The sequence below is a fragment of the Kitasatospora sp. NPDC001119 genome, assembly GCF_053598475.1.
This window is the reverse complement of the sequence record NZ_JBSFKI010000019.1, coordinates 1-57240: the sequence shown is the minus strand read 5'-3', so window position 1 is coordinate 57240 and position 57240 is coordinate 1. Positions and strand designations below refer to the sequence as shown.

At 72.1% G+C, this 57240-nt stretch carries 49 protein-coding genes, 1 pseudogene and 1 riboswitch (1 of these 51 only partly in view); of the genes and pseudogenes, 30 read left to right on the top strand and 20 right to left on the bottom strand.

Annotated features, from left to right (window positions below; genetic code table 11):
- Nucleotides 1–795: the 5' portion of a C40 family peptidase gene (locus ACWDD9_RS23630; RefSeq protein ID WP_074001432.1), read on the bottom strand. Its footprint begins 747 nt before the window's first position; 795 of the gene's 1542 nt are visible here — the first part of the coding sequence; it begins with the start codon at nucleotides 793–795; the stop codon falls past the left edge of the window.
- A gap of 336 nt (nucleotides 796–1131) precedes the next feature.
- Between ACWDD9_RS23630 and ACWDD9_RS23625 the strand changes: the two genes are divergently transcribed.
- Nucleotides 1132–2310, top strand: a complete 1179-nt coding sequence (locus tag ACWDD9_RS23625; RefSeq protein ID WP_049658086.1) for an inorganic phosphate transporter — start codon at nucleotides 1132–1134, stop codon at nucleotides 2308–2310.
- A gap of 26 nt (nucleotides 2311–2336) precedes the next feature.
- Nucleotides 2337–2591, top strand: a complete 255-nt coding sequence (locus tag ACWDD9_RS23620) for a hypothetical protein (RefSeq protein ID WP_049658085.1) — start codon at nucleotides 2337–2339, stop codon at nucleotides 2589–2591.
- Nucleotides 2592–2690: 99 nt separating this feature from the next.
- On the opposite strand, the gene ACWDD9_RS23615 is transcribed toward ACWDD9_RS23620, so the two are convergent.
- On the bottom strand, nucleotides 2691–4244 hold the full coding sequence (locus tag ACWDD9_RS23615; protein WP_074001431.1) for an MDR family MFS transporter: 1554 nt from the start codon (nucleotides 4242–4244) through the stop codon (nucleotides 2691–2693).
- A 153-nt stretch (nucleotides 4245–4397) separates the two neighbouring features.
- On the bottom strand, nucleotides 4398–4847 hold the full coding sequence (locus ACWDD9_RS23610; protein ID WP_234348623.1) for a MarR family winged helix-turn-helix transcriptional regulator: 450 nt from the start codon (nucleotides 4845–4847) through the stop codon (nucleotides 4398–4400).
- Nucleotides 4848–4973: 126 nt separating this feature from the next.
- Here ACWDD9_RS23610 and ACWDD9_RS23605 point away from each other — a divergent pair, with 126 nt between their 5' ends.
- Nucleotides 4974–6014, top strand: a complete 1041-nt coding sequence (locus tag ACWDD9_RS23605) for an ABC transporter permease (RefSeq protein ID WP_053112383.1) — start codon at nucleotides 4974–4976, stop codon at nucleotides 6012–6014.
- An 81-nt stretch (nucleotides 6015–6095) separates the two neighbouring features.
- Here the strand turns inward: ACWDD9_RS23605 and ACWDD9_RS23600 are convergent, their stop codons facing one another.
- The 4 genes from ACWDD9_RS23600 to ACWDD9_RS23585 all read right to left on the bottom strand — a co-directional run bounded on the left by ACWDD9_RS23600 (nucleotide 6096) and on the right by ACWDD9_RS23585 (nucleotide 11379).
- On the bottom strand, nucleotides 6096–7256 hold the full coding sequence (locus tag ACWDD9_RS23600; protein ID WP_449812623.1) for an ROK family transcriptional regulator: 1161 nt from the start codon (nucleotides 7254–7256) through the stop codon (nucleotides 6096–6098).
- Between the two features lie 75 nt (nucleotides 7257–7331).
- Nucleotides 7332–7907: a GtrA family protein gene (locus ACWDD9_RS23595; RefSeq protein WP_074001429.1), complete on the bottom strand. Its 576-nt coding sequence runs from the start codon at nucleotides 7905–7907 to the stop codon at nucleotides 7332–7334.
- Nucleotides 7908–8040: 133 nt separating this feature from the next.
- Nucleotides 8041–10440: an endopeptidase La gene (gene lon, locus ACWDD9_RS23590; RefSeq protein WP_074001428.1), complete on the bottom strand. Its 2400-nt coding sequence runs from the start codon at nucleotides 10438–10440 to the stop codon at nucleotides 8041–8043.
- Nucleotides 10441–10668: 228 nt separating this feature from the next.
- Nucleotides 10669–11379 (bottom strand): rhomboid-like protein, encoded by a 711-nt coding sequence (locus tag ACWDD9_RS23585; protein WP_074001427.1) that lies wholly within the window; start codon nucleotides 11377–11379, stop codon nucleotides 10669–10671.
- A 618-nt stretch (nucleotides 11380–11997) separates the two neighbouring features.
- Here ACWDD9_RS23585 and ACWDD9_RS23580 point away from each other — a divergent pair.
- The 6 genes from ACWDD9_RS23580 (at nucleotide 11998) to ACWDD9_RS23555 (ending at nucleotide 20563) form a co-directional block, all read left to right on the top strand.
- The gene (locus tag ACWDD9_RS23580) at nucleotides 11998–12735 is read left to right on the top strand and encodes a response regulator transcription factor (protein WP_181970677.1); all 738 of its coding nucleotides are present in this window, start codon (nucleotides 11998–12000) and stop codon (nucleotides 12733–12735) included.
- A gap of 93 nt (nucleotides 12736–12828) precedes the next feature.
- Entirely contained in the window at nucleotides 12829–14016 is a 1188-nt protein-coding gene (locus ACWDD9_RS23575; protein ID WP_082346227.1) for a sensor histidine kinase, read from the top strand.
- Between the two features lie 233 nt (nucleotides 14017–14249).
- Nucleotides 14250–18023, top strand: a complete 3774-nt coding sequence (locus ACWDD9_RS23570) for a multifunctional oxoglutarate decarboxylase/oxoglutarate dehydrogenase thiamine pyrophosphate-binding subunit/dihydrolipoyllysine-residue succinyltransferase subunit (RefSeq protein WP_074001426.1) — start codon at nucleotides 14250–14252, stop codon at nucleotides 18021–18023.
- Nucleotides 18024–18175: 152 nt separating this feature from the next.
- Nucleotides 18176–18355, top strand: a complete 180-nt coding sequence (locus ACWDD9_RS23565) for a DUF6104 family protein (RefSeq protein ID WP_049649445.1) — start codon at nucleotides 18176–18178, stop codon at nucleotides 18353–18355.
- A gap of 263 nt (nucleotides 18356–18618) precedes the next feature.
- Nucleotides 18619–19527 (top strand): DUF4097 family beta strand repeat-containing protein, encoded by a 909-nt coding sequence (locus ACWDD9_RS23560; protein ID WP_049649444.1) that lies wholly within the window; start codon nucleotides 18619–18621, stop codon nucleotides 19525–19527.
- A gap of 1 nt (nucleotide 19528) precedes the next feature.
- Complete coding sequence (locus tag ACWDD9_RS23555; RefSeq protein WP_049649443.1) at nucleotides 19529–20563, top strand: PadR family transcriptional regulator; 1035 nt, start codon at nucleotides 19529–19531, stop codon at nucleotides 20561–20563.
- A gap of 109 nt (nucleotides 20564–20672) precedes the next feature.
- Here the strand turns inward: ACWDD9_RS23555 and ACWDD9_RS23550 are convergent, their stop codons facing one another.
- Entirely contained in the window at nucleotides 20673–21635 is a 963-nt protein-coding gene (locus ACWDD9_RS23550; RefSeq protein ID WP_449812596.1) for a zinc-binding dehydrogenase, read from the bottom strand.
- A 149-nt stretch (nucleotides 21636–21784) separates the two neighbouring features.
- Nucleotides 21785–22981, bottom strand: coding sequence for an NAD(P)-dependent malic enzyme (locus ACWDD9_RS23545; RefSeq protein WP_049649441.1), 1197 nt, complete (start codon nucleotides 22979–22981; stop codon nucleotides 21785–21787).
- A gap of 583 nt (nucleotides 22982–23564) precedes the next feature.
- Between ACWDD9_RS23545 and ACWDD9_RS23540 the strand changes: the two genes are divergently transcribed.
- The 5 genes from ACWDD9_RS23540 (at nucleotide 23565) to ACWDD9_RS23520 (ending at nucleotide 28338) form a co-directional block, all read left to right on the top strand.
- On the top strand, nucleotides 23565–24488 hold the full coding sequence (locus ACWDD9_RS23540; RefSeq protein WP_449812595.1) for an ABC transporter substrate-binding protein: 924 nt from the start codon (nucleotides 23565–23567) through the stop codon (nucleotides 24486–24488).
- 419 nt (nucleotides 24489–24907) lie between these two features.
- Entirely contained in the window at nucleotides 24908–25834 is a 927-nt protein-coding gene (locus ACWDD9_RS23535; protein ID WP_063780035.1) for an ABC transporter substrate-binding protein, read from the top strand.
- A gap of 37 nt (nucleotides 25835–25871) precedes the next feature.
- Nucleotides 25872–26846, top strand: coding sequence for an amino acid ABC transporter permease (locus ACWDD9_RS23530; protein WP_049649438.1), 975 nt, complete (start codon nucleotides 25872–25874; stop codon nucleotides 26844–26846).
- The gene (locus ACWDD9_RS23525; RefSeq protein ID WP_388044579.1) at nucleotides 26843–27643 is read left to right on the top strand and encodes an amino acid ABC transporter ATP-binding protein; all 801 of its coding nucleotides are present in this window, start codon (nucleotides 26843–26845) and stop codon (nucleotides 27641–27643) included. The genes ACWDD9_RS23530 and ACWDD9_RS23525 overlap by 4 nt, the downstream gene beginning before the upstream one ends.
- A gap of 113 nt (nucleotides 27644–27756) precedes the next feature.
- Nucleotides 27757–28338, top strand: a complete 582-nt coding sequence (locus ACWDD9_RS23520) for a CGNR zinc finger domain-containing protein (RefSeq protein WP_049649436.1) — start codon at nucleotides 27757–27759, stop codon at nucleotides 28336–28338.
- Nucleotides 28339–28345: 7 nt separating this feature from the next.
- Here ACWDD9_RS23520 and sodX read toward each other — a convergent pair whose 3' ends face one another.
- Complete coding sequence (sodX, locus tag ACWDD9_RS23515; RefSeq protein WP_082345175.1) at nucleotides 28346–28708, bottom strand: nickel-type superoxide dismutase maturation protease; 363 nt, start codon at nucleotides 28706–28708, stop codon at nucleotides 28346–28348.
- Nucleotides 28709–28984: 276 nt separating this feature from the next.
- Here sodX and sodN point away from each other — a divergent pair, with 276 nt between their 5' ends.
- The 9 genes and pseudogenes from sodN to ACWDD9_RS23470 all read left to right on the top strand — a co-directional run bounded on the left by sodN (nucleotide 28985) and on the right by ACWDD9_RS23470 (nucleotide 36558).
- On the top strand, nucleotides 28985–29380 hold the full coding sequence (gene sodN / locus ACWDD9_RS23510) for a superoxide dismutase, Ni (protein ID WP_049649434.1): 396 nt from the start codon (nucleotides 28985–28987) through the stop codon (nucleotides 29378–29380).
- A 67-nt stretch (nucleotides 29381–29447) separates the two neighbouring features.
- Nucleotides 29448–29586: riboswitch (cobalamin riboswitch) on the top strand.
- 123 nt (nucleotides 29587–29709) lie between these two features.
- On the top strand, nucleotides 29710–30789 hold the full coding sequence (locus ACWDD9_RS23505; RefSeq protein WP_449812594.1) for a FecCD family ABC transporter permease: 1080 nt from the start codon (nucleotides 29710–29712) through the stop codon (nucleotides 30787–30789).
- Complete coding sequence (locus ACWDD9_RS23500) at nucleotides 30786–31589, top strand: ABC transporter ATP-binding protein (RefSeq protein ID WP_234348192.1); 804 nt, start codon at nucleotides 30786–30788, stop codon at nucleotides 31587–31589. Before ACWDD9_RS23505 ends, ACWDD9_RS23500 begins: the two co-directional genes overlap by 4 nt.
- Nucleotides 31590–31605: 16 nt before the next feature.
- Nucleotides 31606–32598, top strand: coding sequence for an ABC transporter substrate-binding protein (locus tag ACWDD9_RS23495; RefSeq protein WP_449812593.1), 993 nt, complete (start codon nucleotides 31606–31608; stop codon nucleotides 32596–32598).
- 90 nt (nucleotides 32599–32688) lie between these two features.
- Nucleotides 32689–33072 carry a nuclear transport factor 2 family protein gene (locus ACWDD9_RS23490; protein WP_049649431.1) on the top strand — a complete coding sequence of 128 codons (384 nt, stop codon included), beginning with the start codon at nucleotides 32689–32691 and terminating at the stop codon, nucleotides 33070–33072.
- 10 nt (nucleotides 33073–33082) lie between these two features.
- Nucleotides 33083–33559: a GNAT family N-acetyltransferase gene (locus tag ACWDD9_RS23485; protein WP_049649430.1), complete on the top strand. Its 477-nt coding sequence runs from the start codon at nucleotides 33083–33085 to the stop codon at nucleotides 33557–33559.
- A gap of 188 nt (nucleotides 33560–33747) precedes the next feature.
- Complete coding sequence (locus tag ACWDD9_RS23480) at nucleotides 33748–34158, top strand: ATP-binding protein (RefSeq protein WP_049649429.1); 411 nt, start codon at nucleotides 33748–33750, stop codon at nucleotides 34156–34158.
- A gap of 180 nt (nucleotides 34159–34338) precedes the next feature.
- Entirely contained in the window at nucleotides 34339–35406 is a 1068-nt protein-coding gene (locus ACWDD9_RS23475) for an RNA polymerase sigma factor SigF (protein ID WP_117489497.1), read from the top strand.
- 172 nt (nucleotides 35407–35578) lie between these two features.
- Nucleotides 35579–36558 (top strand): annotated as a pseudogene (locus ACWDD9_RS23470) (IS5 family transposase).
- Nucleotides 36559–36577: 19 nt separating this feature from the next.
- On the opposite strand, the gene ACWDD9_RS23465 reads toward ACWDD9_RS23470, so the two are convergent.
- The gene (locus tag ACWDD9_RS23465) at nucleotides 36578–37006 is read right to left on the bottom strand and encodes a hypothetical protein (protein ID WP_049649428.1); all 429 of its coding nucleotides are present in this window, start codon (nucleotides 37004–37006) and stop codon (nucleotides 36578–36580) included.
- Nucleotides 37007–37056: 50 nt separating this feature from the next.
- On the opposite strand from ACWDD9_RS23465, the gene ACWDD9_RS23460 reads away from it, so the two are divergent.
- Both ACWDD9_RS23460 and ACWDD9_RS23455 read left to right on the top strand, forming a co-directional pair.
- Complete coding sequence (locus ACWDD9_RS23460; protein WP_074001417.1) at nucleotides 37057–38028, top strand: diacylglycerol/lipid kinase family protein; 972 nt, start codon at nucleotides 37057–37059, stop codon at nucleotides 38026–38028.
- A 369-nt stretch (nucleotides 38029–38397) separates the two neighbouring features.
- Nucleotides 38398–38649, top strand: coding sequence for a WhiB family transcriptional regulator (locus ACWDD9_RS23455; RefSeq protein WP_014138019.1), 252 nt, complete (start codon nucleotides 38398–38400; stop codon nucleotides 38647–38649).
- Nucleotides 38650–39116: 467 nt separating this feature from the next.
- Here ACWDD9_RS23455 and ACWDD9_RS23450 read toward each other — a convergent pair whose 3' ends face one another.
- From ACWDD9_RS23450 to ACWDD9_RS23420, 7 genes are all read right to left on the bottom strand, one after another.
- On the bottom strand, nucleotides 39117–40637 hold the full coding sequence (locus ACWDD9_RS23450; RefSeq protein ID WP_181970676.1) for a sensor histidine kinase: 1521 nt from the start codon (nucleotides 40635–40637) through the stop codon (nucleotides 39117–39119).
- Between the two features lie 400 nt (nucleotides 40638–41037).
- Nucleotides 41038–42096 (bottom strand): SIS domain-containing protein, encoded by a 1059-nt coding sequence (locus tag ACWDD9_RS23445; protein WP_449812592.1) that lies wholly within the window; start codon nucleotides 42094–42096, stop codon nucleotides 41038–41040.
- A gap of 250 nt (nucleotides 42097–42346) precedes the next feature.
- Nucleotides 42347–43645 carry an extracellular solute-binding protein gene (locus ACWDD9_RS23440; protein ID WP_449812622.1) on the bottom strand — a complete coding sequence of 433 codons (1299 nt, stop codon included), beginning with the start codon at nucleotides 43643–43645 and terminating at the stop codon, nucleotides 42347–42349.
- A gap of 437 nt (nucleotides 43646–44082) precedes the next feature.
- Nucleotides 44083–45636, bottom strand: coding sequence for a glycoside hydrolase family 3 protein (locus ACWDD9_RS23435; RefSeq protein ID WP_049649424.1), 1554 nt, complete (start codon nucleotides 45634–45636; stop codon nucleotides 44083–44085).
- A 6-nt stretch (nucleotides 45637–45642) separates the two neighbouring features.
- Entirely contained in the window at nucleotides 45643–46470 is an 828-nt protein-coding gene (locus ACWDD9_RS23430) for a carbohydrate ABC transporter permease (protein ID WP_049649423.1), read from the bottom strand.
- Nucleotides 46467–47495: a carbohydrate ABC transporter permease gene (locus tag ACWDD9_RS23425; RefSeq protein WP_049649422.1), complete on the bottom strand. Its 1029-nt coding sequence runs from the start codon at nucleotides 47493–47495 to the stop codon at nucleotides 46467–46469. The genes ACWDD9_RS23430 and ACWDD9_RS23425 overlap by 4 nt, the downstream gene beginning before the upstream one ends.
- A gap of 138 nt (nucleotides 47496–47633) precedes the next feature.
- A complete protein-coding gene (locus ACWDD9_RS23420; protein ID WP_074001414.1) occupies nucleotides 47634–48923 on the bottom strand; it encodes an extracellular solute-binding protein in 1290 nt (429 codons plus the stop codon).
- Between the two features lie 340 nt (nucleotides 48924–49263).
- Between ACWDD9_RS23420 and ACWDD9_RS23415 the strand changes: the two genes are divergently transcribed.
- From ACWDD9_RS23415 to ACWDD9_RS23400, 4 genes are all read left to right on the top strand, one after another.
- Complete coding sequence (locus ACWDD9_RS23415; RefSeq protein WP_049649420.1) at nucleotides 49264–50055, top strand: GntR family transcriptional regulator; 792 nt, start codon at nucleotides 49264–49266, stop codon at nucleotides 50053–50055.
- A 350-nt stretch (nucleotides 50056–50405) separates the two neighbouring features.
- Nucleotides 50406–50669 (top strand): DUF3311 domain-containing protein, encoded by a 264-nt coding sequence (locus tag ACWDD9_RS23410; protein ID WP_049649419.1) that lies wholly within the window; start codon nucleotides 50406–50408, stop codon nucleotides 50667–50669.
- Nucleotides 50666–52276, top strand: coding sequence for a monocarboxylate uptake permease MctP (gene mctP / locus ACWDD9_RS23405; RefSeq protein ID WP_049649418.1), 1611 nt, complete (start codon nucleotides 50666–50668; stop codon nucleotides 52274–52276). Before ACWDD9_RS23410 ends, mctP begins: the two co-directional genes overlap by 4 nt.
- Nucleotides 52277–52430: 154 nt before the next feature.
- The gene (locus tag ACWDD9_RS23400) at nucleotides 52431–53309 is read left to right on the top strand and encodes a histidine phosphatase family protein (protein ID WP_107418693.1); all 879 of its coding nucleotides are present in this window, start codon (nucleotides 52431–52433) and stop codon (nucleotides 53307–53309) included.
- Nucleotides 53310–53346: 37 nt separating this feature from the next.
- Here ACWDD9_RS23400 and ACWDD9_RS23395 read toward each other — a convergent pair whose 3' ends face one another.
- A complete protein-coding gene (locus ACWDD9_RS23395; protein WP_449812591.1) occupies nucleotides 53347–54327 on the bottom strand; it encodes a helix-turn-helix domain-containing protein in 981 nt (326 codons plus the stop codon).
- 410 nt (nucleotides 54328–54737) lie between these two features.
- On the opposite strand from ACWDD9_RS23395, the gene ACWDD9_RS23390 reads away from it, so the two are divergent.
- Nucleotides 54738–55232: a GNAT family N-acetyltransferase gene (locus ACWDD9_RS23390; RefSeq protein WP_074001412.1), complete on the top strand. Its 495-nt coding sequence runs from the start codon at nucleotides 54738–54740 to the stop codon at nucleotides 55230–55232.
- Nucleotides 55233–55251: 19 nt separating this feature from the next.
- Here ACWDD9_RS23390 and ACWDD9_RS23385 read toward each other — a convergent pair whose 3' ends face one another.
- Nucleotides 55252–56937 carry an ArnT family glycosyltransferase gene (locus ACWDD9_RS23385; protein WP_380745538.1) on the bottom strand — a complete coding sequence of 562 codons (1686 nt, stop codon included), beginning with the start codon at nucleotides 56935–56937 and terminating at the stop codon, nucleotides 55252–55254.
- Between the last annotated feature and the right edge of the window lie 303 nt (nucleotides 56938–57240).

Here is a 57240-nt window from a genome sequence, read left to right as displayed (position 1 = left end):
GGCGATCGCCCCGCGACCCTGCTGGGAGGGCGTGCGCTCGCCCTTGCCGAGCGCCCCGGAGGCGAGGAACGCGAGCTGCGCCTCGTCCGCCTTGGCCTTCTCCAGCTGCTCCAGCTCGGCCCGCTGGGCGCCGGTCAGGGTGGCGACCGTCTGCTCGACGGCGGCCAGGTCGGAGGCGGCCTTGGCCTTGGCCGCGTCCTGCTGGGCGACCAGCGCCTGGGAGGTCTTCAGCGCCTCCTCGGTCTGCTTCTTCAGCCCGTCCAGCGCGTCCCGGTCGCTCTTCAGCTTGTCCAGGAACTCCGACTGCGAGCGGCTGGCCGAGGCGAGCAGCTCGGCGATGACGACCGCCTCGTACGGGTCCTTGGAGAGCAGCAGCTCGGCGTAGGCCGAGGCGGACCCGTTGCGGTACTGCGCGGCGGCGAGCTGGGAGGCGATGTCGGTGCCGGCGTCGACCTGCTTCTGCTGGCGGTCCTGCCGGCCCTGGAGGTCGGTGAGCGAGGTCTGCTGCTCCGCCGCCTTGGCGACGGCGCCGTTGTACTGCTCGGTGGCGGCCTCGGCGCTCTGGTACAGCGCGTGCAGCCGGTCGAGCAGCGGGCCGAGGGTGGCCTTGGCGTCGGCGAGCGGGTCCGCGCCGGCGACGACCTGCCCGGCCCCCGGGTCGGGTGCGGCCCAGGCGGCCGCCGCGCCGACCGGCAGCGCGAGCGCCGCGGCCGCGAGGACGGCTCCGCAGCGCAGTGCCGCCCGTACCCAGGGCCGTACGCGTGCCGTCTCCGCTCTCTGTCCCGCCCCGCCCATGGCTGGTCCTCCCCGCCGCGCACTGCCCCTGTCCCGGCTTCCCGGATCCCGCAGATCCTCCCACGGGTTACTCACCGGAAACAGGGCGCATGCGGACTGGGAGGTTAATTCTCGATTGACCTGTGAGACAGCTCTCAGCAAACCGGGTCGAACCGGCGCGTTCTTCGCTAATGTCCAGTTCAGCGCGCCGTATGTCACCCCGACGAAACCCAGTGGTCACTGCGAGTCAACCATTGGAACCACGATTCCCGACCCAGTTCACCTTCCGTTTACCAAGCAGACCTACGGTCGCGACGTCACCAACGTCCGTGCGACAACTACGACGATTGTTTGGGTATGGAACACATCTCGTTCCTGGTAGCCGTTGTGATCATCACGGCGCTCGCCTTCGACTTCACCAACGGGTTCCACGACACCGCCAACGCGGCCGCCACCGCGATCGCGACCGGGGCCCTTCGTCCGAAGGTCGCGGTCACCATCGCGGCCCTGCTCAACTTCGCGGGCGCGTTCCTGTCCGTGAAGGTCGCCACCACCATCTCCGGCGGCATCGTCAACGAGAAGGCCGGCGTCCATCCCGAGATCATCTTCGCCGCACTGGCCGGCGCGATCCTCTGGAACCTGCTGACCTGGCTGCGCGGCCTGCCGTCCAGCTCCTCGCACGCCCTGTACGGCGGCCTGATCGGCGCCACGATCGTCGGCGTCGGCACGAGCGGCGTCAACTTCGACACCGTGGTCACCAAGATCCTCATCCCGGCCGTCGCGTCCCCCTTCGTCGCCGGACTGGCCTCCTGGGGCGCCACCAAGCTGGCCTACGCGATCACCCGCAAGGGCAACACCGCGACCACCGAGAAGGGCTTCAAGACCGGCCAGGTCTTCTCCTCCTCGCTGATCTCGCTCGCGCACGGCACCAACGACGCCCAGAAGACGATGGGCATCATCACCCTGACCCTGGTCTCGGTCGGCGCCCTGCCGCACGGCGCGCTGCCCCCCACCTGGGTGATCGTCTCCGCCGGCGCGGCGATCGCGCTCGGCACCTACATGGGCGGCTGGCGGATCATCCGCTCGATGGGCAAGGGCCTGGCGGACATCCGCCCGCCGCAGGGCTTCGCCTCCGAGTCGGCCGCCGCGACCGTCATCCTGACCTCCTCGCACATGGGCTTCGGCCTCTCCACCACCCAGGTCTGCTCCGGCGGCATCATGGGCGCCGGCCTCGGCGGCCCGAAGGGCGAGCTGCGCTGGAGCCTGGTCCGCCGCATGGTCTACACCTGGGGCCTGACCCTGCCGGCCGCCGCGGTGGTCTCCGGCGGCGCCGCCCTGCTGGCCGAGCAGGGCAGCTGGGGCGTCGCCCTGGTCGGTGCCGTGCTGGTGGCCGGCGCGGCCGCGATGTGGGTGATCTCCCGCCGCCAGCCGGTCGGCGCGGACAACGTCAACGACGTCGACGTCACCCCGGTCGAGGTCGCACCGGCCGGTACCGCGAACACCCCCACCCCCGCCTCGACCACCGTCGCGGCCTGAGCGCCACCGGCTGAGGAGCACTCACCATGCACATCAAGTGGAACGCCCTGGCCCAGACCGCCGGTCTCAGCTTCGGCATCACCGTCGCCGTGGTCGCCGTCTTCGCGCTCGGCATCCTGGCGCTGTCCCGCCGCGAGGCCGCGGTGAGCGCCGCCGGTACGGGCGAGGGCACCGCCGGAGCCGCGGGCGGCGGGCGGCTGGCCCTGGCCGGCGCGTACGTCTGCTTCGCCCTGTGCGGCGGGGTCGTCCTCTACGGGCTGTCCCTGATCGCCGGCCACTAGCCACCGCACGCGCCGCGCACAACGGAACGGGCCGGGGAGTGTCTCCACACTCCCCGGCCCGTTCGCGCATCCCTGCCCGCGGTCGGTCCCGCCGGCCGGTCAGCCCTCCTGGGTGGTCCTCAGCACGGTCTCCCGGATGAAGAGGACGGTGACGAAGGCCAGCGCCGCGAACGGGGCGGCCCACAGGAAGACGGTGCCGACGCCGTGGCCGAACGCGTCCGTCACCAGCGGCACGATCGGGGCCGGCAGCTTGGCCAGGTCCGGGATGCCGCCGCCGGTCGCCGCGGGCGAGGCCGGGACGTGCGCCGCGGCCAGGTTCTCGGCCAGGTAGTGGCCGACCTTGTTGGTCATCAGCGCGCCGAGCGCGGAGACGCCCATCGCGCCGCCCATGGTGCGGAAGAAGGTGACCACCGAGCTGGCCGCGCCGAGCTCGTGCCGGGGCACCGTGTTCTGCACCGCGAGCACCAGGTTCTGGCTGGTCAGGCCGAGGCCGACGCCGGTGATCGCCATGTAGAGGGAGAGCAGCGCGTAGTTCGTGTCGGCCCGGGCGGTGCCCAGCAGGCCGAAGCCGATGGCGAGCAGCGCGGTGCCGGAGACCAGGTAGGCCTTCCACTTGCCGTACTTGGTGATCAGCCGGCCGGCCACCGCGGAGGAGACCGCCAGACCGAGGATCATCGGCAGGGTCATCAGGCCGGCCATGGTCGGGGACTTGGCGCGGGCCAGCTGGAAGTACTGGCTGAGGAAGGTGGTCGCGCCGTACATCCCGACGCCGACCAGCACGCTGGCGATGGCGGCCAGGGTGACGGTGCGGTACTTGAAGAGGCTCGGCGGGATGATCGGCTCGGCGGCGCGGCGCTCGATCACGACGGCCAGGGCGCCCAGCACCAGGCCGCCGCCGACCATGGCCGCGGTCTGCCAGGACAGCCAGGCGTAGTTCTTGCCGGCCAGGGTGATCCAGATCATCAGCAGGCTGACCGAGGCGGTGATGACCAGCGCGCCCAGGTAGTCGATCTTCGCCTTGCGCTTGACCAGCGGCAGCTTGAGGGTGCGCTGCACCACCAGGATCGCGACCAGCGCGAACGGGATGCCGACGTAGAAGCACCAGCGCCAGCCCAGCCAGGAGGTGTCCACGATGACGCCGCCGATCAGCGGCCCGCCGATGGTGGCGAGCGCGAAGACCGCGCCGAAGTAGCCGCTGTACCGGCCGCGCTCGCGCGGCGGGACCATCGCGGCCAGGCAGATCTGGCCGAGCGCCACGACACCGCCGGCGCCGACGCCCTGGAGCGCGCGGCAGGCGATCAGCTCGCCGGTGTTCTGCGAGAGGCCGGCCAGCGCCGAGGTGCCGATGTAGATCAGCAGGGCGATCTGGAGCAGCAGCTTCTTGCTGACGAGGTCGGAGAGCTTGCCCCAGATCGGGGTGGAGGCGGTGAGGGTGAGCAGGGCCGCGGTGATCACCCAGGTGTACGCGGACTGGCCGCCGTGCAGGTCGGCCAGGATGTGCGGCAGGGCGTTGGAGACGACGGTCGAGGAGAGCACGGCCACGAACAGGCCGAGCAGCAGGCCGGAGAGCGCCTCCATCACCTGCCGGTGCGTCATCTGGGGGCTGTCGGCCGCGGCGGCGGTTCCGCTCGCGGCCTCGGTGGTCACGGTCATCTGGGTCCTTCGGCGGGCGGGCGGGATGCGCGGATCATGAAATTTCGTTGCCGTAAGCAACCATAAAACGAGATGGTTGAATAAGGCAACTTTCTTCAAGGGCAAGTAAAACCCGCAGCTACGGGCCCTGTCGCACCGCCGGGGACCGCCCGGTCAGTCGGCCGCCGACTCCCCCAGCACGTCGTTGAAGCGGTGCAGCAGCTCCGCGAAACGGGTCACGTCCTCCGGCGACCAGCCGCCCATCACCTCGCGCACCCGCCGCATCCGGACGCCCTGCGCGGCCAGGTAGCGCCGCCGCCCGTCCTCGGTGAGCGAGACCAGCGCGGCCCGGCGGTCCAGCGGGTCCGTCTCCCGGGCCACCAGGCCCAGCTCCTCCAGCGTCCGGACCTGCCGGCTCACCGTCGCCTTGCCGACCGAGAAGTGCGCGCCGACGTCGGTCACCCGCACCGGCCCGGCCTGCTCGATGTAGCCGAGCAGGCTGTACGCCATCCCCTCCAGCCCGGGGTGCACCCGCCGTGAGAGTTCCGCCACTCTGGCCCGGCCCCGTCGGAACATCAGCGCGACCTCGCGCTCCACCGCCACCAGGGATTCCTCGTCACTCACCGCGCCAGTATCGCGCAGCGACGCCGGCGGCGGCCCGGCGCGGCCGGTGCGACAAGCCAACTACTTCATGGTATGAAGTATCGGTTCTGGAAGTACCGTTTTTCCCCATTACACGAGGAGATGTGGATGGCAGCCCCGGGGCAGGGTTTCATCGCCGAACTGAAGAGCGCGGTCACCCCGCGCGCGGCACTGCTCGTGATCGGCGTGCTGCTGCTCCAGCTCGGCTTCATCACCTCCTACATCGGGGCACTGCACAAGCCCGCCCCGCAGAACCTCTCCATCGCGGTGGTCGCCCCGCCGCAGGTCGCCCCCAAGCTGGTCGGCGCGCTGGAGTCGGTGCCGAACGACGCCGTCCGCGCCAGCACCGCGCCGGACGCCGAGACGGCGACCCAGCTGATCAAGGACCAGAAGCTCTACGCCGCACTGGTCGTGGACCCGACCTCCACCCAGGACACCCTGCTGGTCGGCAGCGCCCGCGGCACCTCCGCCGCCAAGGCCGCCGAGTCCATCACCACCGCGATCGACCAGACCCAGGGCCGTACGGTCAAGGTCCACGACGTGGTGCCGCTCGCCAAGGGCGACACCAACGGCCTCTCCGCCTTCTACCTGGTGATCGGCTGGTGCGTCGGCGGCTACCTGGTCGCCTCGATCCTGGGCATCAGCGCGGGCTCCAAGCCGGCCAACACCCACCGCCTGCTGATCCGCCTCGGCGTCCTCGCGGTGTACTCGGTCGGCGCCGGCGTCCTCGGCACGGTGATCGCCGGGCCGGTGCTGGACGCCCTGCCGGGCTCGGTCCTCGGACTGAGCGCCATCGGCGCCCTGGTGGTGTTCACGGTCGGCGCGTTCACCATGGCGCTGCAGTGCCTGTTCGACATCCTCGGGATCGGCGTCGCGGTGCTGATCTTCGTGGTGCTCGGCAACCCGAGCGCGGGCGGGGTCTACCCGGCGCCGATGACGCCGCCGTTCTGGCGGGCGATCGGCTCCTGGATCCCCAACGGCGCCGGTACCACCGCCACCAAGTCGGTCGCCTACTTCGGCTCCACCAACCTGGGGCTGCCGATCCTGGTCATGGTGGTCTGGGCGCTGATCGGCATCGGCGTCGCCCTGCTGGCCGTGCTGCGCGGCCCGCGCTCCGGCGGCCGCGAACTGGCCGCCGCCGAGGGCTGAGCCCCGCACCCGCCTGATCGTCACCGAGCCCCCGGCCGCCACGGCCGGGGGCTCGGGCGCGTTCGCCGCCGGGGCCCGCCGCTACCCGACCGGGCCCGGGTCGGCCACGACGGCCCGGACGACCCGCACCGCCGCGCCCAGCAGCGGGCCCCGGCGGCCCAGCCGGGAGACCGTCAGCCGCTCCTCCGACCAGGGCCGCACCGTCACCCGGGCGGCCAGCTCGGCCCGCATCGCGGGCAGCAGCCAGGGCGCCAGCCGGGCGTAGCCGCCGCCCAGCACCACCTCGGCCGGGTCCAGCAGGTTGACCGCGCCTGCGGCCGCGGTGCCGAGCGCCGTACCGGCCCCGGCCAGCGCCGCGAGGGCGGCCGGGTCCCCGGCCCCGGCGCGGTCGGCGAGCAGGGCCACCCAGTCGCCGCGGGCCCCGGTCAGGCCGGCTGCCCGCAGCACCGCCGCCTCGCCCGCGTACTGCTCCAGGCAGCCGTGCGCCCCGCAGGCGCAGCGGGGCCCCTCGGGGTGGACCGGCACGTGGCCGAACTCCCCGGCGAAGCCGCCCGCCCCGCGCAGCAGCCGGCCGCCGACCACGATCGCCGCGCCGACCCCGGCCTCGGCGGAGACGTACAGGAAGTCCTCCGGGCCCTCGCCCAGCCAGCGCTCGGCCAGTCCGCCGAGGTTGGCCTCGTTGTCCGCCTCGATCGGCAGGTCGGCCAGGCCGCCCCCGGCCGTCCGCAGCGCGGGGCGCAGGGCGGCGGCCAGCGGGACGTCCTGCCAGCCCAGGTTGGCGGCCCGCTGGAGCATCCCGCCGGAGCCGCCGACCAGCCCGGGCACGGCCAGGGTGAGGGCGGCCGGGCGCAGCCCCGACTCGGCGACGGCCTCGTGCAGCAGGTGGGCGAGGTCGGCCATCACGGCGGCGGGCTCGCGGCCGTGGTTGGGGACCTCCCGGCGCCGCCAGCCGCGGACCTCCCCGCGCAGGTCGACCACGCAGGCGCCCAGGTGCCGCACGCCGATCTCGGCGCCGAGGCCGCCGGGCCCGGCCGGGTTGAGGCCGAGGGCGGTGCCGGGGCGGCCGACCTTGCCGCTGGGCGCGGCGGGGCCCTCCTCGACCACCAGGCCGGCGGCGATCAGCTGTTCGGCCAGCGAGGAGACGGCGGCCCTGGTCAGCCCCGTCCCGGCGGCCACCTCGGCGCGCGAGCGCGGCCCGCTCGCGATCGTCCCGAGCACCAGGGCCAGGTTGGCCCGGCGCATCCCCTGCTGGCTGGCGGGCCCGGTCCGGGCGGGGTCGGACTCGTGCACAAGGCTCACCTCGCCCCTTTTACGTCCTTACGGCACATCCCGTGGCATCTCGGGTGCAGCGTAGCCGGGTTCCGGGGGCACCGTCGTCGGCACCGGGACGGGCTCGGCCGGGGCCGTCCCGGCGGGCGGGAAGACCCACCGCCGGATCGCCCAGTAGCGGAACAGCATCGCCACGAAGGTGCCGACGACCATCCCGCTGAGGAAGTCCGCGACCTCCTGCCGGAGCGGGTCGACGTACGGCTCGCGCAGGTCCAGGAGGTACCGGGAGACCGCCAGCGGGACGTCGTTGACGGCGATCGCCACCGCGCTGACCAGGACGAACACCAGCACCTCGCGCCGCCGGCCGTCGGCCCGCAGGGCCCGGAAGGCCCAGCGGCGGTTCAGCACGTACGAGACGACGGTGCCGATCACCGTCGCGACGGTCAGCGCGACCACCGGCTTGTGCTCCAGCACGGTGAACTTGAGCTCGAAGTCGATCACCGTGGTGAGCGCGAAGCAGCCGCTCCCGACCAGCAGGAACTTCACCAGCCGGCGGTGCCGCACCAGGAAGGGGCGCAGCCGCGCGGGCACCCGGGCCAGGGCCCGCTGCGTGGGGGACGGCATCTCCGCAGTCTCGCACGCGGGGGTGCCGTCGGCCCCGCAGACCGCCGCGGCCCCCGCGGGGCGCCGACGGGCCGCCCGGACCGCCGCTCGGGCGGCCCGGGCGGCGGTCGGAGCGGCGGCCGGGGCGAGCCGGTCAGGCGGCGACCAGCACCGCGGCCCCGGCCGGCTCCAGCGCCAGCTCCAGCACCTCCCGGACGTCCGCCACCGGGTGGACGGTGAGCCGCTCCAGCACCTCGGCCGGGACGTCGTCCAGGTCGGCCTCGTTGCGCCTGGGGATGATCACCGTGGTGACCCCGGCCCGGTCGGCGGCGAGCAGCTTCTGCTTCACCCCGCCGATCGGCAGCACCCGCCCGGTCAGCGACACCTCGCCGGTCATCGCCACGTCGGTGCGCACCTTGCGCCCGGAGAGCAGCGAGGCCAGCGCCGTGGTCATGGTGATGCCGGCGCTCGGCCCGTCCTTGGGGATGGCCCCGGCCGGGATGTGCAGGTGCACGCCGCGGTCGCGCAGCGAGGTGACCGGCAGCTCCAGCTCGGCGCCGCGCGAGCGCAGGTAGGAGAGCGCGATGTGCGCGGACTCCTTCATCACGTCGCCCAGCTGCCCGGTGAGGGTCAGCCCGGTGCCGCCGGTCTCGGCGTCGGCCAGCGAGGCCTCGATGTAGAGGACGTCGCCGCCGGCGCCGGTCACCGCGAGGCCGGTGGCCACGCCGGGGACGGCGGTACGGCGCTCGGCCGGCTCCTGGGCGGACTCCGGCACGTGGTGCGGCCGGCCGATCAGGGCGCGCAGGTCCTCGGCGCCGACCGTGGCGGGCAGCTCGCGCTCGCCCAGCTCGGCCTGTGCGGCGATCTTGCGCAGCACCCGGGCGATCGAGCGCTCCAGGGTGCGGACGCCCGCCTCCCGGGTGTACTCCCCGGCGAGCCTGCGCAGCGCCGGCTCGTCCACGGTGACCTGCCCGCCGCCCAGACCGGCCTTCTCCAGCTGGCGCGGGAGCAGGTGGTCGCGGGCGATGACGACCTTCTCGTCCTCGGTGTAGCCGTCCAGCCGGACCAGCTCCATCCGGTCGAGCAGCGGCCCGGGGATGGACTCCAGCACGTTGGCGGTGGCGAGGAAGACGACGTCGGAGAGGTCGAGCTCGACCTCCAGGTAGTGGTCCCGGAAGGTGTGGTTCTGCGCCGGGTCCAGCACCTCCAGCAGGGCGGCGGCCGGGTCGCCCCGGTAGTCGGAGCCGACCTTGTCGATCTCGTCGAGCAGGACGACCGGGTTCATCGAGCCGGCCTCCTTGATCGCCCGCACCAGCCGGCCGGGCAGCGCGCCGACGTAGGTGCGCCGGTGGCCGCGGATCTCCGCCTCGTCCCGGACGCCGCCGAGCGCGACCCGGACGAACTTCCGGCCCATGGCGCGGGCCACCGATTCTCCGAGCGAGGTCTTTCCCGTTCCGGGCGGCCCGACCAGGGCCAGCACCGCTCCCCCGCGACGGCCGCCGATCAGCCCGAGCCCCTGGTCGGCCCGGCGCTTGCGGACGGCCAGGTACTCGACGATCCGCTCCTTCACGTCGGCCAGGCCGGCGTGGTCGGCGTCCAGCACCGCGCGGGCGCCGGCGATGTCGTACGCGTCCTCGGTGCGCTCGTTCCAGGGCAGCTCCAGGACGGTGTCCAGCCAGGTGCGGATCCAGGAGCCCTCGGGCGACTGGTCGGAGGAGCGCTCCAGCTTGTCGACCTCCTTGAGCGCGGCCTCGCGGACCTTCTCCGGCAGGTCGGCGGCCTCGACCCGGGCGCGGTAGTCGCCCTCCTCGTCGGCCGGGTCGCCGTTCAGCTCGGCCAGCTCCTTGCGGACGGCCTCCAGCTGGCGGCGGAGCAGGAACTCCTTCTGCTGCTTGGCCACGCCCTCCTCGACGTCCTTGCGGATGGTGTCGTTGACCTCCTCCTCGGCGAGGTGGTCGCGCAGCAGGGCGAGCGCGTACTCCAGGCGGGCGACCTGGTCGGCCTCCAGCAACACCTTGAGCTTCTGCTCGGCGGTGGCGAAGGGCGCGTAGCCGATGTTGTCGGCGAGCTCGCCGACGCCCTCGATCTGCGCCACCCGGTCGACGATCTGCCAGGCGCCGCGCCTGCGCAGCCACTGGGTGGACAGCGCCTTGTACTCCTTGACCAGCTCGGCGGCCCGGCCGGCCACCGGGGTGCCCACCGAGGACTCCGTGAACGGCGTGGTCTCCACCCAGAGGGCGGCGCCGGGGCCGGTGGTGCCGACCCCGATCCGGACCCGGCGCACGGCGCGCACCAGCGCGGCCGGCTCCCCGTCGGCCAGCCGGCCGACCTGCTCCACGGTGGCCAGCGTGCCGGCCGCCGCGTACGAGCCGTCCACCCGCGGGACCAGCAGGACCTGCGGCTTGCCGGCGCCGGTGGCGGCGGCCCGGGCGGCCTCGACGGCGGCGCGCACCTCGGTGTCCTTCAGGTCCAGCGGGACGACCATGCCCGGCAGGACGACCTCGTCGTCGAGCGGCAGCACGGGCAGGGTGAGCGGTGTGGACGTCGATGCCATGATCTCTCCCCAGTCAGTGAACTTGAGTCGACCTGACTAAGGCTTCACGGGCGCCGGATGTTCCCGGCCCCCTGTTCGCCGTGAGCGAACAGGAATCGGCGGGGAAAGCGCGGCACCCGACTTCGTCAAAAGAGCACCGGACACGCCTCGAAAAGTCCCGACGGGGAGCCCCGCGAGTCCAGGGAGGTCCGACCGGGCGACAGCGTAGACGCGCCTAACGCACAGGCGTCAGCGCGCCGCACGCACCCGCGCGGGCGCGCCGCCCGCGGCCGTCGCGGCGGCCGGGCGCGGCCGGGGCGGGCGCCGCTCGGCCCGGCGCAGCCAGCGCCACAGCGCGACCCCGGTCAGCACCGCGGCCGGGTGCCCCACCCCGGTGATCACGTCCTTGTCGGTGGCGATCTGCTCGGCGATCATCAGCCCGGCGCCGCCCAGCGCGAGCAGCCGCCCGCGCCAGGAGAGCAGCCCGGCCACCGCGCCCAGGCAGGCGAGCACGCCGTAGCTGACCCCGATGTCCAGGTAGTCCATCGCCTCGGGCGCCATCCGTCCGGTCTCCACCGCGGTGATCACCACCCCCTGGGAGAGCAGCGTCGCCGCGACATGCCCGGCCGCGAACACCGCCGCGGCCCGGGCCGGGCCGACCCTGCGCTCCAGCGGGGCGAGGGTGAGGGCGAATCCCCACAGGTACGGCATCCACACCTCGCCGGCCACCCAGAACCCGCTCAGCACAAGGGCGCGCAAAGGATGCTGGAGCAGGTTGTGGCCGTCCGAACTGGAGGCCTCCTGCAGGCGCTGGACGAGTTCCGGATCGGCGAGCCGGGCGAAGGTCGTGGTGGCTCCCACGACGGCGAGGTACCCGAGCGTGAAGGGCGTTCTCCGGGGCGTCGGCACCCGTTCCAGCAGCCATTCCAGGACGCCGGTGCGCAGCCCGAGGCGGAGCATTCCGTACGGCGCCCCCGCACTCCCGCACCCGTCGGCACCCCGCCCGAGTCCCGCCATGCCGCCTCCGCTCCACGCCGCAGCCACCGGCTCCCCGCCGGATGCCCAACGTACCGGCGCGCGCCGCGGATTCCGCCCGGCCGGGCGCTCACGTGGCCACGGTACGTCGAGGTTCTGAGAGGCACCTGAAAGAAGCCCGTGAAGACCGTCGCCGTAGCGGACCGCCGGATTCCCGACATTGGTCCAGACCTTCTCCCCATAAACGGGGCACCAGGGCCTCTGACCGGCGACTTGGCGTCAACTGCACTGCATACGTACCGTTACGCAGAGAAAATTCGACGGGTAAGGTATCGGCCCGTGCCCACTCGTGCAGTGGGTCCGAGGGCGGCCCGACAGCCGGCCCACGGGCCGGAAACGTCCGGTCCACCTGCCGGGAAGCATCCGCTGTCCGTACGCTGCGAAGTGCGCGGGAGAAGTGGGCGGCCGACCATCCGTCCTCGGCTCCCGATCGCGCGACGGGACGGCGGACCCGGCACAGTCCACGACGGAACAAGACTACGAGCGGAGCCCCGCCATCCCCACAGGTGGCCGGCCCGCAGCCCTGGGGGCGGTGGCGTGACCGTGACAGAGATTCAGCAGGACAACCACAACGCCGGCGGCACTGTGAGCAGCCAGCGCAGAGTCCTGGTGGTGGAGGACGAGCCCACGATCGCCGAGTCGATCGCCGCCCGGCTGGGCGCCGAGGGCTTCAAGGTCGCCGTGGCCCACGACGGCCCCGGCGCGGTCGACGGCTTCCACACCTGGCAGCCGGACCTGGTGGTCCTCGACATCATGCTGCCCGGCTTCGACGGCCTGGAGGTGTGCCGCCGGATCCAGGCCCAGCGCCCGGTGCCGGTGCTGATGCTGACCGCCCGCGACGACGAGACGGACCTGCTGGTCGGCCTCGGCGTCGGCGCGGACGACTACATGACCAAGCCGTTCTCGATGCGCGAACTGGCCGCCCGCGTCAACGTCCTGCTGCGCCGCGTCGAGCGCGCCCAGCAGGCCGCCCGCACGCCCGCGCTGGGCAGCCTGCGGTTCGGCGAGCTGGAGATCGACCACGTGCAGCGCCGGGTCCGGCTGGCCTCGGGCGACGTCCACCTGACGCCGACCGAGTTCGACCTGCTCGCCTGCCTGGCCGCCCAGCCGCGCGCCGTGCTCACCCGCGAGCAGCTGCTGGCCGAGGTCTGGGACTGGACCGACGCCTCCGGCACCCGCACGGTGGACAGCCACGTCAAGGCGCTGCGCCGGAAGATCGGCGCCAGCTGGATCCGCACCGTCCACGGTGTCGGATACGCGCTGGAGGCCCCGCTCTCCTAGGGCCTCCCAGGGCGACGGGCCACCGGGGGGCCCGCAGCCCGGACGACGCCGTGCCACCACGCGGGCCGACACCGCGGGGACCACAAGGAACCGATGACCTTTCCACAGCAACGCAACGGGGAATCCGCCGACACGCGGCCGCAGAACCTGGCCGCCCGTGCCGCCCGCCGGGTCTGGGCCGACATCCGGCCGCTCGACCCGGTCCGCTCGATCAAGGGCAAGCTCACCCTGCTCGTGATCGTCTCCGTGTGCCTGGCCACCGGGATGGTGGTCGTGGCGATCCGGTCCGAGACCCAGATCCGGATCATCATGGTCTTCTCCATGATCGCCTCACTGCTCTTCATGCAGTTCCTCGCGCACGGGCTGACCGCCCCCCTGCGCGAGATGACGGCCGCCGCCCGCGCGATGGCCTCCGGCGACTACAGCCGCCGGGTCGAGGTGAACTCGCGCGACGAGATCGGCGAGCTGGCGGCCGCCTTCAACGCCATGGCCGCCGACCTCCAGGCCGCCGACCGGCACCGCCGCGAGCTGGTCGCCAACGTCTCGCACGAACTGCGCACACCGATCGCCGCGCTGCGCGCCGTCCTGGAGAACGTGGTGGACGGCGTCGTCCAGCCCAATCCGGCCACCCTGGGGGCGGCCCTGGAGCAGACCGAGCGGCTCGGCCGCCTGGTCACCCACCTGCTCGACCTCTCCAAGATCGACGACGGCGTGGTCGCCCTGGACGCCCGCCCCTTCGAGGTGCGCGAGTTCCTGGACGGCGTGCTGCGCGGGGTCACCGTGGACGGCGCGACGGCCGGCGGCGCCTTCTCCCGGCGCGGGGACGTCCGGCTGGCCCTGGAGGTCAGCCCGACCGGCCTGACCGGCGTGGCGGACCCGGAACGGCTCCACCAGGTGGTCGCCAACCTGGTCGACAACGCCTGCAAGCACTCCCCGCCCGGCGGCACCGTGACGGTGCGGGCGAGGCCGGAGGGCGAGGAGGGCGGCCTGCTGCTGGAGGTCGAGGACGAGGGCCCCGGCATCCCGCCGGCCGACCGCTCCCGGGTCTTCGAGCGGTTCAGCCGCAGCGGCACCGCGACCGCCGCCGGACCGGGCTCGGACGGCGGCACCGGACTGGGCCTGGCCATCGCCCGCTGGGCGGTGGACCTGCACGGCGGACGGATCGCGGTGGCCGAGTCCCCGCGCGGCTGCCGGATCGAGGTCCGGCTGCCCGCACGGCGTCAGAGCGACGGTCGGGACATTTGTCACAGATCCGACACAGCGGTCTACGAAGATCGTTAGAGGATTTGGCCGGGTTTTTGTCCGCTTTGGCCCCGGTATGCCCCCTGTTCGGCGCTGATCGGTTCCCCTCAGATGCGGCTTTCTAACGCACTTTTTCAGCCAAAGTGCAGGTCAGCACTGTGATCTGGGCGACGCCTGGGCCCCGGGGACTGCGCGATCACTGGTCAGGGGCGTAGCCTTAATCCCCGCTGTCCAAACATCCCAAAAGGAAGCGGAAGAGGGCGGTTGCCGCCGTGTCGCCACAGTCCCCTGAAACCCCCAACAGCTCGGCAAGCTCCACTGGCTTCGGCCCCAATGAGTGGCTCGTCGACGAGATCTACCAGCAGTACCTCCAGGACCCGAACTCGGTCGACCGAGCCTGGTGGGACTTTTTCGCCGACTACAAGCCCGGTACCGAGGTGACCCCAGTGACCCAGGCCGCGACCCAGGCCGGCCCCGCGCCGACCCCTGCCGCTGCCCCCGCGCCCGCCGTCGCAGCCGCTGCTCCGGCCGCGCCCGCCGCCGCTCCGGCTCCGGCCGCTCCGGCGCCGGCCGCCCCGGCTCCGGCTCCGGCCGCCGCCCCGGCTCCGCTCGCCGCCGCGCCCGCCGCGCCCCCGGCCCCCAAGGCCGCCGCCCCGGCGCCGGCCGAGCCCGCTGCCGCCGCCGGCCCCGAGCTGATCCAGCTCCGCGGCCCGGCCAAGGCCGTCGCCACCAACATGGACGCCTCGCTGGAGGTGCCGACCGCGACCTCGGTCCGCGCCGTGCCGGCGAAGCTGTTGATCGACAACCGCATCGTCATCAACAACCACCTGCAGCGCGCCCGCGGCGGCAAGGTCTCCTTCACCCACCTGATCGGCTACGCCCTGGTCCAGGCCATCAAGGCCGCCCCGGGCATGAACTACAGCTACAAGGTGGAGAACGGCAAGGCCTTCCTGGTCAAGCCGGAGCACGTCAACCTCGGCCTGGCCATCGACCTGGTCAAGCCGAACGGCGACCGCCAGCTGGTCGTCGCGGCCATCAAGAAGGCCGAGACGCTCGACTTCTTCGGCTTCTGGCAGGCCTACGAGGACATCGTCCGCCGGGCCCGCGCCAACAAGCTGACCATGGACGACTTCACCGGCGTCACGGTCTCGCTGACCAACCCCGGCGGCATCGGCACCGTGCACTCCGTGCCGCGCCTGATGCAGAACCAGGGCACCATCGTCGGCGTCGGCGCCATGGAGTACCCGGCCGAGTTCCAGGGCTCCGCCCCGGAGACCCTGTCCCGCCTGGGCGTCTCCAAGATCATGACGCTGACCTCGACCTACGACCACCGCGTCATCCAGGGCGCGGCGTCCGGCGAGTTCCTGCGCGAGATCCACCGCCTGCTGCTCGGCGAAAAGGGCTTCTACGACGAGATCTTCGAGTCGCTGCGGATCCCGTACGAGCCGGTCCGCTGGGCCACCGACGTCGCCACCACCCACGACGACGAGGTCAACAAGACCGCGCGCGTCATGGAGCTGATCCACTCCTACCGGGTCCGCGGCCACCTCATGGCCGACACCGACCCGCTGGAGTACAAGCAGCGCAAGCACCCCGACCTGGACGTCACCACCCACGGCCTCACCCTGTGGGACCTGGAGCGCGAGTTCGCGGTCGGCGGCTTCGGCGGCCAGAAGATGATGAAGCTCCGCGACATCCTCGGCCTGCTGCGCAACACGTACTGCCGCACCGTCGGCATCGAGTACATGCACATCCAGGACCCGAAGCAGCGCAAGTGGCTGCAGGAGCGCCTGGAGAAGCCGTACGCGAAGCCCGAGCGCGAGGAGCAGCTGCGGATCCTCCGCCGCCTGAACTCGGCCGAGGCCTTCGAGACCTTCCTGCAGACCAAGTACGTCGGCCAGAAGCGCTTCTCGCTGGAGGGCGGTGAGTCGCTGATCGCGCTGCTGGACGCGACCATCGACTCCGCCGCCGAGCACCGCCTCGACGAGGCCGTCATCGGCATGGCCCACCGCGGCCGCCTGAACGTGCTGGCCAACATCGTCGGCAAGCCGTACGGCAAGATCTTCGGCGAGTTCGAGGGCAACCTCGACCCGAAGTCGATGCACGGCTCCGGCGACGTCAAGTACCACCTGGGCTCCGAGGGCACCTTCACCGGCCTGGACGGCGAGACCATCAAGGTCTCGCTCGCCGCGAACCCCTCCCACCTGGAGACGGTCGACCCGGTCGTCGAGGGCATCGCCCGCGCCAAGCAGGACATCCTGGACCAGGGCGGCACCACCTTCCCGGTGCTGCCGATCCAGGTCCACGGCGACGCGGCCTTCGCCGGCCAGGGCGTCGTCGCGGAGACCCTGAACATGTCGCAGCTGCGCGGCTACCGCACCGGCGGCACCGTGCACGTCGTGGTGAACAACCAGGTCGGCTTCACCGCCGCCCCGGCGTCCTCGCGCTCCTCGATGTACTGCACCGACGTGGCCCGCATGATCGAGGCCCCGATCTTCCACGTGAACGGCGACGACCCGGAGGCCGTGGTCCGCGTCGCGCGGCTCGCCTTCGAGTTCCGCCAGGCGTTCCACAAGGACGTGGTGATCGACCTCATCTGCTACCGCCGCCGCGGTCACAACGAGGCCGACAACCCGTCGTTCACCCAGCCGCTGATGTACGACCTGATCGACAAGAAGCGCTCGGTGCGCAAGCTGTACACCGAGGGCCTGATCGGTCGCGGCGACATCACCATGGAAGAGGCGGAGCAGGCGCTCCAGGACTTCCAGGGCCAGCTGGAGAAGGTCTTCGCCGAGGTCCGCGACGCGGCCCAGGCGCCGGCCGACGCCACCGCCGGCAAGCCGCAGGCCGACTTCCCGGTCTCCATCCAGACCGGCATCTCCCAGGAGATGGTCAAGCGGATCGCCGCCTCGCAGGTCAACCACCCGGACTGGCTGACCGTCCACCCGCGCCTGCTGCCGCAGCTGCAGCGCCGCGCCGCCTCGGTCGAGGACAACACCATCGACTGGGCGATGGGCGAGACCCTCGCCATCGGCTCGCTGCTGATGGAGGGCCACCCGGTCCGCCTGGCCGGCCAGGACAGCCGCCGCGGCACCTTCGGCCAGCGGCACGCCGTCCTGATCGACCGCAAGACCGGCGAGGACTACACCCCGCTGCAGTACCTCACCGAGGACCAGGCCCGCTACACCGTCTACGACAGCCTGCTGTCGGAGTACGCGGCCATGGGCTTCGAGTACGGCTACTCGCTGACCCGCCCGAACGCGCTGGTCATGTGGGAGGCGCAGTTCGGCGACTTCGTCAACGGCGCGCAGACCATGGTGGACGAGTACATCGCCTCCGCCGAGCAGAAGTGGGGCCAGCACTCCGGCGTCACCCTGCTGCTGCCGCACGGCTACGAGGGCCAGGGACCGGACCACTCGTCCGCCCGTCCGGAGCGTTTCCTGCAGATGTGCGCGCAGGACAACATGACGGTCGCGATGCCGACCCTGCCGTCGAACTACTTCCACCTGCTGCGCTGGCAGGCGCACAACCCGCACCACAAGCCGCTGGTCGTCTTCACCCCGAAGTCGATGCTGCGTCTGAAGGCCGCGGCGAGTGCGGCGGAGGAGTTCCTGTCCGGCTCGTTCCGCCCGGTCATCGGCGACTCCACCGTCGACCCGGCGCAGGTCCGCAAGGTGGTCATCACCGCCGGCAAGTTCTACTACGACCTGGCGGCGGCCCGCGCCGAGCGCGGCGTCACCGACACCGCGATCGTCCGGGTCGAGCGGCTCTACCCGCTGCCGGTGGCCGAGCTCCAGGAGGAGCTGGCCCGCTACGGCGACAACGTCCAGTTCGTCTGGGCGCAGGAGGAGCCGGCCAACCAGGGTGCCTGGCCGTTCATCGCGATGAACCTGGTCGACCACCTCCAGGTCGTCATCGGCCGCACCGGCGGCGACGCCCGTCTGCGCCGCGTCGCCCGTACCGCCGCCTCGTCCCCGGCGGTCGGCTCGGCCAAGCGGCACGCCGCCGAGCAGCAGGCGCTGGTCGAGGAGGTCTTCGCGCTCTGACGCGCCGAAGCCCGACGCTCTCCACACCCGCGGCCCCGTCCTCCCCACCGGGAGGACGGGGCCGCGGGCGTTCGCCGGGCCACCACCGGTACGACGGCCGACCGGCCCGGACTATCCTGACCAGGTCAATCCCCACCGGACCGGAGCGAACCGTGTACTTCACCGACCGAGGCATCGAGGAGCTGGAGAACCGGCGCGGCGAGGAGGAGGTCACCCTGGGGTGGCTGGCCGAGCAGCTGCGCACCTTCGTCGACCTCAACCCGGACTTCGAGGTCCCGGTCGAGCGGCTGGCCACCTGGCTGGCGCGGCTCGACGACGAGGACGACGAGTGACCCGGTGACGGCCGCCGTGAGGCCCGGGAGGCAACCGCCTCCCGGGCCTCGCGCGTGTCCGGGCGCGGAAGGGTGCGGAAGGGTGCGGAAGGGTGCGGAGGGATGCGGAACCCCGGGGGCCTCGTAGGGGAGGACTCGGGGACGGGTCGGGGACGGATCGGGGTCGGGTTCGGGGGTCGGGGCGCTTGACTCTGCCAGCACGCGATATATCGTCTTTAGAAGAGAACGCGATACATCGCGATCGACAACGGGAGGCGACGGACATGAGCCAGTGGACGGTCGAGGGCACCGAGAGGATCACCTTCGACGAGCCGGTGCGCGCACTGCACGTGCGGACCATCGAGGGCACGGTGAACGTGGTGGCGGCCGAGGGCCCGACCCGCCTGGAGGTCACCGAGCTGGCCGGCGAGCCCCTGCACGTGACCCTGGTGGACGGCGTCCTGACGGTCACCTACAAGGACATCCACAGCTGGGGCGAGTTCGGCGACCGGCTCAAGTCGGTCGGCTCGGTGAAGGACCTCTTCGGCTCCTTCAAGCGCAAGCGGATCGCCGCCGTGACGGTGACCGTCCCGACCGAGGTCGAGGTCAAGGTCGGCACCGTGTCGGCCGACACCACCGTCAGCGGCGTCAGCGGGCACGTCTCGGTGCAGAGCGCCAACGGCGACACCACCCTCGCCGGGGTCACCGGCCAGATCGAGGCCGGCACCGTCACCGGTGACGTGGACGCCCACGCGGTCGGCGGCCGGCTCAAGGTCAACACCGTCTCCGGGCAGCTCACTGTGATCGCCGGCACCGCCGACCGGGTCCAGGCCAACACCGTCACCGGCGCCGTCACCCTGGACCTCGACGTGGCCGGCGAGACCGACGTCAAGGTCAACACCGTCAGCGGCGCCGTCGTGATCCGGATCCCCTCGCTGGCCGACGCCACCGTCGAGGCCGGCTCCACCAGCGGCGACGTCTCCAGCACCTTCGAGGAGCTCCAGATGAGCAGCACCTGGGGCGCCAAGAAGATCTCCGGCCGCCTCGGCGAGGGCCGCGGCAGCCTCCACGTCACCACCGTCTCCGGCGCGGTCACCGTGCTGCGCCGCCCCGAGGCGGAGGAGGACGGCCCGGTCGTGGTCAAGGAGCTCCCGGCCGGCCCGGGCACCCCGAACCTCACCAAGGAGGCCTGAGATGACCCCTGTGTTCGGCCACGGCCGGCTCCGCCTCTACCTGCTGAAGCTGCTGGACGAGGCCCCGCGCCACGGCTACGAGGTGATCCGGCTCCTGGAGGAGCGGTTCCAGGGCCTGTACGCCCCCTCGGCCGGGACGGTCTACCCGCGGCTGGCCAAGCTGGAGCAGGAGGGCCTGGTCGCCCACAGCACCGAGGGCGGCCGCAAGGTGTACCGGCTGACCGACGCCGGGCGCGCCGAACTCGAAGCCCGACAGGTCGAGTTGGACGAGCTGGAGGTGGAGATCCGGGACTCCGTGGCGCAGCTCGCCGGGGCGATCCGCGAGGACGTCCGGGACAGCGCCAAGGACCTGCGCGAGGAGCTGTGGAACGCCGCCCGGCAGGCGCCCGGGCCGGAGCGCACCGAGCCCGGCGACCCGTGGGCCGGGCCCTGGGGCGACAACGAGTCCTGGCAGCGCGCCAAGGAGGAGTTCGCCCAGTTCAAGCAGCAGGCCAAGGAGCAGGCCAAGCGCGCCCGGGAGCAGGAGAAGGCCGCCAAGGCCAAGGCGAAGGCCGCCGAGGCGGAGGCCCGACGGCTGCGCGAGCAGGCCAAGGCCTCGCGCACCGCGGCCCAGCAGGAGGCGCTGCGGATCAAGCGCCGGGTCGAGCAGCAGGTGCGCGAGCACGCCGCGAAGGGCGACTGGCCGACCGGGCTGGCCGAGGGCCTGTCCGAGCTGACCAAGGGCCTGGCCGGCCTGGCGGACGCGGCCCGCTGGGGCCACGGCGCGGAGGAGCCGCCCGCCGAGCCCGCCGAGCGGGTCACCGTGACCAGGATCGACCTGGACAAGGACGGCTCCGACACCCCGGCCGACCTGCCGCCGTGGGCCGCCACCGACCCGGCCGGGGACCCGGCCCGCGAGCTGGAGCGGCTGCTCGACCGCTTCCGCGACCAGGTCCGCGACGCGGCCCGGGACGGCGGGGTGAACGCGGACACGCTGGCCGAGGCCCGTACGGTGCTGGGCGCCGCGGGCGAGCGGCTGAAGCGGCTGCTCGGCTGAGCCCGGAACGGCTCCTGCGGCCCGGTGCCCCCGTCACGGGAGGCACCGGGCCGCCGCACGCCCGCGGGCAGGCGCCAGGGGGTGGGGCTCCGTCAGGAGCGGGGTGCCGTCAGGGAGTGAGGACGATCTTCCCGAAGACGTCGCCCTCGGCGAGCCGGGCGAAGCCGTCCCGGGCCTCGGCCAGCGGCAGCACCGAGTCGATCACCGGCCGGACGCCGGTGTTGGCGCAGAACGCGAGCAGCCCGGCCAGCTCCTCCTTGGTGCCCATGGTCGAGCCGACCACCCTGAGCTCCAGGAAGAAGATCCGGTTCAGCTCGACGGAGCTCGGGTTGGTGCCGGAGGTGGCCCCCGAGATGACGATGGTGCCGCCCGGGCGCAGCGACTTCACCGAGTGCGACCAGGTCGCGGCGCCGACCGTCTCCAGCACCGCGTCCACCCGCTCGGGCAGCCGGGCGCCGCTCTCGAAGGCCGCGTCGGCGCCGAGCTCCACCGCCCGGGCGCGCTTGGCCTCGTCCCGACCGGTGACCCAGACCCGCAGGCCGGCCGCCTTGCCGAGGACGATCAGCGCGGTCGCCACGCCGCCGCCCGCCCCCTGCACCAGGACGGTGTCCCCGGGCTTGACCCCGGCGTTGGTGAACAGCATCCGGTAGGCCGTCAGCCAGGCGGTGGGCAGGCAGGCGGCCTCTTCGAAGCTCAGCCCGGCGGGCTTGGGCAGCAGGTTCCAGGTGGGCACCGCGACCCGCTGGGCGAAGGTGCCCTGGTAGCGCTCGGTCAGGATGGACCGCGGCTCGTCCGGGCCGACCCCGTGGCCGCTCTGGCCGATCACCGAGTGCAGGACCACCTCGTTGCCGTGCTCGTCGACACCGGCGGCGTCGCAGCCGAGGATCATCGGCAGCCGCTCGGCGGGCAGGCCGACCCCGCGCAGCGACCACAAGTCGTGGTGGTTGAGGCTGGCGGCCCGGACGGTGACCACGCTCCACCCGGGGCGGGCCTGCGGCTCGGGGAGGTCGCCCAGCTCCAGCCCGCTCAGCGGGTCGGCGGCGTCGGTACGTGCGGCGTAGGCAGCGAACATGCCCCGGACGATAGCCGCGACGGCCGGGGCCGGGAACCACGCGGAGGTGTGACGCGTGTCCCGGCTGCTGCTCCCCCGCTCGCCTCCGGGCGCTCGGGGGGACGCGGGGGAGCGGCCGCCGTGGCGGGCGCGCTCCCCCGATCACCTCGTCAGATCCGGGCGACGCCCTCCGCCCGGGCGGCCTCGGCGACGGCCTTGGTGACCGCCGGCGCGACCCGCTCGTCGAACGGCGAGGGGATGACCTTCTGCGGCGTCAGCTCGTCGGCCACGACGCCGGCCAGCGCCTTGGCGGCGGCCAGCTTCATGCCCTCGGTGATCCGGGAGGCGCGGACCTGGAGGGCGCCCGCGAAGATGCCCGGGAAGGCCAGCACGTTGTTGATCTGGTTCGGGAAGTCGCTGCGGCCGGTGGCCACCACGGCGGCGTACTTGTGGGCGACCTCCGGGTGGATCTCCGGGTTGGGGTTGGCCATCGCGAAGACGAACGCGCCCTCGGCCATGGTCGCCACGACCTCCTCCGGCACGGTGCCGCCGGAGACGCCGATGAACACGTCGGCGCCGGCCATCGCGTCGGCCAGCGAGCCCTTGAGGCCGGTGCGGTTGGTCCGCCCGGCGATCTCGGCCTTGACGTCGGTGAGGTCGCCGCGGCCCTCGTACACCACGCCCTTGCGGTCGCAGACGGCCACGTCGCCGATGCCGGCCGCGACCAGCATCTTGGCGATGGCGATGCCGGCCGCGCCGGCGCCGGAGATGACGGCCCGCAGCGAGCCGATCTCACGGCCCGTCACCTTGGCCGCGTTCCACAGGGCCGCGGTGGTGACGATCGCGGTGCCGTGCTGGTCGTCGTGGAAGACCGGGATGTCCAGGGCCTCCTGGAGCCGGCGCTCGATCTCGAAGCAGCGGGGCGCGGAGATGTCCTCCAGGTTGACGCCGCCGAAGGAGGGCGCCAGCCGGACCACGGTCTCGACGATCTCGTCGACCCCGGTGCAGTCGAGCGCGATCGGCACCGCGTCCACGCCGCCGAACTGCTTGAACAGGATGGCCTTGCCCTCCATCACGGGCAGCGAGGCCTGCGGGCCGATGTCGCCGAGGCCCAGCACCGCGGTGCCGTCGGTGACCACCGCGACGGTGTTGGACTTCCAGGTGTAGTCGTTGACCAGCTCCGGCTGCTCGGCGATGGCCGTGCAGACCCGGGCGACACCGGGGGTGTAGGCGAGGGACAGGTCGTCCGCGTCGCGCACCGGGACGGTCGCCCGGATCTCCATCTTCCCGCCGCGGTGGAGCGCGAAGACCGCGTCGACCGGATCCTCGGTGTCCTGGGTGCTGCTGTGAATGATCTCCGCTGCCACGATGACCTCTTCGTCATTGATCTGGCGAGGACGCGCGGCCGACGGGCAGGGCGACCCGTCCGGAAACCGGAAACCGGGTACGCCGAAGCGGACCCGGGGTCGGGGTCGGGGCGCTGCCGTCGGGCGGCGCCCTCGGATGAGGGTTGTATGGGGTCTGTGTTGTCCGCGTTGTGCTTCCGGGCCGAGCGTAGGTCGGAGGAAGGCATCGCACCTATGCCTTTTCGTCCTCGTCACGTACGGTTCATCGCCGCGCTGTCGCGTCACAGGGGCCCGGCGTCGGAAGCGCCGGGCTCCGGCGGCGGCAACGGCATGAGCGCACGCGCACCCGCAGGAGTGAACACAGGCCGAAGGGGATCCGGTGCCCCGGATACGGAGCCGCGTGAGGACTTCCGTTCCCGGGCACCCCGAGCCTGTCGGGGCTCGTCGGCCTGGTTCGAGCGTTCGGGGGTCACCCGGTACCGAATTCTGACACACCCGCCGCCGGGCCCGGCAGGGCGGGATGGCAGGATCGCTTGTCCGCCATTTCGCGTACACCCGTGCGACACCGTGGCGGCCCCACCTCCCTCCCTCAGGAGCCGCCCTCATGCCGCACGTCCGCCACGCCCTCCGTCCGGTCCCGACCGGCGCCGCCCTGGCCGCCGCCGGGGCCCTCCTGCTGACCGGCTGCGGCGGCGGGCAGGCCGCCCCGGGCGACCCGGTCAAGGACCTCCGCGGCAAGCTCCCGAAGGCCCAGCGGTCGGCCGGCGCGCTGCGGGTCGGCATGGACGTCAACTACGCCCCGGTGGAGTTCCGCGGCCCGGACGGCAAGCCGACCGGCCTCGACCCGGACCTCGCCGCCGCCCTGGGCCGGATCCTCGACGTGCGGGTCGAGTTCGTCGACACCCCCTTCGACAAGCTGGTGCCGAACCTCCAGGCCAAGCAGTACGACGTGGCGATGTCCGCGCTCAGCGACACCCGCCGGCGCCGGGACGCGGTGGACGAGACCGGCAAGCCGACCGGCCCGGGCGTGGACTTCGTGGACTACTTCATCGCGGGCACCTCGATCGTCGTCCCGAAGGGCAACCCCAAGGGGATCAGGGGCCTGGACGACCTGTGCGGCAAGACCGTCGCGTTCCAGCAGGGCACCACCCAGGACGAGATCGTCACCCGCCAGGTCGGCGTCTGCACCCGGGCCGGCCGTCCGCTGACCCCGCACAAGCTGGACAGCGACACCAAGGCGCTGGCCGAGGTCGCCTCCGGCGCCGCCGCGGCCGGCCTGAACGACTACCCGGTGGCCGCCTACGCGGCGAAGACCACCGACGGCGGCGCCCGCTTCGAGGTGACCGGCGGGCAGTCCACCTCCAACCCGTACGGGATCGCGGTGCGCAAGGACGACGGGCCGCTGCGGGACGTGCTGGCCGGGGCGATCGACCAGCTGATCCGCAGCGGCGAGTACGACAAGATCCTGGCCAAGTGGAACGTCGGCGCCGGCGCGGCGCAGAACGCGGTGGTCAACGGGGGCATCTGAGGCGGGGGCGGCGGGCCTCCGGGGACGGCACGGACCGATCTGCATACTTATGCGCAGAGTGACAGGGGCGCGGAATAAGTCCGAATAGCGGACAGCGCGACCCCTCGTTATCCGATTTTGATCTGGATGAGGGCCACCTGACTGTCATCAGATGGCAGGATTCCCCCCATCTCGGATCGAGCCGGCCACTGGTCGAGGCCGTCCGGTCAACGTCCACCTCGGCGGAGGGTGGCGGAAGCAGTACCTCGTACAACCCCGGACGGCTCCCCCGCGCCCGGGCAACTGCACGACCCGGCCTGCACGTACGACGACGTACGGCGACACGCACCCGTACCGAGCCGCGCGGCTCGCCGTTCCGGTGCGCCGCTCCCGCGGCGCGCTCCGCCCGACCTCTCTCCCCCAGGATGGAGATCCCCCTCATGACCACCCGTACCCAGCGCAGCCGGCTCTTCGCAGCCGGTGTGGTCGCCGCCTCGGTCTCCCTGGTGCTGACCGGTTGCAGCAGCAGCAAGAGCGAGAGCAGCGGCGCCCCCAACGCCTCCGCGACCGTCAACGAGGTCAAGGCCGACCCCAAGCTGGCCGGGCTCGTCCCGGACGACGTCAAGGCCGCCGGCAAGCTCCTGGTCGGCGCCGACGCCTCGTACGCGCCGGACGAGTTCAAGGACGACAGCGGCAAGGTCATCGGCATGGACGTCGACCTGGCCAACGCCATCGCCGCCAAGCTCGGACTGAAGGCCGAGGTCCAGGACTCCGGCTTCACCGCGATCATCCCCGGCATCCAGTCGAACAAGTTCCAGCTCGGCATGTCGTCCTTCACGGACAACAAGGAGCGCGAGCAGATCGTCGACATGGTCACCTACTTCAACTCCGGCAGCGCCGTCGCGGTGAAGAAGGGCAACCCGGAGAAGATCGACCCGAAGGACCTCTGCGGCAAGAAGGTCGCCGTCCAGACCGGCACCACCCAGGCCGACGAGATCAAGGACACCCGCGACCCGGACTGCGCCAAGGCCGGCAAGCCGGGCGTCCAGAACGGCGGCGACAAGTTCGACCTCCAGACGGACGTCACCAACGCCGTGGTCTCCGGGCGCGACCAGGCGATGATGGCCGACTCCCAGGTCGTCGACTACGCGATCAAGCAGTCCGGCGGCCAGCTGGAGAAGGTCGGCGAGACCTACGGCGTGGCCCCCTACGGCGTCGCGCTGGCCAAGGGCTCCAAGCTCACCCCGGCCGTCCAGGGGGCCGTCCAGTCGCTGATCGACGACGGCACCTACAAGCAGATCCTCGCCAAGTGGGGGGTCGAGTCCGGCGCCATCACCACCTCGACCGTCAACGGCGCCGTCAGCTGACCCTCGTCCGCTCCATCTTCTCCCCCGAGGCCACACCGTGAACTCTTTGGACAAGGGGACGGCGGAGCAGGGCCGGCCCGAGACCATCAAGGCCGTCCCCGTCCGCCACCCCGGACGCTGGGCCGGCGCCGTCGTCATCGCCGTACTCGCGGCGATGCTGGTGAGCGCCCTCTTCACCAACCCCGCTTTCAAGTGGGACATCGTCGGTCAGTACCTGTTCCACGACAGCATCATGCACGGCCTGCTGGTGACGCTGGAACTGACCGTGCTCGCCATGCTCATGGGTGTGGTCGGCGGCATCGTCCTCGCGGTGATGCGCCTGTCCCCGAACCCGCTGCTGGCCGGCGTCGCGTGGGTCTACATCTGGATCTTCCGCGGCACCCCGGTGCTGGTGCAGCTGGTGTTCTGGAACTTCCTCGGCCTGATCTGGGCCAAGCTGTCGATCGGCGTCCCGTGGGGGCCGGAGTTCTGGTCCGAGCAGACCAACGTGCTGATCCCGACCTTCGTCGCCGCGCTGCTGGGCCTCGGCCTCAACGAGGCCGCCTACATGGCGGAGATCGTCCGCGGCGGCATCCAGTCGGTGGACGAGGGCCAGACCGAGGCCGCGCACGCGCTCGGCATGAGCCGGTTCCAGACCATGCGCCGGATCGTCCTGCCGCAGGCCATGCGGGTGATCATCCCGCCGACCGGCAACGAGACCATCTCGATGCTCAAGACCACCTCGCTGGTCTCCGTGATCTCCCTGGAGGAGATCTTCCGGGCCGGCCAGGTCATCTACTCCCGGAACTACCAGAACATCCCGCTGCTGATCGTGGTCAGCCTCTGGTACCTGTTCTTCACCTCGGTGCTGACCATCGGCCAGTACTACATCGAGCGCCACTACGCCCGAGGTTCCAACCGCACCCTCCCGCCCACCCCGCTGCAGCGGCTGCGGAGGCTGTTCGCCGGGAAGCCCGCCCCCAGGACGACCGCCGACGTCGTCCCGGGGCTCGAGGGAGGTGGTCACGTATGACCGATCCGACCAAGTCCCCCGCCGGCGCCGCGTCCGGCGAGCCGATGGTCCGCGCCGAGAACGTGCACAAGTCGTACGGCCTGGTCGAGGTGCTCAAGGGCATCGACCTGGAGGTCAGGCAGGGCGAGGTGTTCTGCCTGATCGGCCCGTCCGGCTCCGGCAAGTCGACCTTCCTGCGGTGCATCAACCACCTGGAGAAGATCAACGGCGGCCGCCTCTGGGTGGACGGCGAGCTGGTCGGCTACCGGCAGAAGGGCGACCGGCTGCACGAGCTCAGGGACCGCGAGGTCGCCCTCAAGCGGCGCGACATCGGCATGGTCTTCCAGCGCTTCAACCTGTTCCCGCACATGACCGCCGTCGAGAACGTCATGGAGGCGCCGGTCCAGGTCAAGGGCGAGAGCCGGGCCGACGCCCGCGAGCGCGGGATGGCCCTGCTGGAGCGGGTCGGCCTCGCCGACAAGGCGAAGAACTACCCCTCGCAGCTCTCCGGCGGCCAGCAGCAGCGCGTGGCGATCGCCCGCGCGCTGGCCATGAAGCCCAAGCTGATGCTCTTCGACGAGCCGACCTCCGCGCTCGACCCGGAGCTGGTCGGCGACGTCCTCGACGTCATGCGCGGCCTCGCCGAGGAGGGCATGACCATGGTGGTCGTCACCCACGAGATGGGCTTCGCCCGCGAGGTCGGCGACGCGCTGGTGTTCATGGACGGCGGGGTGGTGGTCGAGTCCGGCAACCCCCGCGAGGTGCTCACCGACCCGCAGCACGAGCGCACCAGGGCCTTCCTCTCCAAGGTGCTCTGAGCCCGTACGCCCGGCGCCCGGCAGGTCACTCCTGCCGGGCGCCGTCGTTTTCCCCGCCCGGGTAATAGGCTGGAGGCAGTCAGCCCGTTACCGACCCCCCTGGAAGGACCCCTGTGGAGCTCGCCGCCTACGCCGATCTCGCCGTCCGGCTGGTGAACACCGAGGAGCCCGAGCGCGGCACCGACTCGCTGACCTCCGTGGAGGCGGTGCGCGGTCTCTTCTCCGACTCCTCGCGGGCCCGCTCGCTCGCCGACGAGTCCGACGTGCCCCGGCTGCGGGCGGTGCGGACCCGGCTGCGCGGGGTCTTCGAGGCCGCCGCCGGCGGGGACGAGATCCGCGGCGTCGACCTGCTGAACAGCCTGCTGATGGAGTACCCGGTCAGCCCGCTGATCTCCGGGCACGACTACCTGGACGACGCCGGGCGGCCGCGCTGGCACCTGCACCTGGCCGACAACTCCCCCACCGCCACCGCCCACTTCAGCGCGGTCGCCTGCATGGGCCTGGCCGTCCACCTCACCGAGCTGGGCGCCGACCGGCTCGGCATCTGCCAGGCCGCGCCCTGCCGCAACGCCTACCTGGACACCTCGACCAACCGCTCCCGCCGCTACTGCTCGGACCGCTGCGCGACCCGCGCCAACGTGGCCGCCTACCGGGCCCGCAAGCGCCTGGAGGCGGAGGCGGCGGCCCGGGCGTAGCGGCCCGCTAGACCTCCTCGACCCAGGCGCCGAGCCGGCGGGCCAGGCCCGGCACCCGGGCCAGCCGCGGGGTGAGCAGCAGCCGCTCCAGCCGGCGCCCCGGCGCCAGCCAGACCGGGCTCGGGCGCAGCCGCAGCAGCACCCGGCCGAGCACCAGCTCGTCCGGGACGGCGCCGTAGCTGCGGCTGTCGCTGTCCACCGGGCGGTTGTCGGAGAGCAGCCACCAGCCCGTGGCCCGGCGCTCGGCAGCCCGCTTCACCACCAGCAGGTCCTGCTGGAAGGGGTGCCGGAAGACCACCACCGCGCCGGGCCGGATCGGCGCGCCGTAGCGGACCAGCAGCCGGTCGCCCTCGCGCAGGGTCGGGACCATCGACGGCCCCGCCACGTCGACCAGCCCGAACGGCAGCGCGCCGCCCGGGCCGCGCTCCCCCGCCCCGGCGCCCTCCGCTCGCGTGCTCCGCGCCACGACTCCTCCTCCCGCCCCCGCTCGCGCCCCCAGTCTGCCGTACGGACCGCCGTCCGTCCGATGTCCGGATTGCGCCGGTTCCCGGTCCGTCTTTCGCCCTAGGCCCACCGCCCGATCGCGAAACCGGGAGGGCGGAAGGGTAATCTCGGGCGCGGGAAGACGATCTAAGGAAGGACTCCCATGTTCTCTCGTCTGTTTGCACCGCGCGCCACCGTCCACGCCCACTGCGACCTGCCCTGCGGCGTCTACGACCCCGCGCAGGCCAAGCTGGAGGCCGAGTCGGTCAAGGCCACCCAGGAGAAGTACCAGGCCAACGAGGACCCGCACTTCCGCGCCCGCGCCGTCATCATCAAGGAGCAGCGCGCCGAGGCCGTCAAGCACCACATCTCGGTGCTGTGGAGCGACTACTTCAAGGCCCCGCACTTCGAGAAGTACCCGCAGCTGCACCAGCTGATCAACGACACCCTGAAGGCCGCCTCGGCCGCCAAGGCGTCCACGGACCCGGCCACCGGCCAGGCCCTGCTCGACCTGATCGCCCAGGTCGACAAAATCTTCTGGGAGACCAAGCAGGCCTGAGCCTGACGCGTCGCCACCCGACCGCCCCCGTCCGCACCGCCGGACGGGGGCGGTCGTGCGTTCACGTCCGACCCGGCTCGGTAAGGGTTGCCTGCCCTGAGTGGCTGTTATGCTGCCAGGGCGTCCGAGGGGGAAGTCCGGTGCGAATCCGGCGCTGACCCGCAACGGTGAGCACGGCCCGTACCCGCCCGTACGGCCGCGCCAGCCCGATCGCCCTCGGCCGCCGACCTCCCGACAACTCGCCGCGGACTGCGAGGGGAACGGCGCCCCGGCACGCCCCCGGCCCGCGCCCGCCCCGGCGCGCTCCCGGCCCGAGGCAAGGCGCACCCGTGAACCGCGCACCCGTCAACCGTGCAGTCGGCCCGCCCGCCCGCCGAATACCCGTCGTCCCGCTCGCCGCCGGACTCGCCGCCGCCCTGCTGCTCTCCCTGGTCTGCGGGGTCGCCCTCGGCTCCTCCGGGCTCGGCCTGCCCCGGGTGCTGCGGCTCCTGGGCGCCGGGCTGACGGGCGGCCGGCTGGACGCGGACGAGGCGGCCGCGTACGCGATCGTCTGGGAGATCCGGCTGCCGCGCACCGTGCTGGCCGCCGTGGTCGGCGCCGGGCTGGCCGCCTGCGGGGTCGCCGTCCAGGCCCTGGTGCGCAACGCGCTGGCGGACCCCTTCGTGCTCGGCATCTCCTCCGGCGCGGCCGTCGGCGCCAATGCCGTGATGCTGTTCGGCGCCTTCGCCTCGCTCGGGGTGTGGGCGATCTCCGCCTCCGCCTTCGGCTCCGCGCTGGCCGCCATGACCCTGGTCTACGTCACGGCCCGCACCGCGTACGGGCTCACCCCGCTGCGGCTGGTGCTCACCGGCACCGCGCTGTCGTACGGCTTCTCCGCCGCCACCACCCTGATGGTCTTCGCCGCCGACCGCGGCGAGGCCGCCCGGGACGTCATGATGTGGCTGCTCGGCAGCCTCGGCGGCGCCACCTGGGGCAAGGTGCCGATCGCCGCCGTCACCGTGCTGGCCGGGCTCGCCTACCTGGCCTGCACCGCCGGGCGGCTGGACGCGCTCGCGATGGGCGACGAGACCTCCGCCTCGCTCGGCGTGGACCCGGACCGGCTGCGCCGCGAGCTGTTCGTGGTGACCGCCGCCGTCACCGGCACCGTGGTCGCGGTCAGCGGGGCGATCGGCTTCGTCGGGCTGCTGATGCCGCACCTGGCGCGGATGCTGGTCGGCGCCGGGCACCGCCGGGTGCTGGTGGTCGCGCCGCTCGCCGGGGCGCTGCTGCTGGTCTGGGTGGACATCGCCTCGCGCACCCTGCTGGCGCCCGCCGAACTGCCCGTCGGGGTGTTCACCGCGGTGCTCGGCGTGCCCGCCTTCCTGGTGATGATGCGCCGCCGCGGCCAGGCCTTCGGAGGTGCCCGGTGACCGCGACGACCGACCCGACCCCGGTGCACGCCCAGGACCTCGCCGTCGACGGCGTCTCGGTGGAGCTGGCCGGCACCCGGCTGGTCCACGAGGTGAGCCTGGCGGCCGCCGCCGGACAGGTGGTCGGGCTGATCGGCCCCAACGGCAGCGGCAAGTCGACCCTGCTGCGCTGCGTCTACCGGGTGCTGAAGCCGGCCGGCGGCGTGGTCCGGCTGGCCGGCGACGACCTGCACGCCCTCACCGCCCGCGAGAGCGCCCGCCGGGTGGCCGCGCTGACCCAGGAGCACTCCGCCGAGTTCGACTTCACCGTCGCCGAGGTGGTCGCCATGGGCCGGCTGCCGCACCGCCGCGGCTTCGGCGCCCAAGTCGACGGGGACGAGCGGCGCTGCGCCGAGGCGCTGCGCAAGGTCCGGGCCGGGCACCTCGCCGAGCGGGGCTTCCTGAGCCTGTCCGGGGGCGAGAAGCAGCGGGTGCTGTTCGCCCGCGCGCTGGTCCAGGAGCCGCGCCTGCTGGTGCTGGACGAACCCACCAACCACCTCGACATCGCGCACCAGTTGGAGGTGCTGGCGCTCGCCCGCGAGGCCGGTCCGACGGTGCTCACCGCGCTGCACGACCTCAACCTGGCGGCGGGCCACTGCGACCTGCTGTACGTCCTGCGGGACGGCCGGATCGTCGCCTCCGGGCCGCCCGACGAGGTGCTCCGACCCGCCCTGCTGGCCGAGGTGTTCGGCGTCCGGGGCACCCCGGTGCGCCACCCGGAGACCGGCGCCCTCCAGCTGCTCTTCGACCGCCTCCCCTGACCCCCAAGGAACTCCCGTGCGCACCAAGGCCGTTGCCGCCACCGCCCTGCTCGCCCTCGGACTCGTCGGCTGCGGCGCCGAGATCGCCCCGAAGGAGGCCGCCACCGCCTCCGCCCACTACCCCGTGACGGTGGACAACTGCGGGGAGAAGCTCACCTTCGCGCAGAAGCCCGCCCGGGTGGTGACCAACGACGTCAACATCACCGAACTGATGCTCTCGCTCGGCCTCGCCGACCGGATGGCCGGCTACGTGATGCCCGACGACAAGGGGAAGATCGACCAGGTCGCCTGGAAGGACGGCTACCAGCAGGCCACCTGGCTCTCCAAGAAGATCCTCACCAAGGAGATCGCGCTGGACGCCAAGGCCGACCTGGTCTTCGCCGGCTGGCACTACGGCTTCGACGAGGGCAGCGGCGTCACCCCGCAGGCCTTCAGGGCGCTCGGCGTCGACTCGTACGTGCTCAGCGAGTCCTGCCGCAGCGGCAAGGGCACCGAGCGCGGCGTGATGGACCCGCTGGAGGCGCTCTACACCGACCTGGCCAACCTCGGCGAGATCTTCGACGTCAAGGACCGCTCCGACCAGCTGATCGCGGACTTCAAGGCGCGGATCGCCGCCGTGCCGCAGCCCGAGCGCCGCCCGTCCGTCTTCCTGTACGACAGCGGGCAGGACAAGCCGTACACCGCCGGGAAGTTCGCCGCCGCCAACGAGATCATCGCCAAGGCGGGCGGGACCAACATCATGGGCGACCTCGCCGACAGCTGGGTCACGGCCGGCTGGGAGAGCGTGGTGCGGCGCGACCCCGAGGTGATCGTGATCAACGACTACGCGACGCCGAAGGCCGAGGAGAAGCGGAAGTTCCTGATGTCCTTCCCGCCGCTGGCCGACGTCGCCGCGGTCAGGAACGGCCGGATCTTCGTCATGGACTACGTCGACCTGGTGGAGAGCCCGCGCAACCCGGCCGCGATCAGCGCGCTGGCCGCCTACCTGCGCACCGTGCCGGCCTCCTGACCGGCCCGGATCCCGCTCCTCCGGGTCCGGGCGGCCGCGGGCGTACGCTCAAGGTACGAGCCGACGGAACCCGACCGGAGGAGCGAGATCATGACCACCACGACGGCCCCCGCCGCCTTCGACACCCGCGCACTGCGCGAGGGCATCGAACGCCGCGACGCCGAGGCCCTCCTGGCGCTCTACGCGGAGGACGCCGAACTGCGCATGGTCGACCGCAAGACCCAGCCCAGCCACCCCCTGGTGATGCACGGGCGGGAGGAGATCGGCGCCATGCTGGACGACGTCTACGGCCGCGAGATGACCCACACACTGGAACAGGTGGTCGTCCAGGGCGACCACGTCGCCTTCCTGGAGTCCTGCCGGTACCCGGACGGCGTCCGGGTGCTGATGTCCTCGATGGCCGGTCTGCGGGACGGCCGGATCATCGACCAGACCTCCCTCCAGGCCTGGGACGAGACCGGTCCCGAGCAGTAGGCTCACGGACATGATCCGCACCGCCGTCGCCACCGACGTCCCCGTCGTCCACGCCATGATCCGCGAACTCGCGGAGTACGAGAAGGCCCTGCACGAGGCGAAGGCCACCGAGGAGCAGCTGCACGAGGCCCTGTTCGGCGAGAACCCGGCCCTGTTCGGGCTGATCGCCGAGGACGACGCCACCGGTGAACCGGTCGGCTTCGCGGTCTGGTTCCGCAACTTCTCGACCTGGCGCGGCACCCACGGGATCTACCTGGAGGACCTGTACGTCCGCCCGGAGGCGCGCGGCGGCGGCCACGGCAAGGCGCTGCTGCTGGAACTCGCCCGGATCGCCGTCGAGCGCGGCTACTCCCGGGTCGAGTGGTCGGTCCTGGACTGGAACCAGCCCTCGATCGACTTCTACAAGTCGATCGGCGCGGTGCCGATGGACGAGTGGACGGTGTACCGGCTCTCCGACGGGGCGCTGGCCGCCGCCGGGCAGCGCTGAACGGCTCCCGGGAGTCCGGGGAAAGGGTCTGCCACCCTGCGTCGCAATGCCTTACCATGAGTAACTCCCGAACCGGGGTGCGGAAGGCAGAGCGATGGCGGATCCGCGGCGCCGGGCCCCCTTCGGGGGTAGCAAGCGGTAACAAGCGGGGTACCAAGAAAGCACAGCGCGCCACCCAGGAGGCAAGGGTGTCCCAGATCGACGGCGATCTCGGCGTTCAGGACTTCGTGGAGGTCCGGCTGCCCGCAGCCGGGGCCTACCTCTCCGTCCTGCGAACAGCGACGGCCGGGTTGGCGGCCCGGTTGGACTTCACGCTCGACGAGATCGAGGACCTGCGGATCGCGGTCGACGAGGCCTGCGCCATCCTGCTCCAGCAGGCGGTGCCCGGCTCCGTACTGTCCTGCGAGTTCCGGCTGGTCGGCGACTCGTTGAAGGTCACCGTCTCCGCCCCGACCACCGACGGCAAGGCTCCCGAACGGGACACCTTCGCCTGGACGGTGCTCTCCGCCCTGGCCGGCGAGGTCGACTCCTCGGTCGCCGAGGACAGGACCGTGACGATCAGCCTGCACAAGAAGCGCGGCGGGTCCCCCTCCCACTAGTCGGGCGCCGGACCGCACCGCACGACCGAGCAGCACCGAGCAGCACCCGCGCAAGGGCCGTCCGCCGCTCCCCCGCTCAGGGGACCGACGGACGGCTCCCGGTACCGCCACCCACGCGGTACGACCAACGAGACGATTCCGGGGCCACCGGCCCCGGTGCTCCCGGAACGGAACGGGGGAATGGCCGTGAGTGATCTGGACCGTACCGGCCTCGCGACGGCGGGACCTGCCGTACCGACCCAGGCGAGCGTTCCCGGCCTCGCCGCCAACGACGAAGCGCACCCGAAGGACGCCCAGCGGATGAGCCACCCCACCGAGCCGACGTCCGAGCCGACGCCTGCCTCCGCGCCCCCGCCGGACCCGGTGGACGAGACGGCCCCGGCCGTCGGGACGGAACCGGCGGTCGAGGCCGACCCCGCGGTCGAGGCCGAGTCGACGGCCGAGGTCGAGCCGCACGTCGCCCTGCCCGCCCAGGGCTCGCACCGCACCGGCGCCCCGGACCGGGAGGCCGCCCGCGCGCTGTTCGTCCGGCTGTCCGCACTGCCCGAGGGCTCCCCGGAGCGGGTCGAGCTGCGCAACCAGCTGGTGCGGATGCACATCCCGCTGGTCGAGCACCTGGCCCGGCGCTTCCGCAACCGGGGCGAGCCGCTGGACGACCTGACCCAGGTCGCCACCATCGGCCTGATCAAGTCGGTGGACCGCTTCGACCACGAGCGCGGGGTCGAGTTCTCCACCTACGCGACGCCGACCATCGTCGGGGAGATCAAGCGGCACTTCCGCGACAAGGGCTGGGCGGTGCGCGTCCCGCGCCGCCTCCAGGAGCTGCGGCTGTCGCTCACCACGGCGACCAGCGAGCTCTCCCAGCGGCACGGCCGCTCCCCCACGGTGCACGAGCTGGCCGAGCACCTGGGGATCTCCGAGGAGGACGTCCTGGAGGGCCTGGAGTCCGCCAACGCGTACTCCACGCTGTCCCTGGACGTGCCGGACAGCGACGACGAGTCGCCGGCCGTCGCGGACACCCTGGGCGCGACCGACGAGGCGCTGGAGGGCGTCGAGTACCGCGAGTCGCTCAAGCCGCTGCTGGCCCAACTGCCGCCCCGGGAGCAGAAGATCCTGGTGCTGCGGTTCTTCCGGAACATGACCCAGTCGCAGATCGCCGCCGAGGTGGGGATCTCCCAGATGCACGTGTCCCGGCTGCTCGCCCGGACCTTGGCCCAGCTGCGGGAGAAGCTCCTGGTGGAGGAGTAGGACTGACGCTCCTTCAGTCCCCCCGGCTTGAGGCTCCCCTTTCAAGCCCCCGGCTTCAGGCTCCCGGCTTCAGGCTCCCGGCGGCCCTGTACCCCTAGGGCCTGTGTGAGGTTGCGATCAGTCTTCGGGTTCTGCCCTCACCTGAGGGCAGAACCCGGTAGAACGGTTGGTCGTGACGCGTAGGCAACTGACGGACGAGCAGTGGAAGTTGATCGAGCCCTATCTGCCGATCGGGAGGTTCGGACCGTACCCCGAGCGGCTTCGGGAGCAGTTCGAGGGCGTGATCTGGCGGTTCCGCTGCAGCGCCCAGTGGCGGGAGATGCCTTCCGAGTTCGGTCCCTGGCCGACGGTCTACGGCCGATTCCGTGTCTGGCGGGACGCGGGCGTCTTCACCGCCCTGCTGGAAGGCCTGATCGCCCAGGCCGCTCGCGAGGGGACAGCGGACCTGTCGCTGGTCAGCGTGGATTCCACGTCCGTCCGGGCTCACCACGACGCCGCCGGGATGCTCGTCGACGAGGAGATCATGGAGGCCCTGGAGGAGGCCGCGCGGGAGCAGGAGGAGACCCGACAAAAAGGGGCGAGCCGCAGGAACAGAACGGACAGGACGAGCGGCGACGCGCCCGGCTCCGTCGTGGGCTCCGCCTGAAGGAAGCCCACCTCGGACGGTCCCGGGGCGGGCTGACCAGCAAGGTCCATCTGGCCGCCGACCGCAGGTGCCGTCCCCTGGCACTCGTGCTGACCGCGGGGCAGGCCGGTGACAGCCCGCAGTTCGTCCCCGTGCTGGAGAAGGTCCGCGTCCGTGGGCCCGTCGGCCGCCCCCGCACCCGGCCCGGCGCGGTCGCCGCGGACAGGGCGTACTCGTCCCGCGGCAACCGCGCCTACCTGCGTAAACGCCGGATCAAGGCGGTCATCCCGGAGAAGAGGGACCAGGCCGCCAGCAGGAAGAGGAAGGGCAGCAGGGGTGGCCGGCCGGTCGGCCACGACGCGGATCTCTACAAGGAGCGCAACACCGTCGAGCGCCTGATCAACAGGCTGAAGGCCTGGCGAGGCATCGCCACCCGCTGCGACAAGAAGCCCGAAAGCTACCTCGCCGGCCTCCACCTCCGCGCCTCGATGATCTGGGTCGACGACCTCCTGCGAGACGCCGACTGATCGCAACCTCACACAGGCCCTAGTCCTCGGACGGGGCGTACAGGGCCGCCGTCGACTTCGGGTTCAGCAGGCAGCCGATGCCCACCAGGCCGAGCGCCCCGACCAGCACGCCGACCGCGATCATCGCGCCGCCGCTCTCGGCCATGTAGTAGCCGACCGGCAGGCAGATCGAGTTGGTCAGCACCGCCGGACTGCGGCCCCAGCGGCGCTCCTTGAGCAGGGCGCGGGCGGCCAGCACCGGCAGCACCCCGAGCAGCACGATGACCGCTCCGCCGAACTCGTTCAGGGCCAGCTGCTTGGACTGGCCGGACAGCGCGGCCACCATGTCCCAGACGCCGACGACGGCCAGCGCGGCGCCCGCCAGGGCCGTGATGGCGGCGCCCAGGGTCAGGGAGGCCGGGCGGCCGGATCCGGCCGAGGGTACGGGTGCGGAGGTTTCTGCGGTCACTCCAGCAGGGTAGCCGCCGGTTGCTCCGTACCGACCCGTAGGCTTTCCCCATGCGCGCTCTCCTGGTCGTGAACCACAAGGCCACCACCACCAGTGGCCGGACCAGGGACGTCCTGATCCACGCCCTGCGCAGCGATCTCAAGCTGGAGGTCGCCGAGACCCGCTACCGGGGCCACGCGCGCGACCTGGCCCGCGAGGCGGCGGAGGACGGCACGGTCGACCTGGTGGTGGCGCTGGGCGGGGACGGCACCGTCAACGAGGTGGTGAACGGGCTGCTGGCGCACGGCCCGGGCGAGAAGGTCCCGCGACTGGCCGTGGTGCCGGGCGGTTCGACCAATGTGTTCGCCCGCGCGCTGGGCCTGCCCAACGACCCGGTGGAGGCCACCGGCGCCCTGCTGGACGCGCTGGAGCACGGCCGGGAGCGGCCGATCGGGCTGGGCAAGGCGATGACCGACGGGCTGCCGGACCGCTGGTTCACCTTCACCGCCGGCCTCGGCTTCGACGCCGGGGTGGTCGGGCGGGTCGAGGAGCAGCGCCGGGCCGGGCGCAAGTCCACCCACGCCCTGTACGTCGGCCAGGCCCTGCGGCACTACTTCACCCAGCGTGAGCAGCGCCGTTCCGGCCCCGTCTCCCTGGAGCTGCCTGGCCACGAACGGGTTCCGGGCCTGGTGCTGTCGATAGTCAGCAACACCTCTCCCTGGACGTTCCTCGGCAACCGTCCGGTCTACCCCTCACCGCTCGCCTCCTTCGACACGGACCTGGACGTCTTCGGCATCACCCGGATGACGGCGTTCGGCACCGCTCGAACGGTCCGTCAGATCCTGCGGTCGTACACGACTTCGAGTGACGGCGCCCCTCCCAGCGGCCCCTCCGGGAAGCACGTCGTCTCCTATCACGACGTCAGACACTTCACCTTGGTTTCGGAGGAACCGGCCCCGTTCCAGGTCGACGGGGACCATCTTGGAGACAGGAGTCGCGTCAGTTTCACAGGCGTACGGCGGGCACTGCGTGTGATTGTGTGACTGGAAGGGGGGTTCCTCCTTCTTCTCGAACGCACAAGCCCCCTTCACTCCATAGAAGTACTGGCTGTGAGCTAGGCGACACCGAAGAATCCAAAATTCCTCCCCGAAGGGGGTTGTATCCGAGCCCGAGGTTTGCGAACCTCTACATGGCGATCGGGACACATCGCAGCGACGGCAACTCCGGAACCACAGGAGCGCCGACCGCGGAGTGTCCCTCGAATCGCCGAATCCCCCCCAGCACAGACCACCCGGGCCCGACGGGCCTTTGGTCTCTTTTGCTGTTGCGGGATTCGTGAAAGCGTTCACATTCACAAGCCATTCGATTATGCCGATCGGGCCACCCCCCGCGGCAGGAGGAGTTGGACGACCATGGACTGGCGCCACCGCGCTGTCTGCCGCGAAGAGGACCCCGAGCTGTTCTTCCCGATCGGGAACACCGGTCCTGCTCTGCTGCAGATCGAGGAAGCCAAGGCCGTGTGCCGCCGCTGTCCGGTGATGGAGCAGTGCCTCCAGTGGGCGCTCGAGACCGGTCAGGACGCCGGCGTCTGGGGCGGCATGAGCGAGGACGAGCGCCGCGCGATGAAGCGCCGTGCAGCCCGCAACCGCGCCCGCACCGCCTGATCACCCGGCGATCACACGCCGTAGTACCAGCAGTGACCGCAGTACCGATCGACACATGATCAAAGGCTTCCCTGCACCTCCTGGTGAAGCCTTCCGCACCAAGGACCTCGCCCAGCCAGGTCCCGCGACACCGGACCCGCCCAAGCACTTGATACTGTTCACTTAGAGCAATATCGTGGAGCTGTGGCGCTCACCGTGTGCAACGCACCGGCGAGGTGTCGCACCACCCAGAGCCCCCGCTCCGGCCGACTCCCCCCGACGGCCGGAACGGGTTGAGAGGCCCTGTCGACCCACCCCCCCCCGGTCGACAGGGCCTCGTTTCTGTTTCCGCACCCTTTCCGCACCCCGGCGTGCGGGTGCGCGCACCCGGCGCTTCCGCCGGACGCACGCCCCCTCCACGCACCTGTGCGCATCCCCGCGCAACGGTTTCCCCGCGGCCGCGGCCGCGACCGCGGCGGACCGGGATCTCAGCGGACGGGGATCTCCAGGATCACCTTCGTACCGCCGTTCGGGCCGGCCACCATGTCGAAGGTGCCGCCCAGTTCGCCGGTGGCCAGCGTCCGGACGATCTGCAGCCCGAGGTTGCCCGCCGTCTTCGGGTCGAAGCCCTCCGGCATGCCGCGGCCGTCGTCCTGCACCGTGATCAGCAGGTACTCCTCCGGCCGGGCGCCGCCGTTCCAGGTGTCCGACCAGCCCTTGCCGGTCGCCGGGGCCCGCCCGCGCAGCGCGCTGACCTCCAGGTTCCCGGAGGCGGTCGGACCGAACGCGTGCTCCAGGGCGTTCTGGAGCAGTTCGGTCAGCACCATCGACAGCGGGGTGGCCACCTCGGCGGAGAGGATCCCGAAGCTGCCGGTGCGGCGGGTCGCCACCCGGCCGTCCTGGGTCAGCTCCATCGCCATCGCCAGCACCCGGTCGGCGATCTCGTCGAAGGCCACCTGCTCGTCCAGCGCCTGGGAGAGCGTCTCGTGCACGATCGCGATCGAGCCGACCCGGCGCACCGCCTCGTCCAGCGCGGCCCGGGCGGACTCCGACTCCATCCGGCGGGACTGCAGCCGCAGCAGGGCCGCGACGGTCTGCAGGTTGTTCTTCACCCGGTGGTGGATCTCCCGGATGGTGGCGTCCTTGGTCATCAACTCGCGGTCGCGGCGGCGCAGCTCGGTCACGTCCCGGCAGAGCACCAGCGAACCGGTCAGGGTGCCCTTGGGCTTGAGCGGGATCGCCCGCAGGGTCACCACTCCCCCCTGCGCCTCCACCTCGGTCTGCCGGGGCGCCCAGCCGCTCGCCAGCTTCACCAGCGCCTCGTGGACGGCCGAGCGGGACGGCGGGGCGAGGTCGGCGGTGGCCCGGCCGAGGTGGCTGCCGACCAGGTCGGTGGTGAGGCCGAGGCGGTGGTACGCGGAGAGGGCGTTGGGGCTGGCGTAGGTGACCACGCCGTCCGCGTCCAGCCGGATCAGGCCGTCGCCGACCCGGGGGGCCGCGTCCATGTCGGCCTGCTCGACGCCGGGGAAGGGGAAGGAGCCGGCCGCGATCATCTGGGCCAGGTCGGAGGCGCTCTGGAGGTAGGTGAGCTCCAGCCGGCTGGGGGTGCGGACGGTCAGCAGGTTGGTGTTGCGGGCGATCACGCCCAGCACCTTGCCCTCGCGCCGGACCGGGATCGACTCGACCCGGACCGGGACCTCCTCGCGCCACTCCGGGTCGCCCTCGCGCACGATCCGGCCCTCGTCGAAGGCGGCGTCCAGCAGCGGGCGGCGGCCGCGCGGGACGAGGTGGCCGACCATGTCGTCCTGGTAGGAGGTGGGCCCGGTGTTGGGCCGCATCTGCGCCACCGAGACGTAGCGGATGCCGTCCCAGGTGGGGATCCACAGCACCAGGTCGGCGAAGGAGAGGTCGGAGAGCAGCTGCCACTCCGAGACCAGGTGGTGGAGCCATTCCACATCGGCCCCGGTGAGGGTGGTGTGGCGGCGGACGAGTTCGTTCAGCGAGGGCACATGGCGAGGGTAGCGCCGCCGGTCCGGGCGGGGCGCGCCAGGCCTCCCGCCGGGTCCGGACACCCCCTGAGTTGTTTAGACCAATTTTCCGGGAGGCCTGGACAACCGAGATTGGTCTAGTCCACAATGGAAGGGCACCAAGGAGAGGTCCCCGCGCAACTGCCCTGACCGCGCGCGGCCCCTCCTCGGTCGGACGCCGCAGATCGAGGACCCCGCACAGTTCTCGATCCCATCTGGCGCCCGACGACAGCTCCGGGCTGCGGTGCCGCATGGGTTGAGGGTCCCGTGTCGGCGCCGTGGCCCGTAGTGTTTTCCACCCCCGGAACCATGTCTCCGCCGCTCAACGAGCCGGCCCCGGTCCACAACCCGTGGACCGGGGCCGGCTCGCGTGCGGGACGGGCTACCGCGTCTCGGTGACCTTGGCCAGGGCGCGCGGGGCGTCCGGGTCCTGGCCGCGGGCGATGGTGACCTCGTAGGCCAGCAGCTGGAGCGGCAGGATCTCCAGGACCGGCTGCACCTCCTCGGGCACGCCGGCCGGCAGCGCGAAGCCGGCCGAGGCGGCGTCCACCTGCGCCTGCTGGCCGACCACCACCAGGTCCGCGCCGCGCCCGCGCAGCCGGTCCAGCACCGGCTGGAGGGCCTCGCCGCCCTTGCCGTCCGGGACGATCGCGATGACCGGCGAGACGTTGTCCACCATCGCCAGCGGGCCGTGCAGCAGGTCGGCGCCGGAGAACGGGGTGGCCGGGATGTAGGTGGTCTCCATCAGCTTGAGCGCCGCCTCGCGGGCGGTCGGGTAGCCGTAGCCGCGCGAGGTGATCACCAGGCGCTGGGCGAAGCGGTAGCGCTCCGCCAGCGCCTTCACCTCGGCCCGGCGGGACAGCACCCCGGCGGCCAGGCCCGGCAGCTCCTTGGCGGCCGCGCCGTCGCCCCCGCGCAGGCCCTCGACCAGCAGGTAGAGCGCCAGCAGCTCGGCGGTGTACGTCTTGGTGGCCGGCAGCGCCTTCTCCGGGCCGGCCAGCACGTCGATGTGGAACTCGGAGACCTCGGCGAGCGGCGAGGCGGCGTTGTTGGTCACCGCGAGCGTGACGGCCCCGGCCTCGCGGGCGGCCTTGGTGGAGGCCACCAGGTCGGGCGAGCCGCCGGACTGGCTGACGGTGACGACCAGCACGTCGGTGAGGTCCGGCTTGGCGCCGTACGCGGTGGTGGTGGACATCGAGGTCAGGCCGGCCGGCTTGCCGAGCAGGATCTCGATCAGGTACTTGGCGTACAGCGCGGCGTTGTCGGACGTGCCGCGCGCGGTGAGCAGGACGAAGCGCGGGCGGCGGGCGGCGATCTGTGCGGCGACCTCGCGGATCTTCGGGGCACCCTCGTCGAGGATGCGCTGGAGGACGGCCGGCTGCTCGGCCATCTCCGCCGCCATGATCCGGCCGGGGACGGGAACGGTCTGCGGGTCGGACATCTGGGTCTGCCTCCGGTGAGACGGTTCGACCCCGCTCGGGCGGCTGCCCGGCGGGGACCTCCAGGCGGCGAGTCCGCACACTCGCTGCGGTCCTTCGTCCCACGATCCTACGGGCGCGCCCGCCGCCGGGCACCTCCGTCCGCACACCCGCGCGCCCCGCGCGCACGCCCACCCGCGCGCCCCTCCGGACGCCCTTCCGGACGCCCTTCCGACGACGGGACGGGCGTCCGGAGACGGGCGCGACGGGAGGTCAGGACGCCTTGTTGATCAGCTGGTCGATCGCGGCGTCGGCCTCCTTGGTGGCCTGGTCCACCGACTTGCCCTTGAGGATCGAGGTCAGCATGTCCGGGATGATCTTCTGCTTCTCGACCGCGCCCCAGCCGGGGGCCAGCGGGGTGAACCAGGCATCCGGGACGGCGTTGGCCGCGGCGGCGGTGCTCGGCTTGCTCTTCAGCGGGTTCAGCTGGGTCAGGTTGTTCGGCAGGATGTCCTTGTCGGCCAGCGCCTGCTCGGACTTGGTGCTGGTGAACATCCGGATCCAGTCGGTGGCCAGCGCCACCTGCTGGGACTTGGCGGTGACGGCGAGGTCGGAGCCGCCGATGAAGGTCGGCAGCGGCTTGCCGTCCGGCCCGGGCATGGTGGCCACCTTGACGGCGTCCTTGAGGCTCGGGTCGCCGGTGACCGGCGCGGTGACGCTGGCCGCCTCGTAGCCGTTGCCGTAGAAGGACGCGGCGTGCCCGCGGGCCATCGACTCGAACTGGTTCTGCTCGTTCACCGCCAGGTCGCCCTTGTTGTACTTGCGCACCAGGTCGACGAAGTGGCTGATGCCCTGCTGGGACTTGGGGTCGTGCAGGGTGCCGTGCCAGTTGCCGGAGCCGTCGAACTTGGCGATGCCGCCGCCGTACGCGGCCACGTAGCTCATCGCGGCGTACCAGTACGGGCCGGGCAGGTAGAGCGGGGAGAAGGTCTTGTCGGCCTTGTTCCGGTCCGCGACCTTGTCCAGCGCGGCCAGCAGCTCCGCCTCGGTCTTCGGGAAGTCGGCGCTGCCGGTGGCCTGCTGGAAGGCGGTGGAGTTGTAGATGGCGACCCGGGAGCCGGCGTAGTAGGGCACGCACCAGAGCTTGTCCTGGTACGTACAGGTGTTGGCGAGCGCCTTGATCCAGCTGTCGGAGTTGTCGAAGGTGCCGCGGTCCACCGGGGCCAGCGCGCCGGAGAGCACGTACTTCATGGTCTCGGTGTTGCCCAGCTCGACCACGTCGGGGGCGCTGCCGTCGGCGATGGCCTTGTCGAGCTTGGCCAGCTTGTCGGCCCAACCCTGGTAGGCGAGCCTGAGGGTGACGTTCGGGTACTTCGCCGCGAACTCGTCGTTGACCCGCTGGACCAGGTCCGGCCAGTTCTTCTGGGCGTCGTCCATCAGCCAGACGGTGACGGTGCCACCGGCGGCCTTCGGGTCCGCGGAACCGGCCGCGCCGGCGTCGCCCGAGGGCTTCGCCGTCGAGGAACAGGCCGTCAGACCGACCGCCAGTGCCAGGGTCCCGAGCGTCGACATGAGCTGACGCTTCTTCACGCCATCCTCCGAGGGGTGTAGAGCCGTTGTGCCCGCCGGCAGCGTGATTGGCGCCCGTGGCGGAGAGTCCGGACAGGGGGCGGCGAAGAGCTTGGGGGAGGGCCGATACCACATCCGGCGAGGTTGAATCTCGAACCGGATGACTGGACTCTGGCCTAGACCATAGGTGGTGTCAACGACCAAAAGCCTTCGTCGGGGCGGCCGTTGCAGAGCCGTTGTACCGCGTGGCCGCCAGTCGTCGTTCCGTCACCCTAAGTAGGTCTTAAGGTGGATTTAAGGCCTGCTTGAGGGAACACGGTCACTCGGTGGTCTCCCGGGTCGACGGCGGGGAAACAGAACGGGCCCGCCATGCGACATGCGCATGACGGGCCCGTTTACCGACGCCACCGGACAGCGCCGGTGACGTCGCGTCGATCGTGTCAGCCGACCGCTCCCGGCTGCCCGGTGAGGACCTCCACGGCCGCCAGTCCGCAGACCCGGGCGGCGCCGTGGGTGGCGATGTACAGCGCGCCGACCGGCTCCGACTGGGGCAGGCCCATCTCGACCACGGCGGCGTCCGGCCGGGCCGCCACCAGGCGGCGCAGCGCGGCGGACATCCACGCGTGCCGGTGCGCGTCCCGGACCACCAGCACCAGGCGGCGGCCCTCGGCGCCGGCCAGCAGCTCGCCGACCAGGGCGTCCAGCAGCTCCGGCGCGGCCTCGGCCGCCGACACCGCGCGGGTGCGGGTGCCGGGGAAGCGGTCCGCCAGCATGCCGGCCACACCCCACGGGGTGACGTCGCCGACCGCGATGTTCGGCTCGTCCGAGAACGAGGCCACGTACGGGCGCTCGCTCACCGGCGGCACCACCTGGCCCGGCGCCCGGACCACCTTGAGCGCCCGGCGCGCGGCCCGCAGGCCGACCGCCAGGTCCGGCTCGACCCGCTCGCCCTGGGCCGCGATCCGGCCCCAGCTGCCCAGCGCCCGGACCCGCTCGGCGGCGTCCGCCAGCCGCTCCTCGGCGAGCAGGCCGGAGCGCACGCCCGCCACGATGGCGTCGCGCAGCATCAGCACGGTCTCCTCGTCGGCCAGCCCGCCGCCGACGCAGATCGCGTCCGCGCCGGCCGCCAGGGCCAGCACGGTGCCCTCGCCCATCCCGAAGGTGTCGGCGATGGCGCCCATCTCGATCGCGTCGCTGACGATCAGGCCCTGGTAGCCGAGGCCGCCGTCGGCCGGGGCCGCGCGCAGCAGGTCGCGCAGCACGGTCGGGCTCAGGGTGGCCGGCAGCTTCGGGTCCAGCGCCGGGATCATGATGTGGGCGGTCATCACGGCCTTGGTGCCGGCCGCGATCGCCGCCTGGAACGGGATCAGGTCGCGGGCCCGCAGCACGTCCAGGTCGACGTCGATGACCGGCAGGCCGTGGTGCGAGTCCACCGCGGTGTCGCCGTGGCCGGGGAAGTGCTTGGAGCAGGCGGCCACGCCGGCCGACTGCAGGCCCTCCACCCAGGCGGCGGTGTGCCGGGCGCACAGCTCGGGGTCGGCGCCGAAGGAGCGGACGCCGATGACCGGGTTGCGCGGGTTGGAGTTGACGTCCGCGGTGGGCGCCCAGTTGTAGTTGACGCCGGCCGCGGCCAGTGCCCGGCCCAGCTCGCGGGCGACGTCCCGGGTCAGCGCCGGGTCGTCGATCGCGCCGAGCGCGAGGTTGCCCGGCCAGGACGAGCCGGAGCCCGCCTCCAGCCGGGTGACGTCGCCGCTCTCCTCGTCGATGGCGATCAGGAGGTCGGGGTTCTCGGCGCGCAGCGCCCGGGTGAGCGCGGACAGCTGGTCGAGGTCGACCACGTTGCGGTCGAACAGCGCGACCGAGCCGAGGCCCGCGGCGAGGTGGCGGCGCAGCCACTCCGGCGGCTCGGTGCCGACGAAGCCGGGCTGGAGGACGGTCAGGGCGTCGCGGTGCAGCTGGTCGCTGTCCGGCACGGTGGGAACGAGGATGCTCACGTGGACTCAGCCCTTCACGGCGCCGTCGGTCAGACCGCCGACCGCCTTGCGCTGGAGGAAGACGAACAGGATCAGCACGGGGATGGCGAACATCGTGGACGCGGCCATGGTGGCGCCCCAGTCGTTGCCGAAGGCGGTCTTGAAGGACGACAGCCACAGCGGCAGCGTCTTGCCCTGGTCCTTGTTGAGGATCAGGACGAGCGGGAACTCGTTCCACGCCGTGATGAAACCGAACAGCGAGGTCGACATCAGGCCCGGGGCCAGCAGCGGGAAGATCACCTTCACGAAGGCCTGGGAGCGGGTGCAGCCGTCCACCATGGCCGACTCCTCCAGCTCCTTCGGCACCGCGGCGATGAAGCTGCGCAGCGTCCAGATGGTGAAGGGCAGGACCATCATCATGTAGAAGAGGGTCAGCGGCACCAGGCTGTTCAGCATGTCGTTGTCGCGGGAGATGATGTAGACCGCGATGGTCATGACCTCCCAGGGCGCCATCTGGGCCATCATGATGACCAGCACGAAGGCCTTGCGGCCGCGGAACCTCATCCGGGCGATGGCGAAGGACGCCAGGGTGGCGATCACCAGTGACCCGAGCACCGCGCCGACGGTGACGACGACGCTGTTGAGGACGTACGTCCAGAAGTTCGGCGCGTTGACCGCGGTGGTGAAGTGCTCGAAGGTCGCGTCGAGCGGGATGAACACCGGCGTCGGGCTGATGATGTCGCTGTTCTGCTTGAACGCGGTCGCGAACATCCAGTAGACGGGGAACACGAAGAAGACGGCGAGGACGGCCGCGATCACGTTCAGCCAGGTACGTCCGAAGAGAGAGCGCCTCACAGCTCGTCCTCCTGCTTGATCATGATGCGGAAGTAGTACGCCATCAGCACGCCCAGCATCAGGATGGTGAGCACCGCGATCGCGGAGCCGACGCCGTAGTGCTGGCCGGCCGAACCCTCCAGGAAGGCGTGCACCGGCAGGGTCCGGGTCAGCTTCTCCGGTCCACCGGCGTTGACCGCGTAGACCTGGGTGAACGCCTTGAACACCCAGATGACCTCGAGGAAGGTCGTGGCCAGGAAGAACGGCTTCAGGTTGGGGAAGATCACCGCGGTGAAGATCTTGCGCGCGCCGGCGCCGTCCATCCGGGCCGCCTCGTAGAGCTCCTTCGGGATGGTGGTCAGGCCGGCGTACATGTTGAACGCCACGAACGGGATCGACATCCAGACGATCAGCAGGATGATCACGAAGAACGTCGAATACTGGTTGCTGAGCCAGTTGTAGCCGTGCATCGACTGCCAGCCGAGCTGCTCCAGGATCCAGTTGACGACGCCCCACTGGGAGTCGAACAGCCAGGTGTAGACGGTGGTCGCGGCGACCACCGGCATGGCCCAGGCCAGCAGCAGCGCGACCTGGAGCACCAGCCGCATCTTCTTGCCGAGCTGGTTCAGCAACAGACCGATCAGGGTGCCGCCGACCATGATCAGCACCACGTTGACCAGGGTGAAGACGATGGTCCGGCCGGTGACCGACCAGAACTCCGGGTCGGTCAGCTGCTCCTTGTAGTTGTCGAAGCCCGTCCACTCGGTCAGGTGCAGGACCAGCTGGCGCCTGTTGAGGTTCTGGAACGACAGCAGGACCGTCTTGAGCAGCGGCCAGCCCAGCAGGGCCAGGGTCGCCACGGTGGCCGGCAGCAGCAGCAGGTACGGCGCGAGGCGTGAGCCCAGGCTGGGGCCGCCCGCGGATCTGGCGCCCTTCGGCGCGGTGCCCTTCGAGCCGCCGCCCGAGGCGCTCGTCTCTTGACCGGCCACAGCGGCCTTCCCTGGGTCCGGGGACTGTGTCTGCACCCGCTCCGAATGCACAGCCATCGTTCTCACTTCCTCACAACCTGGCCACGACGGACAGGCGCCGCCCACCGGCCCCCCGCCGGGGGCCGGTGAACGACGCTGCTGGGACCCGCCTCCGGACTCCCGCCTGCGGGAGGTCCGAGGACGGGTCCCGGGTGCTTACTGCTTCTGGTTGAGCTTCTTGGCGATCTCGTCGTCGTACTTCTTGGCCGTGGAGGCGAAGTCGCCGCCCTGGAGGACAGCGGTCAGGAACTCCTTGACCGGGTTCGGGTTGTCCTCGACGCTGGACCAGTTCGGGGTGTTCGGGGTGATCGCGCCGACGGTGGCGCCCTGCTGGGCGGCCTTGGCGAAGTCGCCCTGGATGTTCGCGTTCAGCGCGGGCTTGTTCGTGGTGATGCCGGCGGCGGCGAACAGGCCCTCGTTCTTGTCGTTGAGGGCGATCTTCAGGTAGTCCTTGGCCATGTCGGTGTTCTTGCTCTGCGAGGCGATCGCGAGGTTCGAACCACCGAGGAACACGCCGGTGGGCTTGTCGGCGGTCTTGCCGGGGAGCGCGAAGTAGCCGATCTTGTCCTTCGGCATGGCCTTCTCGTCCGGCAGCTCCCAGCCGAGGCCGATCATGGCGCCGACGTTGCCCTGGGCGAAGACGTCCTTCTGCTGCGGGGTGGCCTCGTCCTTGTCCTTCGGACCGGTGGCCGAGTAGCCCTGGAGCTTCTTGTAGGTCTCGAAGGCCTTCTGGCTCTCGGGCGAGCCCAGGCCGCCGACCCACTTGTCGCCGTCCTTCTTGGCGATCTTGCCACCCTCGCTGGTGAGCAGACCGAAGTAGACGTACCACTCCTGGCCGGGCATGTAGATCGGGTCGACGACGCCCTCGGTGGTCTTCAGCTTCTCCAGGTCGCTGTAGAACTCCTCCAGGGTCTTCGGCGTGTCGGTCAGGCCGGCCTTGGCCCACAGGTCCTTGTTGTAGGCGACCACGCGGTTGGTGACGTACCACGGGGCGGCGTACTGCTTGCCGTCCAGGACGGCGGACTCGTTCTGGTTGGCGGGCCAGGCGTCGCCGCCCAGGGCGGCCTTCTCCTTGGTGAGGTCGAGCAGACCGCCCGAGGAGGCGTAGCCGGCGGTCTGGGTGTTGCCGACCTCCAGGACGTCGACCGAGCCCTCCGACAGCGCGGCGGTGATCTTGGCGCCGATGCCGCCCCACTCCTGGGTCGCGTACTCGACCTTCGAGCCCGGGTAGGTGGTCTCGAACTCGGTCTTGACCGCGTCGGTCCAGCCCTTCGGGGCGGAGCCGGTCATGGTCCAGACCTTGAGCGTCTTGCCCTTGTACTTGTCCGCCGCGGAGGCGGAGGACGACCCCGAGTCGCCCTCGCTCTTCTTGCCGTCCGAGCCGCAAGCCGCCAGGCCGACGACCATTGCTGCGACGCCGACCGCCGCGATGAGCTGACGCTTCATTACGCCATCCTCCTGAGGGATGCCTGGGTTACCCCCGTCGGGCGGCAGCGGCAGACCCACACAAAGCGGGGGGAAAGGTGCCGCGGACCCCTTCGAACGGGTGGGGGGATTCATAGCTACCGGCCTAGTGGTGTAGACCAGCTGCCTGGAGCTTGGCCTAGACCAATGGGCCTGTCAACGGCTGTTCGACCGATCTCGACCACCCGTTATCAAGCCGACACCGCACATCGTTCATCGCGTGATGAGGTATTCGTTCCGTAGCCATACATGCAACGATGTGAGCCGTTAACGATGTGGCGGGGTCGCCGTAGGCCTCGCGAGAAGCGGGAGAACAGGTCCGATGAGCAGCGACGGGGGATCCACCGCCCAGGTCAACGACCCCGAGGTGAACAGCCTCCCGACGCAGGCCGGCACCGACCCGACCGCGCGCGTCCCCAAGTACTACGGCCTGAAGCGGCACCTGCTGCAGCTCACCGAGACCCAGCCCGCCGGCACCCCGGTGCCGCCCGAGCGGGCGCTCGCCGCCCAGTTCGACACCTCCCGCACCACCGTGCGCCAGGCCCTCCAGGAGCTGGTCGTCGAGGGCCGGCTGGAGCGCATCCAGGGCAAGGGCACCTTCGTCGCCAAGCCCAAGGTCGCCCAGGCCCTCCAGCTGACCTCCTACACCGAGGACATGCGGGCCCAGGGCCTGGAGCCCGCCTCCCGGCTGATCGAGATCGGCTACATCACCGCCGACGACCGGCTCGCCCCGCTGCTCGACATCAAGCCCGGCGGCCGGGTGCTGCGGATCGAGCGCCTGCGGCTCGCCAACGGCGACCCGATGGCCATCGAGGTCGCCCACCTCTCCGCCAAGCGCTTCCCGGCCCTGCGCCGCAACCTGGCCAAGCACACCTCCCTCTACGCGGCGCTGCGCGAGGTGTACGGGGTCACCGTGGCCGAGGCCGAGGAGACCATCGAGACCACCCTGGCCAACCCGCGCGAGGCCGGCCTGCTCGGCTCCGACCTCGGCCTGCCGATGCTCCAGCTCTCCCGGCACTCCTTCGACAACGACGGGGCCCCGGTCGAGTGGGTGCGCTCCATCTACCGCGGCGACCGCTACAAGTTCATCACCCGACTGAAGCGTCCGGAGTAGCCGCACTCCCCCACCGCATCCCGGGCACCGGCGCGCGCGACCCGCGCGCCGGTGCCCTTCGCGTTCCGCGGCGGCTTCTCCCGCGGCCCCCGGCGGTGGTGGCTTTTGCGCCCCCCGGCGGCGGACTCCGGCCGGTTGCGTCCGGCTGGTGGGAAGTTCGGTCAATCCCGGTGACATGGATCACCCCATGCTCTAGATTGCGCAGCCGTACTGACCTGACTGCCGATCACCGATGGTGCTGCTCGGCGGGCCCGTGCGGCGCTCGGCGCCGAGGGGCTGCGGCGCCGACGGGGAACCCCTCCGGAGCGGAGCCGAAGATGCCCTCTGATCCTCCCAGCGTCGAAGATGTCATGCCCGAGCCAGCCGGGAGGCCCGTCCCGGCCGTGACGCCCGAGCGGGTGCTGGCCGGCCTCGCCCTGCTCGTGCCGATCGTCGCGACGCTCTGGGTGTCCTCGTACGACAAGAGCGACCCGGCGGTGGCCGGGGTGCCGTTCTTCTACTGGTACCAGCTGCTCTGGGTGCCGGTGTCGGCCGTGTTCACGGTCGCCGCCTACCTGCTGATCACCCGGGACGAGAAGGCCCGCAAGGCGGCCCGGAAGGGCGGTGCGCGATGAAGGACGTCAACGTGCCGGCCCTCGTGGTCTTCGTGCTGTTCTTCGCCCTCGTCACCGTGATGGGCTTCCTCGCCTCGCGCTGGCGCCGCGCGGACAACGCCGCGCACCTGGACGAGTGGGGCCTGGGCGGCCGAAGCTTCGGGACCTGGGTGACCTGGTTCCTGCTCGGCGGCGACCTCTACACCGCGTACACCTTCGTCGCCGTCCCGGCCGCGGTGTACGCGACCGGCGCGGCGGGCTTCTTCGCGGTGCCGTACACGATCATCGCCTACCCGCTGGTCTTCCTCTTCCTGCCCCGGCTCTGGTCGGTCTCCCGGGTGCACGGCTACGTGACCCCGGCCGACTTCGTGCGCGGCCGGTACGGCTCGCGGCCGCTGTCGCTGGTGGTCGCGCTCACCGGCATCCTGGCCACCATGCCGTACATCGCCCTGCAACTCGTCGGCATCCAGGCCGTGCTGGACGTGCTGGGGGTCGGCGGCGGGGAGAACGCCAACTGGTTCGTCAAGGACCTGCCGCTGTTCATCGCCTTCGGCGTGCTGGCCGCCTACACCTACTCCTCCGGCCTGCGGGCCCCGGCGCTGATCGCCTTCGTCAAGGACGCCCTGGTCTACATCGTGATCATCGTCGCGGTGATCTACATCCCGATCCGGCTCGGCGGCTACGGGCACATCTTCGACTCGGCCGCGCAGCACTTCAAGGAGGTCAAGGGCGGCTCGCTGACCATCCCCGAGAACAAGCAGTGGACGTACGCCACGCTCGCCCTCGGCTCGGCGATGGCGCTGTTCATGTACCCCCACTCGGTGACCGGCGTGCTGGCCTCCAAGTCCCGCAAGACCGTGCGCCGCAACATGGCGATCATGCCCGCCTACTCGCTGATGCTGGGCCTGCTGGCGCTGCTCGGCTTCATGGCGCTCGCGGCGGGCGTCGGCAAGGGCGTCAAGGGCTACAACGCCCAGCTGTCGGTGCCCCAGCTGTTCGCGGACATGTTCCCGGACTGGTTCACCGGCGTGGCCTTCGCCGCGATCGGCATCGGCGCGCTGGTGCCGGCCGCCATCATGTCCATCGCGGCGGCCAACCTGTTCACCCGCAACGTCTACAAGGAGTGGCTCAAGCCCGCCGCCACCCCCGCCGACGAGACCCGGATCGCCAAGCTGGTCTCGCTGCTGGTGAAGGTCGGCGCGCTGGTCTTCGTGCTCGGCATGGACAAGCAGGCCGCGATCAACCTCCAGCTGCTGGGCGGCCTGTGGATCCTGCAGACCTTCGTGGCGATCGTCGGCGGCCTGTTCACCCGCTGGTTCCACCACTGGGCGCTGTTCGCCGGCTGGGCGGCCGGCATGGTGTACGGCACCTGGAAGGCGTACGGGATCGCCAGCCCGGCCACCAAGCACTTCGGCGGCAACGCGGCCGAGATCCCCGGCATCGGCGAGATCGGCTACATCGGCGTCACCGCCTTCGCCCTCAACCTGGTCGTCGCGGTGGCGCTCACCCTGGTGCTGCGGGCGGTCAAGGCGCCGGACGGCCCGGACGAGACCAGGCCGTCCGACTACAGCGCCGAAGCCGGCGACGACGAGCTGAAGAACGCGCCGGAGCCTGTAGCGGCGCACTGATTCGCGCGGTACGCGCCCTGTGATCGCGCCGCCTTCTCCGTGAACACTGGAGAAGGCGGCGCGATCATATGTATGAACAGGCGTGCACGCCGGGCACCACCAGACCGGACCGGCATCCGGCCGGGACCTGATCGACCACGGGGAGCTCGCGGCCATGGCAGAACTCGGCACCACCCTCAACGGCCAGCACCAGTCCACGCAGGGCCAGCACCACCACGTCACCGCGCAGGGCCAGCACGGCACCGCCCAGGGTCAGCACACCGCCGGCCATGGGCCGCACACCACCGGCCAGGGCCAGCACGGCACCGCCCACCGCCCGTCGGCGGCCGGCCGGCTGCCGTCCGTGCTGATCGCCACCCGGCACGGGGAGTCCACCGCCAACGTCGAGTTCCAGCTGGCCGAGGCCGCCGGAGCGCTCAGCGTCCCGATCAGCTGCCGCGACGCCGACATCCCGCTGTCGCTGCAGGGCCGCCGGCAGGCCCAGGCGCTCGGCCACTGGTGGGCCGGCCTGCCCAGCGCCGACCGCCCGCGCAGCGTCTGGTGCTCGCCGTACGTGCGCACCGCCGAGACCGCCCGGATCGCGCTCGCCCAGGCCGCCGGGCTCGGCTCCGTCCCGGTCACCCTCGCCGTCCGGTACGACGAGCGGCTGCGCGACCGCGAACTCGGCGTCCTGGAGATGCTGCCGAAGGCCGCGATCGAGGCCAAGCACCCGGAGGAGGCGGCCCGGCGGCGCAAGATGGGCGAGCTGTACTACCGCCCGCCGGGCGGCGAGTCCTGGGCCGACGTCGCCCTGCGGGTGCGCAGCCTGCTGCGGGACCTCTGCGAGGAGGAGGCCGGACGGCCCGTCCTGCTGGTCGCGCACGACTGCACGGTGCTGATGCTCCGCTACGCGCTGGACCGGCTCACCGAGGACCAGCTCACCGCGCTCGGGCCGGTGCACAACTGCTCCACCAGCCTCTGGCGGGCCCAGGACGGGCGGCTGCGGCCGGACGGCTGGAACGGCGTCGGGCACCTGACGGCCGGGACGGACTGACGGCCGGCGGGACCTGCTGGTGCGAGCCTGCGGCCCCTCAGCCCGCCTTCGGGTCCGGGTCCGGGTCCGGGTCCGGGTCGGCGAAGCAACGCCGGTAGGCCAGCGGCGTGGTGCCCAGCCGACGGCCGAAGTGGTGCCGCAGCGCGGCCGCGTTGCCGAAGCCGCAGCGGGCGGCGATCGCGTCCACCGGCTCGGTGGTGGACTCCAGCAGCCGCTGGGCGAGCAGCACCCGCTGCCCGACCAGCCAGCGGTGCGGGGTGGTGCCGGTCTCCTGCTGGAAGCGGCGGGCGAAGGTGCGCGGCGACATGTGCGCCCGGGCGGCCAGCTGCTCGACGGTGGCCTCCTCGGCCAGGTGGTGGCGCATCCAGTCCAGCAGCGGGGCCAGCGAGTCGCCGGCGGCCTCCGGCAGCGGCCGGTTCACGAACTGGGCCTGCCCGCCCTCCCGGTGCGGTGCCACCACCATCCGGCGGGCGATCTCCCGGGCCACCTCGGCGCCCTGCACCTTGCGCACCAGGTGCAGACAGGCGTCGATGCCGGCCGCCGTCCCGGCCGAGGTGATCACCGGGTCGTCGTCCACGTACAGCACGTCCGGCTCGACCGTGGTCAGCGGGAAGCGCTCGGCCAGCTCCTCGCCGTGCCGCCAGTGCGTGGCGGCGCGACGGCCGTCCAGCAGCCCTGCGGCGCCCAGCACGAAGGCGCCGCTGCAGATGGACAGCACCCGGCCGCCGCCCTCGACCACCCCGCGCAGCGCCGCCAGCAGCGGCTCCGGGTAGCCGGGGCGGATGCTCGCCGCGGTGACCACGGCGAGGTCCGCACCGGCGAGGCGCTCGGGACCGTACGGGACGTCCACCGCGAAGCCGGAGTGGGTGGCGTGCGGCCCCGGCCGGGCCCCGGCGATCGCGAAGTCGTAGCCCGGCAGCCCGTCGGCGGTGCGGTCCAGGCCGAACACCTCGCAGGCCACACCCAGTTCGAAGGGGTGGACCTCCTCCAGCACCACCGCGACCACGTTCTTCAGCATGCCCACCAGGATGCCCCCGGCGCCCGCCCCGGCGGAAGGAAGGGGACGGCGGGAGGATGGCAGGATTTCGAGGCGATCGGTCGTTCCTGCCACTCGTGGCCGCGGCGCCGCCCGGCCACAGTGGTGCCCATGGACAGCGACACCCTCATCGGCTCACTCGCGATGACCGCGGCCGTCGGCGGTTTCGGCCTGCTCGGCCTGCTGATCGGCCGCGAGACCTCCCACGGCCCGGCGGCCGGCCGCGACAACTACCACCGCCCGGGCGGCTACCCGGCCGACCCGGCCCGCCCCGACCGGCTGCACGGCACCGCCGACCCGTCCTCGACCCCGGCCCCGTCGAGCGCTTCGACCCCTCCGACCCGTTCGACCCCGGAGGACCGTCCCGACCAGGGCTCCGGCACACTGGCCGCATGGACTTCCTCATCCGCCAGGCCCTCCCGGAGGACCTCGCCGACGCCGGCCGGATCACCGTCGAGGCCTTCGTCGGCGACGGCTTCACCAACCCCACGAGCAGCTACGTCGACCTGCTGCGCGACGCCGGGCGACGGGCCCGCGAGGCCGAACTCCTGGTCGCCGTCGACACGGCCGGAGCCGGGGTCCTCGGCTGCGTGACCTACGCGGTCGGCGGCACCGAGTGGGCGGACATCGCCACCCCGCGGGAGGGCGAGATACGGATGCTCGCCACCGCCGCCGCCTCCCGCGGCCGCGGCGTCGGCGAGGCCCTGGTCCGCGCCACCGTCACCCGCAGCCGCGAACTCGGCCTGGCCGGCATGGCCTTCTCCACCCGCCCGGAGATGACCACCGCCCACCGCGTCTACGAGCGCATCGGCTTCCGGCGCACCCCCGAACGCGACTGGGCCCCGTACCCGGGGATGGACCTGATGGTCTACACCATGGCCTTCTGACGACCGGCCCGGGCGCCCGTCACGGCTTCTTGTCGTACCCGGGCGCCACGTAGACGGTGTACCGGCCGTGCTTCCCGCTCGTCACCACGGTGACCACCCGGTACCCGGAGGCCTTCAGGGTGGGCTGGATCGCCTTGTCGATGGCCCCGGTCTGGGTGAAGTCCAGGACCACGACCTTCCACTCGTGGGCCTGGATGCCGGCCTGGATCGCGGGCACCCCGTTCTGCATCTCGCCGGTGGCCGGGTCCCGTCGGAAGACGGCCACCAGGTCGTGCCACTGCTGCCAGGTGGTCTGCTTGCGCAGGTAGTACGCGGGGACGTTGTAGTTCTCGACCAGGTACCGGTCGTCGCCCTTGACGATGTACGGCTCCAGGGCGGCAACGAACTCCTTCGAGTTCGACCACTCGCCGTACATCTCCCGGCCCTGGGCCGCGCCCACCCAGGCGAGCGGGCCGACCACCAGGGCGGCCGCCGCCACCCCGGCCACCAGGTGCAGACGGCCCTTCAGCCACAGCGCCGTACGGGCCAGCACCAGGCCCACCACGATGCAGGAGAACCAGGCGCCGAAGTCGACGTGCTTCTGCAGCGACAGCCAGGTGTGGATGCGGATCTGGTTCACCGGCGCCATCAGCCCGGCCAGCAGCAGCAACAGCGCCAGCCAGAACTCGGGCCAGGCCTCGCCGCCGCGCCGCCGCGCCCGCACCAGCTGCACCAGCACCCCGGCCAGCGCGACCACCAGCAGCGGACCCACCCAGCGGGCGGCCTCCGAGGCCACGTAGGAGTACGAGTCGTGGCCCGGGGCGCGCTTGAGCGTGGTGTGGTTGAAGCCGTTGACGTACTTCTCGCCGGCCGCCAGCGCCGCCGCGCCGACCGCCACCACGAAGGTGAGCAGCACCAGCAGCCCGCGCCGCCAGGCCTCCCAGCTGCGCAGCGACCCGCGCGGCCCGGCCAGCACCGCGATGCCGCACACCACCGGCACCCACAGCAGCGCGGCGTACTTGGTGGCGCCGGCCAGGGCCAGCAGCAGCCCGGAGGCGACCAGGCTCGGGTACCCGCCGCCCGTGGTCAGCCGCACCGCGAAGTACCCGGCCCAGGCGAGGACCGCCAGCGCCATCGCGTCGTAGGTGGCCAGGCCGCCGAGGAACTGGGTGGGGCCGAGCGCGACGAAGGCCGCCGCCGCGCAGAACGCCGCGAGCGAGCCGTGCAGCCGACGGGTGGCCAGGTGGACGGCCGTGGTGGCGGAGAGCATGAACGCCAGGCTCAGCAGCCGGGCGCCGTTCAGCCCGCCGACGAAGTCCGCGACGGCCACCACCACCGGGTAGATCAGCGGGGATCCGGAGAAGAAGGTCTCGTACGTCGACACCGGGGTGCCGTGCCGCAGGTGCGCGATCTCCTGGTAGCCCGCGTAGATGTAGGTGCCCTCGTCGATGAAGGCGGTGTTGCTGAGGATCAGGTGGTACGAGAGCGCCGCCTGGACCAGCAGCACGGCCAGCAGCGGCAGCCAGTCCGCCCGCAGCACCGGCCGGGCCGGGTGCGGCACCCGGGGCGGCCCGGGCCTGCGGCGGCGCCGGTCGGCCGGGGAGGCCGGCGTCGGCCCGGGGCCCGTCCGGCCGCGCTCGCCGAGGGCCACCCCGCCCGGCCGGGCTCCGCCGAGGACGGGCTTGCGGGTGGACTCGGGCCGGATCCAGCGGCCGTCCGCGCTCATCAGTACTGCTCCTCATCTGGGACTTCGCATCCGGACGCGCCGTGGAGCGCGCGCCCCGGGGCGCGCTTCGGCCGCCGCCCCACACTGCCGGGGGCGGCGGCCGGACGTTCACGGGGGCCGGTCGGCCCCGCGGCGGATCCCGCGGGACCCGCCCCTGGCGGTGCTAGGGCCTGTCTTCGAACTCGCGTCTGCGGGGCGACGCCGGGGCACGCACCTCGCCGCGTTGTCGTCGGTCGCCAATGGCCCCCAGCCTTCGGCCGGGAGGTGCCCCCACCGCAGTGGCTCCCTCCTCCGCCTTGCGAT

Coding starts and splice junctions, on each gene's coding strand:
- ACWDD9_RS23625 (WP_049658086.1), top strand. CDS start 1,132: ATGGAACACATCTCGTTCCTGGTAGCCGTTGTGATCATCACGGCGCTC.
- ACWDD9_RS23620 (WP_049658085.1), top strand. CDS start 2,337: ATGCACATCAAGTGGAACGCCCTGGCCCAGACCGCCGGTCTCAGCTTC.
- ACWDD9_RS23615 (WP_074001431.1), bottom strand. CDS start 4,244: ATGACCGTGACCACCGAGGCCGCGAGCGGAACCGCCGCCGCGGCCGAC.
- ACWDD9_RS23605 (WP_053112383.1), top strand. CDS start 4,974: ATGGCAGCCCCGGGGCAGGGTTTCATCGCCGAACTGAAGAGCGCGGTC.
- ACWDD9_RS23600 (WP_449812623.1), bottom strand. CDS start 7,256: ATGCGCCGGGCCAACCTGGCCCTGGTGCTCGGGACGATCGCGAGCGGG.
- ACWDD9_RS23595 (WP_074001429.1), bottom strand. CDS start 7,907: ATGCCGTCCCCCACGCAGCGGGCCCTGGCCCGGGTGCCCGCGCGGCTG.
- lon (WP_074001428.1), bottom strand. CDS start 10,440: ATGGCATCGACGTCCACACCGCTCACCCTGCCCGTGCTGCCGCTCGAC.
- ACWDD9_RS23585 (WP_074001427.1), bottom strand. CDS start 11,379: ATGCTCCGCCTCGGGCTGCGCACCGGCGTCCTGGAATGGCTGCTGGAA.
- ACWDD9_RS23575 (WP_082346227.1), top strand. CDS start 12,829: ATGACCTTTCCACAGCAACGCAACGGGGAATCCGCCGACACGCGGCCG.
- ACWDD9_RS23560 (WP_049649444.1), top strand. CDS start 18,619: ATGAGCCAGTGGACGGTCGAGGGCACCGAGAGGATCACCTTCGACGAG.
- ACWDD9_RS23555 (WP_049649443.1), top strand. CDS start 19,529: ATGACCCCTGTGTTCGGCCACGGCCGGCTCCGCCTCTACCTGCTGAAG.
- ACWDD9_RS23550 (WP_449812596.1), bottom strand. CDS start 21,635: ATGTTCGCTGCCTACGCCGCACGTACCGACGCCGCCGACCCGCTGAGC.
- ACWDD9_RS23540 (WP_449812595.1), top strand. CDS start 23,565: ATGCCGCACGTCCGCCACGCCCTCCGTCCGGTCCCGACCGGCGCCGCC.
- ACWDD9_RS23535 (WP_063780035.1), top strand. CDS start 24,908: ATGACCACCCGTACCCAGCGCAGCCGGCTCTTCGCAGCCGGTGTGGTC.
- ACWDD9_RS23525 (WP_388044579.1), top strand. CDS start 26,843: ATGACCGATCCGACCAAGTCCCCCGCCGGCGCCGCGTCCGGCGAGCCG.
- sodX (WP_082345175.1), bottom strand. CDS start 28,708: ATGGTCCCGACCCTGCGCGAGGGCGACCGGCTGCTGGTCCGCTACGGC.
- sodN (WP_049649434.1), top strand. CDS start 28,985: ATGTTCTCTCGTCTGTTTGCACCGCGCGCCACCGTCCACGCCCACTGC.
- ACWDD9_RS23490 (WP_049649431.1), top strand. CDS start 32,689: ATGACCACCACGACGGCCCCCGCCGCCTTCGACACCCGCGCACTGCGC.
- ACWDD9_RS23485 (WP_049649430.1), top strand. CDS start 33,083: ATGATCCGCACCGCCGTCGCCACCGACGTCCCCGTCGTCCACGCCATG.
- ACWDD9_RS23475 (WP_117489497.1), top strand. CDS start 34,339: ATGGCCGTGAGTGATCTGGACCGTACCGGCCTCGCGACGGCGGGACCT.
- ACWDD9_RS23460 (WP_074001417.1), top strand. CDS start 37,057: ATGCGCGCTCTCCTGGTCGTGAACCACAAGGCCACCACCACCAGTGGC.
- ACWDD9_RS23455 (WP_014138019.1), top strand. CDS start 38,398: ATGGACTGGCGCCACCGCGCTGTCTGCCGCGAAGAGGACCCCGAGCTG.
- ACWDD9_RS23445 (WP_449812592.1), bottom strand. CDS start 42,096: ATGTCCGACCCGCAGACCGTTCCCGTCCCCGGCCGGATCATGGCGGCG.
- ACWDD9_RS23440 (WP_449812622.1), bottom strand. CDS start 43,645: ATGTCGACGCTCGGGACCCTGGCACTGGCGGTCGGTCTGACGGCCTGT.
- ACWDD9_RS23425 (WP_049649422.1), bottom strand. CDS start 47,495: ATGGCTGTGCATTCGGAGCGGGTGCAGACACAGTCCCCGGACCCAGGG.
- ACWDD9_RS23420 (WP_074001414.1), bottom strand. CDS start 48,923: ATGAAGCGTCAGCTCATCGCGGCGGTCGGCGTCGCAGCAATGGTCGTC.
- ACWDD9_RS23415 (WP_049649420.1), top strand. CDS start 49,264: ATGAGCAGCGACGGGGGATCCACCGCCCAGGTCAACGACCCCGAGGTG.
- ACWDD9_RS23410 (WP_049649419.1), top strand. CDS start 50,406: ATGCCCGAGCCAGCCGGGAGGCCCGTCCCGGCCGTGACGCCCGAGCGG.
- mctP (WP_049649418.1), top strand. CDS start 50,666: ATGAAGGACGTCAACGTGCCGGCCCTCGTGGTCTTCGTGCTGTTCTTC.
- ACWDD9_RS23400 (WP_107418693.1), top strand. CDS start 52,431: ATGGCAGAACTCGGCACCACCCTCAACGGCCAGCACCAGTCCACGCAG.
- ACWDD9_RS23395 (WP_449812591.1), bottom strand. CDS start 54,327: ATGCTGAAGAACGTGGTCGCGGTGGTGCTGGAGGAGGTCCACCCCTTC.
- ACWDD9_RS23390 (WP_074001412.1), top strand. CDS start 54,738: ATGGACTTCCTCATCCGCCAGGCCCTCCCGGAGGACCTCGCCGACGCC.
- ACWDD9_RS23385 (WP_380745538.1), bottom strand. CDS start 56,937: ATGAGCGCGGACGGCCGCTGGATCCGGCCCGAGTCCACCCGCAAGCCC.